This is a genomic window from Chryseobacterium formosum (assembly GCF_026460885.1).
GTDB lineage: Bacteria > Bacteroidota > Bacteroidia > Flavobacteriales > Weeksellaceae > Chryseobacterium > Chryseobacterium formosus.
This window is the reverse complement of the sequence record NZ_JAOVZW010000024.1, coordinates 1-57671: the sequence shown is the minus strand read 5'-3', so window position 1 is coordinate 57671 and position 57671 is coordinate 1. Positions and strand designations below refer to the sequence as shown.

Sequence of the window (57671 nt, the reverse complement as noted above, 5' to 3'; positions counted from 1 at the left end):
TCAGACATAAAACACAGATGAAGCCCCATACCACCGTAAGCAGTACAGGTCAACCATGTCCGACCAGCGGTCTATGGCAAAGTATGGGGCATTTTAAGACAACAATTCCAATGAAGAGCGGAAATGAGATGCCCAGCTATTGCGGAAGCCCTATAGAATGGATTCTTATTCTTCCTGACCGAGCAATACGTTCTAAAAAAAGTATATTATGAAAAATACAACCCTTTATCTCAAGACGTCAGCCGTTTATTTTTTTATTCTGCTGTTTTGCTATGCCGCAGTAAGCAAAGCCTCTGACTTTGAAAACTTCCAGATTCAAATCGGACAGTCTCCACTTCTGAGCGCTTATGCTGATTCCATTTCGTATGTTGTTATTTTTACTGAGCTGCTTATTGTTTTGCTTCTTATTTTCCCAAGGACCCAAATTGCAGGATTATATTCCTCTACCGCTCTTATGAGCGCTTTTACTCTATACATCTATCTTATCTTAAACTACAGTGATTTTGTACCCTGCTCGTGCGGCGGCCTATTGGAAAAACTGGGATGGACGGAACATTTAATTTTCAATATCTTTTGTGTTCTGTTCGGAATTGCTGCGGTTTTTATTTCCGAAAAATACAGCATGAGATCTTATGCGACCATCACTTTTGCACTTCTGTGTTCTAATCTTTTAAGCTGTGCACTCATTGTTTTCCTGTTTCTGGATTCTGAGTACATCATCAAAAAAGAAAACAATTTTACCAGACGCTTTCTGATGCATCCTTTATTAAAAACCCATACTGCAGATCTTGCGCACACTGGTTTTTATTTTGCCGGATTTTCAGACGGCAGAATCTATTTAGGCGACCGAAACTTCCCTCAGAATCTAATCAGCTATGATACAGCGCTTGCAAAATCCGATCAAATGAAAATAGATCTTGACGTGACGAAACATGTCTACAGAAAACTTGAAATAAAGATCCACAAAGGGAATTACTATGTTTATGACGGAACCGTACCTATCCTAATGAGGGGTACAATAGGGAATCCCACTGTGACCACCATTAGCTATAATGATGCTTTCTTTACCCAAATGGAAGTATTGAATGACTACACTTTCGGCATCAGAACACAATCTTCGAAAACAAAAGAATTGCTATTAGGAAAAATCAAAATACAAGCTGACGGAAAAAATAAAGTTGAGCTGTTTAGCAACCTTCTTCAAAAGCAGAAAGACGGAGTTTTTGACTCGGACGGATATTTATCTTTTGACCAAAGCAGAAAAACACTTTCCTATATCTATACTTACCGAAACCAATTTCTGATCATGGATACGCTGCTGCAGTTACAGCGAAAAGCTTCGACCATTGACACCATAAAAACAGCGCAACTCATTACCGAATCTTTATCAGACGGCCGCCATAAAATAAAAAACATACCGATGAAAGTAAACGGCCGAGGTATTTCTTACGGAGGGCTTCTCTTCAACCCTTCCGAGCTAAGAGGAAGAAACGAATCTGTGAAGAGGTGGAAAAACAACACTGTAGTAGACCTGTACAACACCACTTCGAATGAATATGCGGGCAGTTTATACATCGAAAAAGACCATAACAAAGGGATGAGTGATTTTATAGTTACTGAAAAACATCTCTATGCTGTTATAGGAAATCGTCTGGTGAGATATCAATTAACTCACAGTCTGACCAAGCATTTTAATACGGGGAAGCCGAAAACCGTTCCTGAGAGTAGGCACAATTATTAATTTTTTTATTATGAAAAAAATTCTTTTTCCTGTAGTTCTGGTATTACTAGGCACAGGGTCTGCGTTTGCCACAAAGATGGCAACAGAGAGTAACAAAGCCATCGTAAAAGGCTACAGAATTGTAGCCGTGGGCGGCGGCCAGTTTGAATGTCAAAACACGCAGCAAGACTGCAGTACCGTGAATAACGGGAACGTCTGTCTCTGGGCGGATGATTCTTCTGTAGAACTGCACAGTGCGGCATCTGAGACGATGTGCGGTGAGAACCTTTATGAATTACCTTAACCGTTAAAAGAGAGGGACGCAGCAGCGTCCCTTTATTATTTCTCATTTCAACGGCAGATTCAACTCATTCCCGATCATCTCTCTATCGATCCACGGAATATCTTTTTTTTCCTTTAGGAAATAATCCCACCACTCCATCACTTTATTATTAAGATCAATAATCTCCGGTGAGTTTTTTGTAAAATTATGCTTCTGATTTTGATACAGCAGCGCAACCGCTTTCTTTTTGTTTCTGACCAGCGCCATGTACCAATTCATCGTCATTGCCGTCTTGGTATTGGCATCTTTTTTACCCGACCATATGAGCAAGGGAGTGGTTACATTCTCAACGTAATTTATCGGATTATTTTTAAAATACAATTCTTTGTTGTCTGCATAGGGAACATTAAAGGCAAACTGCCCTGTTTCAAATCTTGCATAATCTGCAATTTTAAAAAGATCACTGAATGAAAAATAGAAATTTACCAGTTCCCCTACTGCTGCTCCTGAAACAAACGCTTTGAATCTCTTAGAATGAGCCGCAATATAATTAGCTTTATAACCGCCAAAAGAATGACCAATCAACCCCATCCTGGTGCTATCAATATTGATATTCTCCATCAGGGCATCCAACCCTGAATGGACGTCATCCAATGCCGACACACCCGGCCCCCTTTCATCGACGACGGTGTCTGGCTGGAATACAAAGTACCCATTCTCTAAAAGCAGTCTTTTACTGAACCCATTATCTCCCCATTCCAGCTGAAGGAATTTATCTGCATGCGTATGCAAAACGCCGTAAATATGAACCACCACAGGATATTTTTTGGATGCATCAAATCTTGCCGGATAGTATAAAATACCTTTCAGCTCTCGTCCAAAACTATTTTTAAAACGAATAATTTCCTGCTTCATTTCCAGGACGGTCTTATCCCCGGGATTGCTTCTGTATATATTTTTCTTCTCAGATTCAGCAATCCTTCTTTCAAATAAATCTCCCGCCATCTTAAAATTTTCTTCCATTGAAAAGAAGTTTCTGCTATGGTTGGAATATGTGAAATATTTTACTTTATTAGCCGTAAAAGGTATTATTTCTTTTATCCGATTGTTTTCGTATACAAAATACCCACTGTCGTTATTCTGATCCCTGCTGATTTTTAAAAATAGCGGTTCTGAGCTTTCCCATTGTCTTATATCGGCCGTAACCCCTGTCAATTCATGAACGGTTTTGGGAATAAAATTATGAAAGACCACTGTATTCCCTTTGCCCCAATTTAACAATTCCCATTGTCCCGTTTTCAGACTGTATTTTGCAATATCCGTTTCCGATTCAAAGAGGACGGTATTTTCCGCAGTAAATATGGGATTAGAATACTTACTCCCAAATGGCATCACCATTTTTTTCTTATACTTAAGGTCATACAATATCCATTTTTTTCCGATTTTGGTGTAGGCCAGCGTAAACCTGCCATCAACCGATGCGATGAGACCCCTTGTGCGTTCAAAAACTTTTTCTGCCGTCTGGTTTTGTGTATCGTAGAGAAAAAAATCAAACTCTCTGTCTCCCGTGTAGGAGAATGCTTCATCCGTATGGTACGCCCAAAGAAACCGATCATCCAGCATTGCGATATATTCTGAAAACCGTTTATCAGAAATCTTATCCGCAACCCCTTTATTCAAATTCCACAGCCAAAAATCGTGTATTTTGGTATCCTTGCCTCTATCCCTCAAGGTTTTGTCTCCTGCATACCAAACCTCCACCATATCTTCCTGTACAGGTTTATTATTTTGCTGAAAATCAATCAGGAATGTTTCTGTATTTCCTATTTCGGTGATCAAAAAACGGTCTTTTTTATCAGAAATGACCGAAGCGTTTTTAAAAATTTCTGAATCTTCTGTTCTCAATAATGTAATGGTGAGCCCTTCAGGTTTCTGATGTTTTTTTTCAGTCATCATTACAAATCTTTCTGACGGAAGAAGATTTATTTTCTTTATTTTATCATCAGATTGGTAGAGCGTCTTCAATTTTTGCCCGTCCCACCTAATGACCTCCTCTTTTTCTCTTTCCGTTCTTAGTATATAGCATCTGCCATCGGTACCGGTTACCCATTGTGAAGTGCCCATCACTGTAGACAGCAGCTTACCCTCCTCACTGTATACCCTTACCATTTTATTCCCATCTTCAATAAGATACTGTCTTTTTTTTGACAGTACAGCGGTACTTCTAACGTTTTCAAATGATTTTCTCTGTTTTGATTTCAGATTAATCAGCTGTGCAGCATCACTGCCTGAAGCTATTATTATATGACTGCCAAGAAAGGAAACAAAAGGTTTCTTTACGATTGTATCTACCGGATTCTCCGGGTAGGTGCGATCAAACACCAGTACTGTATCTTTATTTTTTTCGTATGTTTTATGCACTGCTAAAAACCGCTGATCGCCTGATACGGCAATAACCCTTATGTTTGCAAAACCGGACATGCATTTTTCAATTTCAGCATTGCTTTTCTGTGCATGGATAAGATGCCATGCACAGAAAAACAAAAGTCCCCAAAAGCATTTCATCAGTACCCTGGATTTTGAGGATTCAAATTGGAATTCAGGAGGATGTCTTTTTGAGGCACAGGCCATAACCTGTGATGGTCTTTCCAATTTGGCTTTGTCTGCATTAAATTGCTGAGCAAGCCAAATCGCTTTAATGTTAAAAAACGATGCCCCATCTCGGTAAAAAATTCTTTCCTGCTTTCTGAAACAATTTCATTCAACAAAACTTGCTGAGATATAGAGGCACTGAGTAAAGGCTGTGCTGCTCTCTGCCTGATTGGATTGATGTATGGCAGTGCATCTGCGATCCTGTTTTGCCTTGCTAAAGATTCTGCCAACAGAAGATAAGCTTCTTCCAGTCTGAATATGATGGAATATTCAGTTGAATTATTAGATCTGGCTTTGTATTTTTCTGCCCGATACCAGGTGTTTGCCCCGACCGTTACGGGAGCAGTCCAATTCTGTTTTCTGAGATCTACTGCTGCCAAGGAGCTTACCAAAGACGGAGAAAGGGCGACATACAACGGAGCAGCATTCGCAAAATAATACAATGAAGCTTCTTTTACAGCATCTGCATTGTTTTTAGGTTTCAGCTGCCACAGGATGTGAGTTCCTGTTTTAGTAAATACTTTAGTGATATCATTCTGAAACTGATACAGCGGACTTTGAACAATTGCTTTCAATACGATCTCCGCCTGTGACGATTTGCCTTGCTGCGCATATAGACTTTGCCTAAGAGAAGCTGCGCTGCTTTTTTGTTGATAAAAATTCTTTCCGCATGGCGATACGTATCGGGCAGTAAACCGGATGCTTCCTGCAGATCGGTTTCTAATCTGAAAAAAACCTCCTGTGACGGTGTCTTCGAGATTGACTGATTGATCATATAATTGGTGGTTACGGGATACGGAATATCGCCATAGAGCTGCTGAAGATAAAATAACAGGAGAGAGCGGATGGTTAAAGCTTCGCCTTTGATTCTATTTTTATCGGCTTCCGGTATTCCTTTAGAATCTTCAATTCCTTCCAGAATTGTATTGCAGAGATATATTTTCTGATATGATGATGCCCAGAATGTTGCCGTAGTATTGTTTGAATCGATGAGTGTATTGCCGGCAATTTCCAAAAGACCACTTGTATTGCTCAAAGCATAAAAGTCTGTATCATCCGTATACATACTGAGACAATATCCGCTCTGATCACCGGAAACCGGTGATGCATCAAATAATCCTGCGTACAGACCCGAAAGAACGGAATTGGCGGTCTGTACATTTTCAAATACCGTTTGTGACTGCATCTGATTTTCGGGCACGTCTGTTTCCAGCATTTTCTCACATGAGAAACAGGTGATGAGGGTAGAGAGCATGGATGTGATTATTATTTTATTAAGGTGTGTTTTCATTTTTTTATTTTTAGTTGATGGTTGTCAGTTGTCAGTTGTTGGTTGATGGTTGATGGTTGATGGTTTTTGGGTTAGAGGGTAAGCTGTAGTCCCAGGGAATATGTTCTGAGGGGAGGGAGGAAAGTTGTGGTGGGATTTTCGGGATCGATTCCGAAATAGTTTGTCCACGTCACAAGATTCTGCCCCTGAAAATATAGTTTTGCCTCACGGAAGACGTTACCTTTTACCGGTATTCTGTAATTGACCTGTACATTTTTAAGGCGGATAAATGACGCATCAGAAACGGAAGCATCACTTGTCTGAAACAGCGTATTTGCAGAAGAAGCAGAAGACCGATACGGCATGTACAATCCGTCGGGATTTTCCGGTGACCAGACATCCAATGCCTGAACCGGAAGATTGTTCATAATTCCGGGAGACGGTATAGAAGCATTATAATTTCTTCCTTGCTGCTTCACAAACTGAATGAGGAAAGACAGGTTCCAGTTTTTGTATGTGACTTCATTACTCCAACCCCCAAAGAATTTCTGACTTACATTTCTAATGACCTGTCTGTCATCGGGTGCCGCAATTTTCCCGTCAGCGTTAAAATCTGTGAACTGATACAGCCCAGTCGATGGATTTACCCCATTGAGTTCATACAGCTTGATGATACCAACGGGCTGCCCGACCACATACGTATTGGCGTAGGTAGATCCTTCCAAACCGGGAAAGGAAATCAGCTTATTTTTCGGGAAACTGATGTTGAACGATGTATTCCATAATATTGCTTTTGACTGTATTATTTTTCCGTTGGCCTCAACTTCCAACCCTGTGTTTTGAATGACTGCATCAAGATTGGAGAGTACCGATGTAAATCCTGTTACCGAAGGGAGCTGATACCCCACCAGCTGATTGCCTGAACGGTTTCTATAATAAGCACCACTCACATTTAATCGGTTATCGAAGAAACCCAGTTCTAAGGCAGCTTCCAATTTCACCGTCTTTTCCCAACTGAAATCAGGGTTGTACAATCTTGAGGGCAACAATGCGGTGACTCCATTGTAGATCAATGCAGAGGTGGTAAAGGTATCGAGATACTGATAATCTCCAATGTTGTCGCTTCCCGAAGTCCCGTAACTTCCCCGCAGTTTCCCGAAGCTCAGCCACGCGCTGTTTTTCAGCCAGTTTTCCCCGGAGAATAACCAGGCTGCCCCTATCGCTCCAAAGTCTGCGTATTTATTGTTGGGCCCGAAACGGCTGCTCCCGTCTCTTCTGCCTGTGATGTTGAGAATGTATTTTTTATCGAACTGATAATTGATCCTGCCGAAGAATGCCGCATATCGGTATTCGGTATTGATGTGATCTAAAATCGTTTTGGTCTGTGCCGCGCCTATGTTTTTTATCAATGCATTGCTTTCAAAACCGATCCCCTGAATGGCGCCCTGCCCCACCTTATCGTTTTGATAGGTTGCTCCTGCCAATACATCAAACTGATGCGTCTCTTTTTTGTAGAGCCAGCTGATCTGCGGCTCTATAATGAGTGAGAAACGATCCTGATTGCTTTTTGAGGACTGAGACATTGCGGGAGTACTTCCTAATGCAGGATTAAATGCCGTATTGGGACGCAGTGACCATTCTTCAAAAGTCTGGTAGGTAAACCCTCCGTTCAGCCTGACCCTGAAATTTGTAAAGGCTTCATATTCTGCACTCATGTTGTTGAGAAACTGAAGCTGATCATTGGTATATGAATTCTCATAGGCAGCCACAGGATTGGTGAAAGTGTTGTTTTCCCAGTTCAGGCTACCGTCTGCAGAATACAAGGCCGGCGCATTGGGTGACAGAATATGAGCAGCCCGAGTAATATCTGAGCTGATGAGGTTATTATCCATTGCAGAAAACTGATTCGACATGTTGAAGCTGAACTTTCTGTCGGCGGAGCGGTGACTGACATTTCCCGACACCGTGGTTGCCCTGTACCTGAAATCCTGACCAAACACCGTGGTCTGCTGATTGTGCCCCAAACTTAATAGAAAAGAAGTGGTTTCACTTCCCCCGCTAAGGGAAAGCTGATTGGCTGATAAGGTTGCCTGATTGCCCAAGAGCTCTTTTCGCCAATCGGTGTAACGGTTGGCATCCCATGTTCCGTTGATGTCATAGGCCGTAGCCGGATATACCGATATATTGCTGTTGGCGAATGCCTGCTTTCTCATAGCAATGTACTCCTCGGTATTCATCATTTCGAGGTTTGATACTGCATGGCTCAGTCCGTAGGAAGAATTGAGCGAAACTTTTACCTTTCCCTTTTTTCCTTTTTTTGTAGTGACCAAGACGACTCCATTTGCGCCTCTGGAACCGTAAATTGCCGTCGCATCGGCATCCTTTAAAATCTCGAAACTTTCAATATCATTAGGGTTAATGGCATTTAACGGGTTGACATCACCGTTGGGTAATACTGCCCCGCCATATCTTGAATTGATGCTACCGCCCACCGGAACGCCATCAATAATATACAACGGTACATTCCCGTCAAACTCGGAGTTGGTCCGGTTACGGAGTGAGTTTCTTCCTCTTATCTGAACATCAAAACCACCTCCGGGTGTACCTGAATTCTGGGTAATGCTGACCCCGGCCATTCTACCCTGTGCTGCTGACAAGACATTGGTGACGGGTTGGTTTTCTATGTCTTTTGCTGAAACTTTGGCGATGCTACCGGTTCGTTCTTTGTATTTGACCTTGTAGTAGCCGGCGTTGAGAATAACTTCTTCGATTCCCTTTACTTTTTGTTCTAAGCTGATATTGACGACGGTCTGATCAGTGGCTGAGATTCGTTCTTCAGCATAATCAGGATGTCTGAACAATAGGATGGGATTTTCTGCTTTAACCTGTAATGTATAGGTTCCGTTTTCGCTGGTGGTCGTTACCTGATCACTTCCCTCTTGGGAGATGGTTACTCCCGAAAGTGGTTTGTTGGATGCGGTAACGGTACCTGAAATGGTGCGTGTTTGGGCTTTTGTATTGGTGCTGACAGCGGTCAGCATAAGGCCAAAGAAAATACCTCCTATCTTGTAATAGGAATTTTTCATAGATTTGTAAAAGGTTTTTAATCGTTAAATTAATTACTGATCTGCTCTTTCCCTGTGTCGTCAAACTGTTTGGGAAGGGGCTTTTTTGTTTTTTATATTTTTTGTAATTAATGTGATGTATTCATCGATGGATAAAAACTTTCCTGATGCCCTTTGGTATGAAAAAGGACTGGTGAGGTTCTGTAAGCAGTGACCGCAAGGCACCGGAAAGAATTTAATATGAATGAAATCTGTGTCCCGTGTAAGCTTTAAAAGCCGCAATAGGTTGTACCTTCCTATTGTATAGTGTCATGATACTATGTTTAAAGCGAGGCTTAGAATATAATGTAGTGGCGGGCTAACAGCATTGGAAAAAAGACGGCGTGGAACTCTACATTATCAGCTCTGAGGTACTGGCATACCTTAAACCACAGATAAGAGAGCCCACGCCTAGGTCGTGAGCTTTATACTTATCATCTCGTGGTTAATTGAAAAGTGCCAGTTTTCGGAGCGAGATTCTAAGCAATAGCTTCTATTATTCTTTGAAGTATCGCAAAATTACATATTCTGTAACTTATTTTACAAATATAGAAATTTTTTACTACATGGTAATATATTACCATGAATTTTTAAATCAAAAATCCAAAATTGCTCATAAATACATTATTTATGGATAGCAAAGAAGTCTTAAAATTATTTATGCTTGAGTTTTCAGAAAATTTGAAGAGGATTCGAGCTACAAAATATAATTCGATGGATGAGGTTGCGAAGAATTCAAATTTCGATTCAAGCAATTACAATAAATTTGAAAATGGTAAGGGCAATCCTACTATAGAAACTATGTTGAAAATGTCATCAGCTTTTGGTATAACTCCTAAAGAACTCTTTGACTTTGATTTTGATATTAAGAAATATAAAATTGACGAATAAAAAAACCTAACTTATGGGTTAGGTTTATATTAATAATTTCTATTCTAGAAACAACACATTATCAATTGTTTAGAAGAATTTACGCATTATTTTTCAAAAACAATTAGACTTTCTCTTAGTTTTGTGTGGTCGCCTGAATATTTTGTTTTTCTTCTATATATATATCGTAATACTTCTATTTTCTTTAATTTCCAACCATGTAATGATCCGATTTCAGCTAAAATTAGATCGACAGGTATTTCAGTATTCAAATAAACTGAATTAGCAATAACAATCCATAATTCACCTCCTTTTTTTGCAGTAGCAAACAATTTTGATAATATGATGCTCATGTCCTCAAAATATCCCTTTATCATGTGTGGAATTGTTTTATTCCAACCTTTTTTTATTACTGGTAGACTATTAATAACAGCCTCAAATAATTGTCCCAGCAAAATATTATCAGGTATTTGATTACTGTAAATAAGTTTATGAGATCGAATTGTATTATATCTTAAATTCTTTAATTCTTCACTAGATTTTATAAATTTTCCTAAAAATAATTCAGGTCGGTAAATATCTGTGTAATCAAATGAATTTAAGTATGGAGGAGAGGTGATACATAATTTATAATGGGGTATAGAATCTAAAATTATTCTCGAATCTCCATTTATTATTGAGGGTTTTGTACTAATAATAGACTCTTGTAGATCCTCTCTAATTAAATTAATTTTTCCCTCAAAGGAATTGAGAAAGCTTTCAGCAGAAAAATTTTTATTTATCCTTTCCTGTTTATATTTTAAACACTTACCATCCTTAACTGCATTACAATTATCGATTGCCGAAGAAATTAGTGATAATTGTAAAAGTTTTTTTTTATTTATATCATAAATTCTATCAGTATATTGCCAACCACCTTCAAAAGCATTTAAAACCTCACTATTAAATAACCATTTTTTCTTACCGCTATACTCTGAAAATGTAGAATATTCTAATAACTTTGATTTTTTGCCATTTTTAATACTTTTTAAAAGTTTATTAAAATCTTTGTCCAATTCCTTAGTTGAAAGATTTACACTTTTCGTTTTAGCTAGAAATGCAGAAAAAGGATTAGATTCAATACCAAGTGAGGAAATATTATTCAGAGATGAGGTTAGAGTAACTGTACCATTTCCATTAAAGGGGTCTAGAATATAATCATTCTCGTCTAATTTAATACTATTAATTGCTTCTTGCACAAGAGACTTAGAAAATCCTTCCTTGTAAGGATACCATCTAAAACGATGTTCATTGTTATAACCAGAAGCATTTGAAATAATATTAGAATCTACTCTTTCCTTTAAATTATAATCTAACATTAACTTGTTAATTCTTTTGCTATATCAAATCCTAAATTTTTGATTCTAGTATCTTTAGTCCATTTCGCAATTTCTAAATATTGAATCGTAATTTTTTTAAGAATTTCTTTATTCTCTGAAATAAAACTTTTTGTTAATATTGACTTTAGATAATAACCAAAAGAGATATATTCATCAATGATTTGCTTATCGTCCAACTTGTTTATCATGTCGATAATTTCTCTTAATTTGATAACATTATCGTTTTGCATCTTACTCAAGTCGTCTTTAATAAGTTGTGTGATAGTTTTTAAAAATGAAATATTAGAGGATATATTATTTGCTTTAATGTCCTCAATAAAGTTATTGTATTTTATATTTGTTTCCATTTTGCAAATTTTAAATTCTTAAATTATCTTGTATATTTTGTATTTCAGTGATTGGATCTATATCTTCATTATTAACTTTTAATTTAAATTCAGCATTTTTCTCTACTAATGATTTAATTACACCTGTGTCACAGTACATAGCAATTATTCTTCCTAATGATAAACACTTCCCAAAGTTAGTCATATTATTAAAATTGTCAATAGTATTTATGTGGTTTTTTATAACTTTAGAATCTTCTTCTTTAAAATTATCTACAAAATCTATACAAAGTTGTGGTAATTCATCTTTTATTTTTTGAAAATCCAAACCTTTCATTATAGCTTCTAGATCATCAACTCTCTTTACAGCAGTTATATTCTTAATTTGACGTTCTATCGTATCTAAAAAAGTTTTTACAATTGCCTCCAAGCCAATTGCTATTTTTTTTCCATTGTTATTAATACTAAATATTGAACTTCTTAAAATCATCATTCCTCCGAATCCAGCTGCGAAAATATTATTTATCTCAATCGATTTAAAAGAACTCAGAAATTCCTGACCACGAAAATATTTGATAAAATATAAAGCAAGAACAGAAACTAATCCATTAAATATAATATAAAATAAAACCCAAAGCCATACACCTTGTCTAAATATATACTTAGTTTCCTTATATCTACTTAAGACTTCTGTAGAACCGCAGATACAACCAATAAAAAAAACAATTGCTAAATTGTAAAATAAGAGTAAATCTATTTGATTTTCCATTGAATTATTCACAGTCGCTTTTAATAATAAAAATTGATGCATACATTATTTTTTATATTTTTTAATTAAATCAACTTCAAGATCCATATTCTGCTTACTTAAATTGTGTTCGAGTAAACCAATATACTTAACAGAATGTTTCTTTGAATATGATTTTTCAGGGATATTATTTTTTTCAAATCTTAATTGACCTATTCTCATTCCTGGATAAAGTTTAACGGTACTTGGTCCGGCATTGTAAATTTCAAATGTGATTACACCTTCAAAACCTGGATCTATATAACTTGCAGTCATATGAATTTCTATCCCTAGCCTTGCAAAACTACTTCTACCTTCCAAATTCCCAGATAAATAATCTGGAATCTTTACATATTCCATCGAATGAGCGAGCAAAAATTGTCCAGGAGCAATTGTAATGCCTTTCATAAAATCTAAATTTATTCTTTGGGAGTTTTTCTCAAAATTAAAATTTTCTTTATCCGTAAAATCTACAAGTCCATACTGATCTGGAAAAAAAACCTGAAAACTTGTTCCTAATCTTATATCTAATGATGTTGTTCCTATCTGATTTACTTCTTTTCCATTGACATTTTGTCCTGAATACATTAACGGAATAATCTTTATTTCATTTTCCAATATCAATTCTTTGATTTCTTTGTCCACAAGAACTCCCTCAAACATATTTCTGTCAGCCCTTTGTGTATCAGCTTTTTTATAAATCTCAATATTCTCTTTTCTGTCATACTGATCAATTAAATAATCAAACCACTCAGAAACTTGAATAGATTTTAGAATTGCTTGATCATGACGCAAAACAATTTTTTCAATATCTTCATATTGTTGTTTAATATCACCTACTTTCTCTACAATATTTAAAATATTTTGTTTAATACATTTTAATCTTGTCACCCAACTGCTTAAAAATATTTCTTGTACATATGTTGGGATTTCTTCATATTCATTTTTATCATTAAATATTTTTATACTTGGTATTGGTAATCCCTGAGATAAATTTTCTGATAATTGCTCAATTATTTCAGGCTGCAAATTAACATACTTATGCATTAATTTGCTTAATGATGCACTAAGATTCTCATTGTCTTTTTGTGTGTCTTTTGTGAAAAAATGAGATGTAAAATAAAGATTAAAACTATTAAATATTTCTTTATTAATATCAGAATCATCGATAAAATGCTCTATAACATTACTACAATCATTACAAAAATCATCAATTATTGTAGATATTGTTGGAAATCTGTGCGATATAATGGAGTTAATTAAATAAAGTCTTAACAAAGGATTAGGATGAGTCGACCTGTCTGTTGTTGTACCTAAATTACTAGAATAGATACTTTCGCCATTCAAAAACACAAGATATTGTGAAAAATAAAGTGAAGGTCCTATCAGTATGCATGCAAACAAATCACACCAGCATTCTTTTAGCCAACAAAAAAGTTTAGATTCTTGATCAAATACCCCTTCGGCAAGATTAGATGCAAAATATTTATTAAAAGCCAATTCTTTATTAATCCCAGTCTTTTTAATGAAATCTAATTCAATATTTTCGTCTTCAAATTTAGCTTTCAAGAAAGAATGATGAGCCATTTCGTGTATGAGAGATGGCCATCTAAAAGTATTTGAAGCATCAATTCTAGGAATAGTTACATGAAACTTTTTACTATTCTGCTCTACAGATTTAATATCTAGATTAATACTTTCTTTAATCTTTTTTTTAAATTCGGACAAATAATCAAAATCTAAAGTTTCACCTATTGTTTCATTCATTAATATTGAGACTTCTCTTTCTTCATTCACAAGAGGATTATCTTCATCATTATTTAATTTCATAATTTGCTTAGAAATGACTCTTTCAAAACGAGTTAGCTCTACTGGTTCTATAGGTCTAGGCAATTTAGACAAATATGTAATATGTAAATCATTAATTAGTTGAAGAATACCTTTAAACACATTTATATCAGTTGATTTCTCGTTATAAGTTTTTATTGAAAACTCATATAACTCCTGAAGAACATTTCTGTAATTTTCGATCAATTCTTTTTTGTCCTCGTTTCCATTATAGAATTGATTTTCTATATCATTGAAGTGTGTACGGAATCTAACTAGTCGTTCAATAATTTCATATAAAATATCTGATATAATCTTTCTATCCATAATTAAATTCTTTATTTTCAGTTTTAATTATTAGTTTAATATTATTTTCTTGTAATCTTTGATTAATCCTTTCTATCCACAAATTCAATTCTTCTTCAGAACTTATTTTTTCTCTTATATCAAAAAAATCACTTTCAAAAACAAGATAATACAATACATAATGCTCGAGATTATCTAAAGAAGTTGAATTGATTATAAGTTTCTTTTCAGATATATCAAGACTTTTTAAATGTTTTAAAAAATAATCTATTAAATGGGGAGTCGCAGGATAATCTATAAAACAATTTCTTATATCTATATCTATTTCAAAATCTTCATTATTAAGTTGTATTTCCTTCAGCATAGGGGAATAATAAGATTCTCTATGAAGTTTTTGGTTACTAAAATCTACTTTTTTCATATATCAAAAATTTAATATTCCATAATAATAAAATCCAACGTTATTTCCTGTGTCATATACATTTTTTCTTAATTCTGTATGTGTGATTTTTTCAGGAATAAGTAACATACTTCTAGCGTCCCAAATTGATAATTCCATTTTCAAATAGTGACAAGCATCTTTTATCATAGACATTCCGATTCCTTTATTTTTCTTGTTTTTTGATGTTGTATTTCCAATTCCGAATGCAAATTGATAGGAATCAGAAAATGAAAAATGCTTGGCAGCATCTTTTCTTAACCCGTTATCTTTACCATCTAAAGAATCTCTAACATTTCGTGAAATTCCTACTCCTAAATCACAGAACGAAAACGAAAGCCTGCCTTGGGTATCATTATCTAATAATAAATCTAATCCAAAGAAAGCAATATTATCAGTATGGTCTTGAGAATTTTTTGCAATTTCAAATAATACTGTACCTAATTTATCCCGTTTATCTTTTATTATATCAAATTCTTTTTTTAATAAAACATCTGCAAACCAATCAGTAAAATTTTCATATCCAATTCTCTCTTTTTCTACATCAAAATTAAGTTTGAAAATAGGAAACATAATATAATTGCTTCCATTTTTTTCAAATACTTGTTCTTCGGTTTCTTTTTTAATGACAAAACTCTCGAAAAGATTTTCAGTTTCAATTTTTAAATTTTCTTGAATAAAATAATAGAAGTCTATCTTACTAAGAAAATTATCTATCTCTTTATTTTCAGGCCTAATTATTCTACAAGTATAATCCTCTAAAGTCTTTATAAGCTTAGTTAATAAAATTGCTGCACCTGATGTTGTAATTGTTTTTAATGACGATAAATCAATACTAACGACATTCGACTTATTTAAATGTTCACTAGAATATGTTATAATATTGTTAGATATATTATCTAAGTATGGCCATACTTTTATTGAATTTTTTGTTACTCTTGACATTTGCTTACTGTAAATAAAATATAAAAGCCCTATTAGGTATCAATTTAATTTCATAAAAAAGTTATTCTTCAAAAAAATATAATTTGAAACTAAAGTATTGGAAAAAATTAAGATATTTTTACGGTTAACCGTAAAAACCTATAATAATGTTCCACGCTGAATATTATCAGTTTTTAATATTCTCATTGAAACATTCTCTTCTTCACAGCCGTATTTGTCAAATCTTTCCAAATTGTGTATCTGCTGAACTTTAATTTCTTTAGGAGAGTAACCAGCATCTTCGTTTAACCGTTCTTTTAAAATACAGTGAATAAATTCTGTAATCATTTTACCACTCATGCTTTTAAAACTATATTCATATGTATAGAAGCTATTCAATACATACATAATATCATTAATATGTGTCATTTTGATATGATTTTCGCAAATCTAAAAAAAAAAAGATAAAATTTAATACGTATTTTTACGGTAAATAAAATCCTTATACAGCTAGAATATTTTAGTTAAATAATTATAAATAAAATACCGTTGAGTTATCCTCAGATTTATACTTTTTCAGTTTCATATATTTGTATTCAACCTAGTAACCAATGCAAAATTTTACTCCACATAAACTTAGAAAAGAAGCAATCTGCATCGACAACAAAGACAAAACCGATGAAATAGAATCTTACTTTTTTGAGGGTAATAAGTGTGTAATAGTGTATAAAAGCAGCGATAAAGCCTATTCTTACCCTAAAAGTAGAATTAAGATGGTGCGATCTGCTATTCAAAGTGAGAGATTAGGCAAAGAATCAGCAATTGGAAAGTTTTCTACATTGCTATTATACTTCAATACTAAATTAGGTGAAGATGGTATGCAAGAAGCGATTAAGGATGCTTCAATAAGAAATGAAATTAAATTTTCTACTTCGGCAAACTTTAAACTAAAGTCTGAGTAAACTATACTGCTCAATTAATTTTACGATTTATAAAAGAGTTCTTTTCAAACCCAATATCATTTTGGAGCTTTTGGAGGAATTGTCTACAATAGTATATTGATGATATGTAATGAACAATACGAACATCATAATCCTCACCAAATAGTTCGCTGTCATAAACTTTATGTAAAGATTTTAATAATTCATCAATATCTAATTTTGTTTTTGAACTTATAAAAAGAGATTGTTCCGAAATTGTATCAACTAAGTTGTTGTAAACCTGGTAAAAACTTTCTCCATCTTTTTTGGAATAATAAGAGCCTCTGATCTTTTCCATCCTTCTTATGGTTTCGGTAACAATCCTAGCAATTTCCATATAGGACTTTACTTTATAAGTGAAAAGGTGTTCTTGAAGTTTATCTTTTCTCTGTAATCGAGAATTTAAAAATGCTCCAACTACAACACCTATGAGAGCGGCGATTGGTAATGATGCTTTAAAATATTCAATATTATCAGACATGGAAATAGATTTCTTCAAATATAAAAAATAAATAAAAATTTAATCTGACATCTCACTGTCTCTTATTCTTGGAAAATCTTCCGACAATAAAACCAAATGCCAAACCAATTACAACACCGCCAATAAGTTGATACAATTCAATATTATACATTTTAAATAATTTTTCACATAGATATGAAAATTATTTAATTTGATAAATTTTTATCCTCGGCTAAGGTTGGGGATTTTTATTGTTTAAGCCTGTAAGTACTGTAAATAAACGTTTTTAATGCTCTTGTTTAATTGAAACATAGATTCTTATTTTGTAACCTTTGATTAAATTGCTGTTATCCAATGGTAGAGGGCGTTTCATGCAAATGTGGAAAACTTTTAAGGTTAAAATCCAGCCATTTACTCTTTACCTCCATTTTAAATCAATAAATTTTTCGAACTTTGTAATAGCAGAAAGGCTTAAGATTATTGCAGTCTGGTACGACTATATAAAACCTTAAGCCCCTGATCATTAACAATTAATTTAAATCCCATGAGAAAGTTTTTAAACCAAATTGTTAAGATTTTAAAACCAGTTCTTCAAATAACAAAGCTTGTGAAGGAGCTTGTTGAAATCATCTGGTAATTTCTTTTCAATTTCCACCTCTAAAAAGAGGTGGTTTTGTTTTTTCAAAATTACACTTTTCCGTAATATAAATTACTTTTTTATTGATTTTTTATTGCTATTTTATCCACAAATTTAAGCCTGATGCTATTAATAGGCACATACACGCTATTTCGTAAACTTTTTATTTTCCTCTAAGAAATAAGGTTTAGTTTTTTTCAAAATAATTAGGAATTTAAAGATTGTTATGTTTCGGCTATGTAAAATAACAAGACTGAGGAAACAGAAAGGTTAAGACAGAACTAATATTACTTTTCGACAAGTTGCATAGTTCATCTTCAGAAGAGAGCAAAAAAGAAGAAATTATTAATCTTATTCTATTAAAAATGGAAGAGCAAACATTATCGCATCTCGGTGTTGCAAACCCCGCTCTCCGAAGTCTCCTGACTTTGGAGTTATATAAGAAAATAACATCTGCTCAAGATTGGAGACTTTTCTTTTAGAGACAACATTCGATGATTGCTGTGGAATTGAAGCCACACGACAGATTTTTGTGGGAGCTAAGGGAGTTGAGCTGAACCACCCCGTCTTATTTCTGCGAAATAATCCACCCCTCCGAGGGAGGGGAATATTTTTCTTGGTGAAGGCTATGTGTAGAAGTCCTTTATCAAACAAGGAGGATTTGGAAAATCTTTTTAAGATAGACCACGCAAGACAATCGCACGGAAGCGGGGAGAGCAAAAAAAATTGATTGAGACTTTACAAAGATGTAATTTTAACATTTCTTAAATACGGAAAACCATAATTAGTTTCTAAGAAGTTGATTTAGATTTGTAGATATAAAAATTATTAACAATGAAAAAATCATTACTTTATCTTGTATTACTTTTATCGGTAATTTCATGTACAAACTATTACACAGTTAGACTTCAGGAAGATACACCGCTTTATTCCAGCAGTGAAGGTGAATCGTCAGTGACTATCATTCCTAAAGACACGGAAGTTTTCCTATCCTTAAAAGCTGATAAGAAAAACTTCAGGAAGCTTAAATGGGGAAATTATTATGGATGGGCTAATAAACCTAATTACACATCTTACACTGGTTATTCTAAAGCATCGTCTTATTCATCATCTCCGCAATCAAGATCATCTTCCAGTTATAATTCGAAGTCGAGTTCAGGAGGCTCCGTACAGGTAAAAGGTTATACCCGAAAAAATGGAACGTATGTAAGTCCTCACACCAGAAGTGCTCCCAGACGAAGATAAAGTATTGCTTGACTTTGGTGGAAATTACTCTATAAATATTAAATCTCAAGTGTTACGGTTTTCCGTAATGAAACTTACCTGCGATAATTTACTTTTGGAATCGATATCAATCTGTTTTGATATTAAAAAGTAATTACTAACAACATTTTTTTTACGCTATGAATTCAATCGAAGCGATCAAGCCGGGACCAAAACCCAAAAAACCAGATGGGGAACCCGACAGAAGAAGGAGGGTAAATTCTCCAAACCAGCCTAAACATCCAAAACTGAAACCTCATGAACATGAAAAAGGGGATTAGAGTTGGATAAATCTTAAAATTTAGAAGCAGCTTTATAGCTGCTTCTTTCTGTATAATAGGTTCTATAAGTTAATTCTAATATCACTTAAGATAAGGGATCCCTCAAAAGAAAAACTATAAGTATTTTATGAGAGAAGCACATTGGCTACCAGATAAACTGGTAGAACTCTATGTATCCCAAGTAGCTTAACGTGAGAAAAACAGTATCGATCAGTCCGTGGACAATGATATTGATCCAGATATTTTTGAATTTAAGATATAAAAATCCAAAAGCGATCCCGAATACGAATGTCATGATGAGTCCTGCCGTACCTTGATACAAATGAGGCAGACAGAACATCAATGCGGAAAGGATGACTATAAGAATTTTTTTATCACCGAAGATATTTTTCAGTTGAGCGAAAGCAAATGCCCTGAACAGCAATTCCTCTCCAATCGCAGCGCTGATCCACATTCTGTACAACCACTTGAGATACTGTGCTGTGTCACCTTTGATATGCTCAAAAGTAGAATAATCAGCTGGTTCGTTACAAAGCCAATTGACCAGCGGCTGGATCATAAAATCCACACTCAATTCTAAGATCAGATATGAAACTAAAATAATCTTTATGTCAACTGATTTCAGGTTCTTGAAATTGAGTGATTTCAGATCGCCATTTTGCAAGTAGGTACTGATCAGGATAAAAATAATGATGACACAAAAAGTATATGGAAATTTGGTCAGTGGATTATAGATCAGTAAAAAAGATATTGCAAGTAACGCTAGTGATATCCATTTAGTTTGTAGCAGCAATTTCATTGTCATCCTTCTAAGAGTATAGTTTGCAGCCTTATGAAGCCGGAAGGATATTTTCAAAGAACTTTGCAATGTTCTTCTTCAGTTTTTCAAAAATGTCCGATTCGCCAAATTCTTTATTGTCATAGCCTATTGGAAATCCTTTCTCCACATATTGATTATTTTTTAGAGTTGTAAGATTTTGAAAGTCCCCGTTCACAATTCCGGTCTCATTAGTATGGATATCCAAGTATTTTATAGCCCCATTTCTGGAGAAATCCAACTTCCTGATATCTATGGTCTTTACCTCTTTCTTCAGATCAGATCTGAAATACAGATTCATTTTCCTGGTATCAATGACCGTCTGCCATTCACCGGGATGTATGGAGTTTAAAATATTCCACGCATAGTCGACAGGCTTTTCATCGTACGTATAATTTTTTAGCATGTAGTACGCACGGCTGTAGCGGTCTTCCCATTTTATGTTCTGTTCAAAATCAAATTTTTCATTTCCGCCAAGAAAATCAAATTTTTTAGCAGCGGTCAGATCCTTATGGTACTGATTGTTGCATAGCAATGGCATTGGCATTTCCTTATTGGTAAGTACGGTGTATTTCCCGTTTAATAAGGCAATCGTTGCAGAATTTCCTTTGGCATCGGTCAGGAAAAAATGACTTCCGGCTGCATTGGGCCACCAGTTAATGTTTGGACCATCATTCAGATGATCTACTACTTCTTTTACCGTTTTGTAGTTGTCCAACTGATACTGGATCCATTGTGCCCAGAACATATCAGGCTGTTTTGGATTATATACTTTACTGGTCTCTTCGAGATATAATTCAACCAAAAAAAGACCTTTTTCATTGACGCCGTAGCAGGGAAGGTCATATCCCAAAAGATTAAACGTAACGGAACCGAATTTTGAAGTCCATTGTTTATTGGCTTGTGTTTGATCAGTTGTCAGATTTTGCCAGCTGATATTCCTTTTCAGGACATCCCGCTTATTAATGACGATCATTCCGGGCATTGTTTTCCAGTTTTCATTGAAGCCAACGACGTTATAATTGTTCCCTGTCAGCAAAAATGCCGAGCACGCTTTACTTTGGACTGAGTAGACAAGAGCGGATATCAAGATATAGCGCAGAAAGAAAATCTTCATAAAGAATAATAATTTATTTTAATGACCAGCAGAAATAGATTGATCGGCAGGCCTGTATTTTTTTTCAGAAACCCTGTTCTGTGATTTGAATATTTAATACTAAACAAATTTAAAGTTATTCTGTACTACGGTCAATGGTTATTTGTAACCAAAATATGATCAGATCAAAAGAACTTTCAATCCGGCCCGATAGCTTTGGGAAGCTCTGGCCTTGGCCTCGGGTTCCAAAATTCAATGTAGCAAAAGTAAGTAATTATTCCAGCTCATGTGCCACCACCATTTATTACCGGGAGCTAAAAGAATATTAATCACAGCCGTGTAAAACTCTGGCAATTGCCCCCGCTCTCCGAAGTCTCCTGACTTTGGAGTAATATAAGAAAATAACATCTGCTCAAGCCAGGAGATTTTGCTCAGCAGAGGCAACATTAGATGATTGTTTTAGAATTGAAGTCACACGACAGATTTTTGTGGGAGTGAGGGGAGTTGAACCACCCCGTCTTATTTCTGCGAAATAATCCACCCCTCCGAGGGAGGGGAATTTTTTTCGTGGTGAAGACTATGTATAGAAGTGCTTTATCAAAGAAGGAGGATTTGGAAAATCTTTTTAAGATAGACCACGCGATACAATCGCGCGGGAGCGTGGGCACCAATATATCTAGATTATATAATGCTAGATGACACCTTACTATTTTTAATTCATCGAATACTTATTCGGAAAATGTTTGCTTAAATGGGTGAGCGAAGTTTAATCTTTTTACAAATAAGAAGAATATTTAATGCAGACTCCTGAAGAATATGAAGAAAGGTATATCAAAGCATTGACGACGGGTTTAGTGGAAAAGAAGCATTTGATTTACTGAAAGAAATTTTTGGGCTTTAATACTTTCTATTCCAGCTAAATATCTTCTTATTGTTTAATTTGTCGATTCCCAATTCCTTCTGAATCTTGGAAACAAAAATATCACATGCTTTTAAAATGTTATCACACTCAAATATCATTTCGTCTGTAGAATAACTCTCAGGGTCAATGAGTTCATCTATCTCTTTATTGAAAGCGTCAAATATAACACCTTCTAAGATAAATAAGTCGTGTTTAGTTTGATTACTTAAAAACAACGATTGTTCGTTTGATGTCTTTATAAAAGCTTCCCAAATATCATTTATATATTTGCTCTTTGGTTTATTTAATCTTAAATCAGTTCTGATATTTAAAACATCTCTCTTTATTTCTGAGGTGGATTCTGCTAAAATAGTATACGACTTCACTTTATAACTAAATAGATGATCCCTGATCTTATCCCTTCTGCCTAGTCTTGAATTTAATAATGCACCTATAATGACACCAGTAATCGTTGCAAACGGAACAGATGCTTTAAATAATTCCAATTTATCCTCCATAATTATAGTTTTCACAAATATAACAAAAAGCCATCTACAATAGATGGCTTACATTTTTCCTAAGTTTTTATTTAAAACTCTGGAAATAATATTAAAATACTTGAATAATGACCCTCTATCAAGAATTGTTTAAATCTCTTCCAAGAATCTAAACGATGCCGTCTGTTGTTACATCTACAATGTGGAAAATCAAATCCTTTCTCATTGTAACTCTCTAGATTTGTTTTGAAGAATAATTTTAATTGACCATTTACTCTTCTTACTCTCATGTGGTATTTTCTACCAGAAATATTTATAAACATAAACAATTATTTAATGTTTGCAATATATGCATGAGATATAATTTTACATGGTTTGCTCCCAATCAATGATTAAGCGTGTTTAAAGTTACATTTTACATAATAAGCTTTAGTTTTTCTTTATTTTCCTCCAAGAAATAAGGCTTATTTTTTCTTCTCACAATCATTTCTCGATTGCGTGTAACACCAATTGAAATTGTGAAAAAGGTCAACAAACATGATTTTTAGAGGCGTCGAGTGACAGGGATCTGAGCTGAACCACCCCGTCTTATTTCTGCGAAATAATCCACCCCTCCGAGGGAGGGGAATTTTTTTGGTGTTAAAAATAATTAGTGATTATTATAGAAATTTTGAGGCTCCGGTTTCTAACGTTGATACTTTTTCCCATTCTTCCTGCGCAAAAGTGAATACAGGACATGCTAATAAAATTAATAATAGTTTTTTCATGGCATTGCTACATATTAATTTGTTGTGTTATTTCTATGGTTTTCAATTTTATTTTTCAGGTCTTCCGTAATGTAAGCTGTTTCCTTGTCGACAGTAGTGTGTATTGAATCTAAGCTGTTTTTTGATATTTGATCGACAATATTTTTTCGTTTTTCATTTAAAACCCGAAAACTGATAATCATTCGACGAGCCATATGATTATTGGTGGCTTGAGAAACTCTTTTACTGATCATGTAATTTTTGTACCCCGTTGCATAGGCTTCTTTTAAATTTTTAGCAGTAATTTCTTCTTCTTTTGTATCATAATCATCGCCATTGATATCGGTCCAATTATTTACTCGGATTTCAACGGTATATTTTTGAGGTAGAACTGGTTTTTTCTCGCAAGAATAAAGAAAGCCGCAAATTATTGCGCATAGAGATAGAAGTTTTTTCATGGTTTATATTTTTCCAAATATAATGAAAAAGGCGTAAGACTTGCGTAAGTCTTCAACCTTGAAAATATCTATATTTGAGGAAACTAAAAGATTATAGATTTACTTTCATTAAAAATTTCAATTGCAGCATTATCTTGTAGAATAAGACCATTGAAAAGATCACTATCAGATGAACAATTAGTTATTTATGAAAAAGCAATGATTGAATTAAAAGAAAAATTTGTTAATAATCATCCTAAAATGACTGAAGCTCATTTAAAAACAGGTAGAGAATCTTATGTACTTTTTAATCAAAGAAGTTTTATCAATAGAAGAATTTTCAAAATATGATGTTGTTCTGTATTTTCCGCTGAGAAATTTCACATCAGATTTCAGCAAACTCTATCATGAAGAAGAAAAATATGCCCGACATCACGCCACTCATCCAGATTTTATTATCTACAACAAGCTTGGGAAAAATCCTGTGTTAGCGATAGAGGTTGATGGCTACGAGTATCACAGAGCAGAAAGCCGACAAGGTGAAAGGGATGTGATGAAAAATAAGATTTTAGAAAAGTATGGTATTCCCTTATTGAGGTTTTCGACTACGGGAAGTGGGGAGAGGGAAAGATTGATTGAAAAACTCACTATGCAGCTAAATAAATAAGATAGTTTTATACAAAAAGATTTAATTTACTTTAAACTTTTAAAAAAAACAGAAAGATAATCAGCAGTAATGTTTGCTTTCATCTCCTTGAGTTAATTATTCTTGATAATTTCTAAAAACTAAATATCAGTAACTTTAAAATTCCTGTATTTTTTAAGAAGTATAAGATTTTAAATTTTATGTAGCATTAGATGATACTAAAGTGACGGTATTAAGATAGTAATGATTTATTAATGAAAGATTTGTATCTTCCAATCCATTATGTGTATAATCCAATCTCATTAAACAATAATATGAAAAAAATCTTCTTTCTAGTTTTAACAACTGCAATGTTACTTAATTGCAAAGACCGTGATCAAGACACCGACGTACTTCCTGAAACAACGCAATCGGGAAAAAATACCGGTGGAGCTATCGTAAACAGTAAATTATGGGTTGCAAAAGTACAGGCACCAAGTTCCATTGCAGGTGGAAATATTACTTCTTATAGTCATGTTGGCAATGCATATAAAATGGAAATCACGCTCCAGGAAGTTAATGACCAGAGCTCTCAAATCAAAATATATATCAGAGATGTACAGGATATAGCAGCAAAAACGTACAATGTTAATTCTTCCTCAAATGTAGAAGGATATTACACTGATAAAAATTTTGTTAAATACGATATAACTTCATCAACGGGCGGCTCTGTTACAATCACACATTTTGATATCTTCAAACAAGTTGTGTCCGGAACATTTAGCTTTAAAGCTGAAAATTCAAATGGAGAGATTGTAACCGTCGCAGATGGTAGGTTTGACAAAAAATTCAGTCAATAGTAGTTTTTGAGATCCTTAACAACTTATATAAGCAGTAAAGTAGATTTAAGACTGCTTCAAGTAAATTTAGGTCTTAAATGTGAAATGATAACGTTCGACCAAGTTAATATACCTGCTCTCCAAAGTCTCCCTACTTTGGAGTTTTTATTTATGCACAGTTCACTATATTTGAAATGAACTAAAAACCTATTTAAAAAATTGCGACCTCACATCTAAAATCTCAGGCTATGTATATCGACGGCAAAGACAGAACTTATGAAATAGAATCTTATAATTTCGTTGGTGAGAAGTGCAGTGTAACTTATAAAAATAACGGTAAATCTTATTCTTATAATGAAAGCAGAATTCAAATTGTAAAATCTGCCATTCAAACGAAAAATGCAGAAAATATATTCAGTTATTTAAAAGATATAGCTGAAACCGTAGGACTAACAACTGAAGAAGGCAGTAACATTATAAAACTATTAATAACTAAAATCAAAACATGAAAAAAATTCTTATCGTCGCAACACTGATTCTTTGTAATTATCTATTCGCTCAAAAAAAATATAAAATTGAACAGTACGTCTGGTCTTTTGATTCACCAAAAGACTATATCCCCAAAATTGACCAGTTTGAAAAGGAAATAAAAGCAGGTACAAAATATCTTGAAGAAAAAGATATAAAACCCAGTGATGATGATGTTGTTTTGCTAACTCTTGAAAAAAAAGATAAAACAAGTAACATCATTATGGTAAGCTACAGAGACAACAGCTCAATTGATGAACTGACATTAGGCGGTTATGCTGAATTAATGAAGAACTCGATGCTGGATGTAGAAAAGATGCAATACCCCGATGATGATGTTACGATGGTAGTTGAAGACATTGTTATTGATAAAATAAATTTTAAAGTGATTAGAGAGACTGTTGTTTTTAAAAAAGATAATCATATTGGATCAAAGTATTTCTATATAGCTGATATTGACGGCAAAGAATTTATGATTGTTGCAGCAAGTGTCAACGAAAAAGACAGAAAATTAATTGATCAATCAATTTTAACCTCGACTTTCAGAAAAATAAAATAGAACCTTAAATTATTTCTGCCCGTCTGTTCTTGATTGGCTTTGGTATAACTTGCTACAACGCCCAGAAAGATGGAAATCCCAGAACGATGGCAATGTTAATTTTTGATTCGAAAACTAAGGGTAAGAAGAATCATTATTTTTAAAACTAACTTTTCGGATAATGAGGGAAATAAGGTGTTTTTTATGAGGTCTGGAATGTGGTGGAGAAGTTCCAGAGTGGATTGGTGAGGCAATAGATTTCGCCTAAAAGGGATTACTCTCGTTTTAACCACCCCGACTTATTTCTGCGAAATAAGTAGTCCCTCCAAGGGAGAGGAATTTTTTTGGTGTTAAAAATAATTAGTGATTATTATAGAAATTTAGAAGCGTCGGTTTATTGTACTACTATCCGAAGTCTCATAACTTTGGAGTTATTACAGATTTACTTCAAAATGAGTAGACTTTTTGTAGCAACTATTATCATTATTTCAAAGAATAAAATTTAAAAATTAATATAAATATTATATTAATTTTTAAATTTTAGTAAACTATTCAATCTTCTAATTCTATAGGATTATGTCCTTTTTTTTCGGTTTCTCTAACCATCTGTTTTGGTTTTTGATCCTCTAAAAAGAGAGTTCCCATCCCTTCTAATTCTCGTCTAGCATTTTGTCTAAAGTTTGTTCTAGCTTCTGATAATTCTTCTTTCGTAACTATTTTAATATTTTGATATCGAGCATTACTTACCCGAACTAATTTTCCCTTTAGATTAGAATTTGAAACTGATTTTATTAATTCAAAATCGTAATCTCCTGTTCTGTCCGTAATTTTCACAATTAATCCTGGAAGATTACTAAATTTATATGGTCCATAGGGAAAAGGATTTCAGTGGAATACCAAGCAATCCAATCTCTTCCCTTATATCTAACTTCTGCTTTTTTACAGACAAGAGAATTAATTACTTTTGTTTCATTCACAAGCTTCCAATTGTTTATTATAGGACTATTATACGATAGAAGTGTCATTCCAACCGCTTCGTAAAATTGTGAATGTTGATTATTCTGAATAATCAGAAAGTTAGACTTTGAAGCAGGAATATTGCTCACATTAATTACGCTTTGCTTCTTATTAAATTCTGCACTGAAAGCAGAATCAAATTTTAATTTATTTTCACTTATAAAAAAGGCACGAGTGTCGCTCACCTGTAATGAAAAAAATTCTTTTGTAATATTATCTTGATTTAAAGTATTCGGTTTGTATTGAAGTAAATAACTAAATTCTCCTCTTAGTGAATCTTTATCGACTTTTTGAGAAAATGATATAATCGATAAAAATAAAAATATGACTACTAAAACATGTTTTTTTATAAAATGCATTACTCTATTTTATTTAGTGAAAAACCGCACAAATATCTCAGAGATTTTTGTGCGGTTCTGTAAATTTGTTTAAGATGAAATTATTTAAGGAGTAAAAGGACTGTCATACATACAATAATTAGTCTGTATTTGTGAACCCCAATTTTGCCATTGAGCTTCAGACCAATTCTGACAAGTATATGCAGAAGTGCAAGTTACTACTACAGTTCTACAATTATCCTCTTGTAATCGACGCTCCGTTTCTAAGGTTATTGTTTCTTCCTTTTCAACTTTTAATTCCTCATTCTTTGAAACGATTTCTTTTTTATCAGTTTCATTTTTTGGTAGAGTCGTATTAGCGCTTACTAACCCAGCTACACCTATTGCAGCTAATAACATAATTTTTTTAATATAATAAATATTAAATTTGAATTGTAAATATATAAAAATAATTCACACACCCAAAGTTTTATTTTATTTTTTTAATCTATAAATTAGTTAATCGTTGTACGCTAAACATCAATGACCTCATGTTTTATTAAGAGTTTTTTCCTTTGAAGATTAAGAAGATTTTACCTTTTTTATGATAGTCGTATTCATAAGAAAGTTCAACATAATTAAAACAATTTATCCTGTATAATATTAAATAACCTTGAGTTTCGAATTTTCGAAACCCAACATTACTAAAAAAACATAGGTTAACTTCATTTTTTATTACTTTATCAAACACTTTCACTTGGATTGTTAAAAATAAATAGTGAAAATTATAGAAATTTAGAAGCTCCAGCTTAAAGGTGGAAGACTTTGAATAAGAATAATATTAAAAAATTCTTGGATTGAAGCCACAAGGCAGATTTTTGCGGGAGCGAAGGGAGTTGAGCTGAACCACCCCGTCTTATTTCTGCGAAATAATCCACCCCTCCAAGGGAGGGGAATTTTTTTCGTGGTGAAGACTATGTATTAAAGTGCTTTATTAAAGAAGGTGGATTTGTAAAATTTCTTTAGGATAGACCACGCGAAACCATCGGGCAGGAGCGGGGGGATTGTAGCAACAAGAAAGGATTGACTTCGTTGAATTGCATTTCGTGCGGCAGCGGCGAACATTAATTTTGCCACCTCAGAAATATTAATAGACTTGCAGAAATAATATGTCTATTTGGATTGAAATTCAGTTCTTGTAGAAGAAACTGAATTAAGCCTAATACTGTCTCAAAAAAAATAAGCAGTGTCATAAGCACTACATCATCTAGATATATTAGTGCCAAAAGACCCCTTAATGTTTTTTATTCTTCGATAACTTTCCTACAATAAAGCCAAAAACAACACCCCAACTACACCTAAAACCAACTGATAAATTTCAATATTAAACATTTAAAATAATTTTCACAAATATAAAAATTATCACTAAAAAATGAAAACACTCCTGTTTTAACTTACATTAATTCTTTTGACTTCCTGCAAAGATGACGCAAACTGAATTTCCAATAAAAATGAATAATGAAATACTAATAATTGTAAAGGTTTAGATTAAAATTAAAAAAATATATCTTCTCCTGTTAGAAATAAGGTTATTTTTTTTTTCACAAAACAATTACTTATGTTTAATTTTTCTTTTAAAAAAACAATTTAAAAAAAAATAAATAGCTCATTTACAGCATTTTAAAACTTAAATCTTTTTTTTGTGAAAAAAAAGATCATCGATTGAAATATTAAATTATATTTAGCCAATGAAAGAAGTTATCGGGTAAGTCTGACTACTAATCTTGGCAGAAACGCAGATGAAATGTAGTATATGCGAGGGAGTGATTTATTGACAGGAAATATTGTTGAACTATCAAAATATTTTGTATCCATTTTTTCTTTTATGAGTCGGAATTCCCGAAACAGCGACTAAAAAACTCTGAAAGTAGGAAATAAAAAAAAATTTATGAAAAAACTAGTAATTATTTTATTTATGCTATTATTTTCTAATAGCGTCTTTGCTGGATGGAGTACATCAGAAAGAAACAGTTGTAAATGGTGGGCTCGTAAATACCATGCAACAGCACGAGTATTCACAGGTCTTCCTGCCGTTCAAACTACAGGTAATTGCGGATATGCTTATGCTGAAAAAATTAAAAATTGTGCTTGGCAAAAAGCTTCTCGTGGTGACAATGGTGTTTGGGCACAAGGTGGCGTTAGTAATAAGTTTTGTTCAAGAGGAGAAGTCGTGACAGATTTCGATCAGTTCTTTTTACCTATGGTTGATGACATTGAAGAAAATATTGAGGAATCAGAAATCACTGCTGATGCAACTATTTTTGACCCAGGTTCACATACAGTAGTTATACCTAATATTTCAGGTAAAATTAAACTTGTGAAAAATAATGGTTTTTATTCTGACATACGATTTTCAGTTTGGAAACCAAACGATGATAATGTGAATATGGTTCAGGACGAAAAAATGGATGAATCAGAAATTTTGAGTAGACTTTCAATAAAGTTAACAGATGACGGGTTAATTTTTAAGGGAGATTTAGTAAGTGAAGAGCTTAAATCAAAATTTACTGTGGTAGACAATGGAAGAGAAATATATGTTGTTTTTAATGATGTTTCTTTGAAAATTCCTGTTGATTCTAATATCGCACTTGAAGATATCGCAGTAGAAATTGAAGGAGACGGAGCTCCTGATACTAAATCAAATATGGCTAAAATGTCAAACAGTACTGATTTGGCAATATCCAATAATGATTTTAAATTTAAGGTTTATCCTAATCCAACATCTGACTTTATCAATATCGAATACTCAAATAATCAATCTTCAGGTCAGACAAATATCTCAATTTACAGTCTATCAGGAGTAAAGATGAAGGATGTATTTGCTGAAATTAGCAATAGAGGCAAATCGCAATCAATAAAAGTTGATATCTCATCATATCCTAAGGGAGTATATCTCATTTTAGTTGATAATAATGGTAAAAAACTTTCAAAGCAAATAATTAAAAACTAATTTTAGAAGACTTCCTGCATTTTTATGCAGGAAGCTCTTTTATCTATACTCTATGAAATCATTTTCAAATATTGTTTCAATAATTTTTTTTCTTTTTTGGAACTTTTGCTTTTCCCAATCCGATTATTCACTTGGAATAACTTTGGGTGGCGGCTTAAACCTTTATCACAATAATCTATATGCTGACAAAAGCCATTTTAAGACACGCCAACCTTTGTCACTTAATTTTGGTGTAAGATTGTCTAAAAATTTAGATGAAGAAAATAAACTTTATACTGAACTTTTTATTACGAGAAAAAAAATAGAATTTGATTATCGGCTTAATGAAGCAGAAATTCCTTTTAACAACAAAGAAAAGTTCGGACAAAAATATGATTGCATATCTTTATTTGTAGGATATAGAAGATTATTTTTCCTAAATGAGAACGCTATTTATGTTGAAGGCAGTGTGGGAGCTGATTATAACAATAACGTTATGAGCTATAATGAAGGAAATGGTGAATCACAAGAAGCTTTAAATAGTGTTTTAAATTTTGAAAATTTTTACGATACCAACTTGGGAGAAAAGAGTTACACAATAAGTTCCAATATAGGAATTGGATTAAATTTCGGATCTAGAAATCAGTTTGATATGGGGTTGTCTATGAATTTACCGTTTCAGAAAATTCAGACAAAAGAATCAAATTACCAATATTTGTGGAATTATAAGAATAAAAACTATCTCCATCAATTAAAATACGTAGGTACTATTTACTATCCAAGTATCAGGCTGACATACTATATTTTATAGGATTCAATTATAAATAGTATCGTTTTTTATTTATAAATTCCTATACATTTAAGTATGATTTTTATTCATTAAAAATTCCGGAAATCATTTCATTGATATATTCGTTGTACTCCTAAGACTCTCGACTTAGGAGTTTTTATATTGAAAGAAAATGTTTACTAAATAATTCTGGCTGAGTATACTTACCCTTATTATTGACACCTTTTTTATAAACTATCAGATTAGACTTTGATAAAATAAATTTCCTCGCTCTTCGACATCTCTTTACTTTGAAGGAATACAAGAAGATAACATTTTATGAGACTTACCTCAGCATAGGCAACATTAGATGATTGTTGTGGAATTGAAGCCACACGACAGATTTTTGTGGGAGTGAGGGGAGTTGCACCACCCCGTCTTATTTCTGCGAAATAATTCACCCCTCCGAGGGAGGGGAATTTTTTTCGTGGTGAAGACTATGTGTAGAAGTGCTTTATTATAGAAGGAGGATTTGTAAATCTTTTTAGATAGTGCACGCGATACAATCGCGCGGGAGCGGGGGGATTTTTTTAATTGATCCATTTTAAATTTTTAGCCAATATATTACGAACCTTCAACTTGGCTTTTTTTATTAAAAAATATCCTGCCTTTTTTCTTTATATTAAGTCATCTTAATGTAGAATTATATTAAAAATAATATTATATTAGCCATCTAAACCAAAACAAAATAACTATGAAAAAACATGTTTTTTTATTATGTCTCTCTATGTTCTTGTCTGTTATTATAATCTCTTGCGGACGAGATGAATTGTTAGATGAAGCACAAGAAGTATCAGATTCTCAGATGATGATGAAGCCTCCCTTAGACTCTCTAATTATCGATACAACATTTACCAAACCCACCATCAACGCAACAATTTTCACCACAGGACAAACCTGCTATTCTCTAGCTTCAGGCTATGGCTATAATTATAGATATTACGTATCTGCAAGTGATGTAGTTTCTTATGACAGAGTGGTGCATTCAACAATAATTAAAGGCACTGCTCTTTATTTTGTTCAACCGTTAACGATACCTGCTTATCAAAATGTGTCTGAAAATGTAATTATATTTAATAATGAATCTTCAAAAGTAGGTGATGTGAAGATTAGAATTTTATCCGTATTAAATAGCAATGTTGAGACATTACAAAATTATAATAGAGTTGATTACGATGGATATATCAATAATTGTTTTTCAAGGCCTTTCAATCAGCCAGATTCTTGCTATGATGAAAATTTAGTACCTATTGATAATAATCACGACGGTATTTGGGATTGTATGCAATAAATAATTGAATCAGAATGTATATCAGGTTTCCACTTTGTGGAAGCCTTTTTTTATAACACGTCAAGTTTTGTCGCATCAACTGTATATTTAGGATGAACAATTAAATTTACAATATGAATCGCTACCAGACTTTTAGAAACAGAATTAAACCACTCACTGATTTGTTTTGGCATATAGTACAGCAGCAGAGAGAAAAGAAACTGAAAATAAAGTAAAATTGAAGACAGCTTTTTTGGGGATTCAAATGTAAGCCTGTCTTAGCTAAGCAGATTGATACATAATAGAAATGTGTGGTGGCGATGAGTGGTGTACAATAAAACATGCCTCTCATAACGATAAAGCGAATTGGAACCATCCCATCTTATTTCTGCGAAATAATCCACCCCTCCGAGGGAGGGGAATTTTTTTCGTGGTGAAGGCTATGTATTAAAGTGCTTTATTAAAGAAAACAGTAAAAAAACATTCAGGAACTATCAAAATTTATGACATTGCCACCCATTCCGGAACTTTCCTAACTTTTTTAGAGTAGCATATAGACAATAGGCTGGTTTATTCAAAATTCATTTTTAAAGGAATTCTGAAGGCAGAACGCACAACTTCATCATTCATCTTTGCAGGTGCCCATTTATTTTTGATTGACTTCATTACTCTAACTGCTTCGGTGTTAAACTGTGAGTTGCTTCCATCTGCTTTTACATTAGAGATAGAACCATCCTTTTCTACAATAAAGCTTACAACAGTTGATATGTTTCCTGCTGCTTTTATTTTCGAACTTTTAAATGCGCTTGCAAACTTACTTCTTAAACTATTGATTCCTCCTGGGAATTCTGCAGCCTGATCAACGTCTGAATACACTCTATTTTGATCTGCTAAAACATCTGTTTTATTTTTATCATCTGATTGCGTACTGTATACCGGAGGAATACCCTGACTATACGACATAATAGACCACAGTACTCCTAAAATTGTGATTTTTATTTTCATTTGTTTATATTTATTTGTTTATAATCCGTCACGCATTTTGAAAAATTTCAATATTGCATTCGTCAGATCGAGTATTTTTTCGTAAAAGTGGAGAAAAAATGTATCGAGAATAGATTTATCTTCAAAATTACAAACTTCTCGATACGATTTTTTTCAAAAATCTACTCGAAGTGACGAAAGTATTTTAAAACGTACAACGGGTTTATATATAATATTTTGCCTTTCCTAAAGATAAAAAACGCAAAGCTATACAAAGAATTGTAAAAATACTGATATAAAGCTAAACAAAGCCGTTTCACTTATTTTAGAAAGACAATGATTTAAAATGTACAACGGATTATGTATTATTTTTTTTTAGAGATTATAAAATAACTTATGTCATTAGAATAACTTGAAAGTGTACGAACCGAATGCGTTGCATTTTCATACAATCGTTCTGTATTTTCTCCATTTGGTTCTGAATAGATCAACTGGAACTTATTATCAGAAAGAAATTTTTTATACTCGTTATAGACCGCTTTAGTGGTTGCAGCAATCGTTACTTCAACTCCCCTTGCGGGATCATCTTTATATGTAAAATAGTTCTCTGCATTTCCTGAAGCATCGGGATGAAATCCGAAAGTAGATTCGAAATTGCTTTTATTGTAATCTAAAAATTCCCACCCATTTTGTAACAATACCTTTTTAGCATTGTCTACGTTCTGCTTTTGAATTTCAATAACTTGATTTAGTGATAGATTTTGAGCATACGCTGCCATGCCGGTACAAAGAATCAATAATAAAAATATTTTTTGTTTCATGTTGACTTTATTAGTTTTGATTTTCCAAATTTATATTTAAATACGCTCAAAGATATATTTTCGGAAATAAAAATGAAATACCCCTAAAGTGGTATTTTTAAAGATGGATTTTTTATTTACTGCCTTGCTACTGTTTAAAATTAAAATTATTTTTTAACAGAATTTTTGTGATCATGTGGTGAACAACAAAAATGCTTTTATTGAAAATGCTCATCAATTCTTTTATAAATTTATTGTTCTTTCAAAAAAAACAGGATCCTCTTCGAGGATCCTGTTTTTAAAAAATATATGATGTAATTTGGTGTAGTATGATTTGATTTCTTTGCAAACGCATTTCTAAATCTGCAGAGAACAGGGCTCGGTTTCCTAGACTATATGAACCCTGCTATTCTACAAGAAAACTGAATGATGAAATTTTTATTATTGATAACCTGATATCTTATTTCTGAAACAAATATAAAATGAAAGACTATTAAAAAAAACATTCACCGGGTGTCATTTATAAATAGTGACGTAAAAATTTGTGAAATATCACGATATAAAAACACTGCAAAACACTGATTTTCAAAGAAAATATCATGATTTCAGAACTGATTTTTATACATTAAAATCTTTGTATTTCCTTGCTCATTGAAATGCCATTGTTTATCTTAAGAAATCATATTATTATAACTACTTGTCCTTTTCAAGCGATTAAAAACGCAAGGCTATACAAAGAATTGTAAAAAAATACTGATATAAAGCTAAACAAATCCGTTTCACTTATTTTAGAAAGACAATAGTTCAAATGCATAACGGGCTAAAATTGTATTTAACCTATTGGCTTTATTGACATTTATAAAAAAACTCCTGATTTAGTTATTATCAGGAGTTTCAGATTTTTCTATCCAGTACTAGTCAACCGACTTTTCAATATTTTCAAATTTGCGGTAGGACTCCTGCAGCTGCATATGCTGGTCGGCAACAACTACCGTGCTTTGGGGACAAAGATTTCCGCTTTGCAGCGCTTCCTGATAAGAATCTATAGCAGCTTTCTCACCAAAGATTACATTTTCGATTGTAGATTCAGCGTTGTTTCCTGAAAATGCGTTTTTAACATCAATCCATCCTCTATGCAATGCGCCTGCCACTGTTGAACTATCATTAACTTCACCCCCACGCTCATTTATAAGATCAATTAAATCAGCTCTCATCACTTTTGACTGTCTGACCATTTGATCGTAATCAACTTTTAGAGCCGAATAAGAATCCCAAACTTTGTCTTCAACCTTAGTAAAACCTTTAATTCTATCATTTGTAATGTTTAGCAAATCGTTCAGCGTTGCTACTGTTTTAGTGTTTTCCATATCTATTATTTTGTAATGTGTTCTGCATTACCTACAACTGCTATACCATACCCCACGATCAATTGTAATTTCTAATCGGCATCTTTTTTGCCAATGCTGAGATACTTACGGAATGCCGTCATTCTCTGAATCAATATTAAATACAAAAAACACCCATCGCAGGCATGAGCAAATACTATCTTTTACTACTTGCATTAGTATCTAACTTCACTTTTTCTCAGACTAATAATAATGGGGAAGTAAAGACAAAAGATATTGAAGCTGTCATTTTACAGGACAAAAGTGATCCGCGCGCGCTTGAAATTTTACGTAAGGTGAATAATAATTATCTATTCAACTCGCCAGAAAGCCTTCCTTCTTATTCTTATAAATCTTATGAAAAAATATCTCTTGATTTTGACCAAGACAGCATCAAGGCCTACAATGATTTTATCACCCAAAGAATAGACTCTTTGAAAAGGTTACCGGAAAGACCTTTAAAAGCCACAGAAAGAAAAGACTCTATAGAATCTGTACAGTTTGCTAAACTTGCTGGTCAAAGCAAATTGTTTCTATGGGAAAGAGCTTCAGAAATTTTATTTTCCAGCAAATATGGAGAAAAAATAAATATCCTCGATAATAAAATTTCCGGCCTCAAAGAACCCTTGTATGAACTGATGGCATTCCGCTCCAACAGAACTCAAATTCCCAAGGAAATAAAAGAAGAAAACCGCAATCTTTACCGCTATTTCCTAACAGACTCTCTAGATATTGACGGACGAGAAAACTACGTTATCAGATTCAGACAAACCAACTACAGAGAAACTGCCGACAAGAAAAAATTTACCGGATATATCTATGTAGACAAGGAGACTTTTGGATTAAAAAAAATAGAAAGTAACAGTACCATAGAAAATGAAGGAAGCATCACCAGTACCTGGATCTACAATGGAGGAAAATGGTTTTTATTAAAAGAAGATTATAAACTGAAATTAAATAATAATCTTCTGAATACCGGTTTGAACCCTGACCGTAAGAAAAACAAAGAGGAGAAAAAAAGAGATCATGAAAATACAAAGAAATTTGGTCAATACGCCTATGCTACCGCTGATTATTTTGACTTTAAAACAAATATCAACAGCAGCTCAAAAGACTTCCAAGGGTATACTATTGATGTAAAAAATTCTGACGGCACTCTGATCGACCAGTACCGAACCTCTGAACTATCAAAACGTGAGGAAGAAACCTACGTTACCATCGACAGTTTAAGCAGCAAATATAAACTGGACCGCAAAGCAAAAGCATTAACCGGTTTATTAAAAGGGAAAATACGTGTAGGAATTATCGATTTTGATCTTGCAAGAGTAATCGGTTATAACAAATATGAACATTTCAGACTAGGAGCCGGCATTAAACTCAATGAGAGATTCAGTAAATACATTTCTCCTGATGCCTATTTTGCGTACGGCATATATGATGAAAAATTTAAGTTTGGTGCAGGTGTAGATCTACGTACTTCATTACAAAAGAATTCTTTTTTCCGCATTGAATATTTCAATGATGTCATGGCTGCGGGAAGATTTACCGAAAACTTATGGAACTTCAGAATGAAAATTATGAGTTCGGGAGTAGCAATTAACAATAATGTATTCTACCGTTATCAAGGTTTTAAAGTAAGTTATGAAAATGACCTGACCAACGGCCTCACCGTAAATGTAGCGGCTAAAAAAAGTGAGGAACAATCTTTATTTGCTTACAACTATAAGGATCTTGGGAATCAATTTGATATTTCATCAGCGGTTATTACTTTGAAATATTCACCCAAGTCAAAAAATATTATGACGCCAGAAGGAAAATTCACTTATGAGCAGAATTTTCCGGAAGTATATTTCAACTATGAACAGGGATTTAAGGGATTGGATGGAAATTTTAACTTCAGTAGATTTGATGTTCTGTTTACGCAAAATTTCAAGACAAAACTTGGTGTAACAGGCATCAGGGCATATGGCGGATTGCTTGTAGGCGATGCTCCGATATGGAAAAACTTTACAATGAACGGTCTCGCAAATGGCAGAAACGGCCTCAACTTTAATCTAACTTCTTATCTAGGCTTTGCCACCATGGAAGGAGGAAAATACTTTAATGATCGATTTGCAGGAACTTATCTTACCCATAGACTTCCTTGGTACTTTAAGAGCTTTGGTAAAAATGTTTCCAGTTTCGATTTTATTTATCGCGGGGTAATTGGCGATATGAAAAACCCGGAATATCATCAATTTGAGTTTGAGAAACTGGATCATCTTTATAATGAAGTGGGATTGGAATGGAATAATTTTTTGTCTTCCCAGTTTAATTTAGGATTCTTTTACAGAGTAGGGCATTATAACACATCAAGTTTTAAGGATAATTTTGCGATACAATTTAAACTGAAACTTTTAGGATTTTAGAATGCTTCAAAATTACATGAGCCTAAAATCTATAAATAATTTTTGTTTGAGAGATGGAAAAGCAAGAAGTTTTCGTATTGGTATTTATGAAAGAGTTATTGCGGGATTGAGGGTAATGATTATCCTATTAATCGGTATGAATGTAACCATTTCCCGCTTTCCCGTACCTACTGACTGTGGGATGATACAAAAGAGATAATATTCTGGTCAAAACCAAGAGTCTTTGCTCAGATAGGCAACATTAGATGATTGTTGTGGGATTGAAAGCTTAAGACAGATTTTGAGGGGAGTGAGGGGAATTGAGCTCAACCACCCCGTCTTATTTCTGCGAAATAATTCACCCTTCCTAGGGAAGGGAATTTTTTTCTTGGTGCAGAAGGCTATATATAAAAGTGCTTAATGATTTTTATACAAACTGAGGATTTGAAAAATTTGTTTCTATAAAACAAACCATAAGATAGAAATGTGCGGGAGTGGGAATTATAAGTTTACAATTTTTTGCTTTTGTTTTTCAAATAATATCTTACAATAAACCCAAAAACTAAACCAATAATTACAGCACCAATAACTTGGTATAAATCAATTTTAAACAATTTATAATGATTTTACTCACATAGATAAGAATAATTTTTAAGAATTTAAAAAATTAACACTTGAATTTCTGTAATCATGTACAAAGTTATCTATCAAATGCAGTAACAGTATTTTATTGAAGGTTGTTTTACACTTGGAGATAACATTGAAAAAAATATTTAACGTACATACAATTTGCTCTGTAAAAACTCAAATGCATAATTTATCTTCATCTGTGTTGGTATACTTTTTAGCTATCCCTATCATATCCACCCCCTCTGAGGATGGAGAATTTTATTTCTTATTGTAAACTAACTACTGCGTAGATTTCAGGTGAAGGATTACATATCAACGTTTAATTATTTTAAAGAATGAGGATTTGAAAAATTTTGTTTCGTAGAATAAGCCATAACTTCAAGTTGATTATTTTCGACTAAATATTTATTTTACAATAATGCATTCATTAACAGTAAACTATTTTACGTATAACATTTTATGCTTATTTAAAAATAAATAAAAACAATTACATTCGCAACATATTTTATATTGGTCAAGATATGACAATTTTAAACTTATTTATTGACAACGATCACTACAAAATAAAACTTAATGGTAGTAAATAAAAATTCCCTTACTAATATGCAAGGGGAATATTTATTAGATTATAAGAGGTATGTTTGTTCTATAATTGATAAGATATAGTACAAATCTATGGCACACCTTTTTTTTCTCTCTTTTCAGTGTTTTTATCTTTCTCTTTATTACTTTCCTTTTGTTTTTTTGTCTCAGTATTTTTTGTTACTGTTCTGCTACTTTGCTTTGGAGTCACCATTTCTAGTTTTTTTGAATCTTTTTTGTTATCATAATTGGCAATACTTGCTTTGTCATGCACAATTTTATTATCAGAAATTTGGCTATTAAATGATTTATCGGCCGAAAAAAGTGTTGCACCGTCTTTTAAAGCAATTGTTGGTTTGGGCATCTTCAGTTGAGCTACCGAATCTTTTGATTGTGCAAACAAAGTATTTGTAAAGGATAAAAGGATGAAAAGCAGTACCGAAAAAAGAATTTTTGTTTTTTCCAAAATAAAGAAGATGTATTTATTAGATTTGAAGGAATTTCGTTTGCAAATTTACACAACTTTATGATTTAAGTCATAACATTTATGATAATTGTACATTTATAATGAATAAATTTCATCAGGTGTGCAAAAAAAAGTAAAAATATTTTATTTTAAATCACATCAATTAGAACTTGAAATCACTTTCAATAAAAGCTTTATTGAGACTAAGCTTGATATTATTTTTGACTAGTAAGAGCCAATATTTCCTTTCGTAACTAAACTAATTTTTAAAATTATAAAGATTTTTAAACAATTATGGATTCAAAATTACTTTTACAAAACAAAAAAGAAGCGATAAACTAAGTTTATCGCTTCTCTATATTTAAAAATTGAAAATTATTTCAATTCTACTTCAGCACCAGCTTCTTCTAATTGCTTCTTAAGAGCTTCAGCTTCGTCTTTAGAGATACCTTCTTTAATAGCAGAAGGAGCTCCGTCTACGATATCTTTAGCTTCTTTAAGACCTGCACCAGTTAAATCTTTTACCAATTTAACGATAGCTAATTTAGAAGCACCTGCAGACTTAAGAATTACGTCGAATTCAGTCTTTTCTTCAGCAGCTTCAGCACCACCTGCAGCAACTACTACAGCAGCAGCAGCTGGCTCAATTCCGTACTCATCCTTAAGGATAGTAGCTAATTCATTTACGTCTTTTACTGTTAAGTTTACTAGCGTTTCAGCTAAATTTTTTAAATCTGACATTGTTGTAATGTTTTTGTTGATTATTGATTGATTTTTTTGAGAGTCTAATTATTCTGCAGCTGGAGCTTCTCCTTCTGCAGCAGCTTCTGGAGTTTCAGTAGCTGGAGTTTCTTCCACAGCAGGTGCAGCAACTTCTTCAGCGCTAGCTTCTACAGTTTCAGATTTGTTTTGAAGAGCAGAAACAACTCTTTGGATTGGAGACTGAAGTAATCCGATGATTTCACCGATCATTTCTTCTCTAGACTTAATGCTTACTAGAGCATCAAGGTTATTGTCACCAACATAGAAAGTTTCTTGTACGAAAGCTGATTTTAAAGCCGGCTTTTCTTCTTTCTTTCTGAAGTCTTTGATTAATTTTGCTGGAGCGTTAGCAGTTTCAGCAATCATTAAAGCAGAGTTACCTTTGAAAGTACCAAACATTTCAGAGAAATCTACTCCGTCAATTTGTTCCATTGCTTTTTGCAAAAGTGTGTTTTTCACAACTTTTACTTTGATGTTTTGCTTGAAAGCTTGTCTTCTGAAGTCTGAAGCTTTACCAGCATTCAATCCTTCAAGATCTGCAACATATACTACTTTAGCATCCTGAAGCAAGTCTTTGATCTCTTGTATCGCTACAACTTTTTGGTCTTTTGTCATTGTCTTAGGATTTAGTATTAGTTAACAGATTTAGTATCGATTGCAATACCAGGACTCATTGTAGAAGACAAATAGATAGACTTCACATAAGTACCTTTAGCTGCAGTTGGCTTCATTTTGATCAAAGTAGAGATCAATTCCTGAGCATTTTCCTTGATTTTAGCAGCATCGAAAGATACTTTACCAATACCAGCGTGGATAATACCGTATTTGTCTACTTTAAAGTCAATTTTACCAGCTTTTACTTCAGTTACTGCTTTACCAATTTCCATAGTAACAGTACCTGATTTCGGGTTAGGCATTAAACCTCTTGGTCCTAATACTCTACCCAATGGTCCTAATTTACCCATTACAGCCGGCATTGTAACGATAACGTCAACATCTGTCCAACCTTCTTTGATTTTTTGTAAATATTCGTCAAGACCTACATAATCAGCACCAGCCGCTTTAGCTTCTGCTTCTTTATCTGGAGTTACTAAAGCCAAAACTTTAACATCTTTACCAGTTCCGTGAGGAAGAGATACTACACCTCTTACCATTTGGTTTGCTTTTCTTGGATCTACACCCAATCTTACAGCGATATCTACAGAAGCATCAAACTTTGCAGTGTTCACCTCTTTTACAAGAGCAGAACCTTCTTCAAGGTTATAGATTCTTCCTTTTTCTACTTTGCTAGCAGCTTCTTTTTGCTTTTTAGTCAATTTTGCCATTTCTCTAAGTATTAAGCGTTAAAAGTTGGTTTAGTTCCTGTTACTCTTAATCCCATAGATCTTGCAGTACCTGCAACCATAGAAACTGCAGAATCCATTGTGAAACAGTTAAGATCAGTCATCTTGTCTTCAGCGATCTTTTGAACCTGAGTCCAAGATACAGCACCTACTTTGTTTCTGTTTGGTTCTCCAGAACCACCCTTGATTTTAGCCGCATCCATTAACTGGATTGCTGCAGGAGGAGTTTTAATTACGAATTCAAAAGATTTGTCTTCGTATACTGTAATTACTACAGGTAAAACTTGTCCTGGCTTATCTTGAGTTCTTCCGTTAAATTGCTTACAAAACTCCATGATGTTCACACCTGCAGAACCCAAAGCTGGACCTACTGGTGGAGATGGGTTTGCTGCTCCTCCTTTTACTTGGAGCTTAACCATTTTAAAGACTTTTTTAGCCATTGTTTGTTTTTTAAATTTGAATAATTAATGAGTTTGGAAGCATTTATTATTCAGCAGGTTACCGCACTCACATAAAGTAAACCTACTTTTCGGACTGCAAAATTATGAAATAAATTTTAATTAGCAAATACTTAACTCATTAAATTTCAGAAATTAAATATTATTTAATAATAAAATATCGAAATTCATTTTAATAAATTTACTTGCTAAATAATTTTATCAGTCAGCCTTCTATATTACATTTAAATAGCATTTCAAATTATTACTTTTATTTTTTTACTTTAGATAAATCAATCCTGCAAAAATATGTTAATAAGAATCATCTTTTTTCTGTCAGTTTTTTTTAACAGCATTCTTGTTTTTAGTCAAAAATCAGATTTAACTAAGAATAAAAATTCAGAAAATATTTTACCTGAAATTGCAAAATCTGGAAAATATGATCTTGTAGGTGACTTTTTTGTCGCACAGAAAAAACCTTTAAAGAAACTGGCAAAAGTATTTAAGAAATACAAAGGGTGGGGATATATCGATGAAAACGGAAATGAAGTGATAGAAACAAAGTATATCTTCCTGACAGATTTTCACGATGGCATTTGCAAAGCAACATATACTGCTCAAAGAAAACATCCCAGAACCGGAAATTTAGGTAATGTAAACCTTACAGGTCTTTTAGACATCAATGGAAATATGTTGACTTACAAAGATTATGATGACATTACATTTTATTTTGCTTATAATAATTCTGAGCCATTCTTTAATCCTTATGCTTCAATAGTAACAACCTCTGGTAATAAAAAAGGGTTAATTGATAAATCCGGAACGGAAATAATTCCTACAGAATTTGACGATATTTTGTCATTTAAAAAAGTCACTGCAATAAAAAACAATGGTAAATGGGCTCTGATAAACAAAGATGGCAAGCAGCTCACTGATTTTATCTTCTACTACATTAATGAGCACAAGAACTTTCTTTTTGGGCAACAAGATGGCGCTCGTTATCTTCTTAATCAACAAACAGGTGAAAGACTGAGTGATGTGAAAATTAATATCAATTACAATTTTTCAGACCAAGATAACTACTCTAATTACGGAAATGACATGGATGTTTTCATAGTACGATCCGGAGAAAAATATACACTTTTACGAAAAGACGGGAAAACGATCATCACAGCAAATTATCTCGGAAAATCCTCAGATGAATATTACACGATTAAAAATGATAAAAACTTTGGTCTTATTAATAGTACGGGAAAATTGGTAATTGACAGCATTTATAAAGATGTAGGCCTTTCTTCCGGAAAAGAAGATAAGCTGATGAATTTTTATGCAAGAAAACATAATGATTCTATAGTTTACTTCACAAAAGATTTCATGAAAATTGCTATAACAGCAGAAAATTCTCATGTCCGAAATGGCAGAATTGTTTTTTCACAAAATGGAAAATGGGGAATTATGGATGAGTCAGGAAAAATACTTGCCAAACCGACTTATGACATGATTGATAGTTTTGAGAATTATAATTATGCTACAGCCAAAACGGACAATTTTAAGAAAAGCGGGATAATAAGCCGGGATGGAAAAATACTCACACCATTTATATATGATGAAATTCGAAACTATGGAGAAAACATCATAGTAATAAGTAACAATAAATATGGGCTTATCAATTATAAAGGGAAATCTATTCTACCTACGATTTATAAAAACATTGAAAGTTTTTTTGACAATGAGGGAAATTACGGAAACTATTTTATTGCTAAAGCTGAAAATCTCACACAACTGATTGCTCCAGATAAAAAAGTGATCATTTCTGATCTAAAAGGCGATTTTAGCGAAATAAAGCAGTTTTTCAGAAATCAGAGAAGGGTCTTTCCTTTTCAGATTAAAGCAAATAAAGAAGGAGAAACTGAGCAGTTTCTGTACGGATTGAAAGATGAAAGCTCTAACATTATTACAAAACCAGAGTACGAAAGCATAACAGTGGTTCAAAACGGAATTGCTTGCGGACAAATACAAGATTCTAATCATTATAGACCATCGTACATTTTGCTGGATACATTTGGAAATAAATTAATTTTAGATCATACTACAGATAATGAATCTAAAAGTATTACCGAATACCATTGCACCAGACCAGATGCCTATCATGAAAGATGGCAAAACAATTAATCTTATTATACCTAATTAAATTTAACTAACAGTTTTATTTAAATAATAACTCGTTCTAAACATACTTATGATTACGGCATAAAAAAACCACCTTTAAAAAAGGTGGTTTATATAATTAAGTATTGTTTTATACTTTTTCTACTTGCATGTAGCTCAACTCCATTGGAGTTTTTCTTCCGAAGATTAAAACTGAAACTTCAATTTTCTTCTTATCCTCAAGAATTTTTTCAACTGTTCCGTTGAATCCGTTGAAAGGACCATCGATCACTTTAACGTTTTCACCAACGATAAACGGAATTTCAGCATCAGTAGCAAATTCTGAAAGTTCATCCATTCTACCTAACATTCTGTTTACCTCAGATTTTCTCATCGGTACAGGATCTCCACCTTTAGTTAAGCTTAAGAAAGAAATTACACCCGGAATATTTTTAATTACGTGAGGAATCTCTCCCATTAAGTCTGCTTCAACCATCAGATAACCTGGGTAATAAGGTCTTTCTTTAGGAACTTTCTTGCCATTTCTAAGCTGAATTACCTTTTCCATAGGAATAACCACCTGAGTAACGTACTGCTCAAATCCTAAACGTTTGATTTCCGTCTCAATATAGTTTTTCACTTTATTTTCCTGTCCGCTGATTGCTTTCAGCACATACCATTTTAATTCGCTCATTATGGGAAATTACTTTTTGTTAGTTGAAGCTGTTAATTAATATTCCTAAGATGTTGCTGATTGATTTTGAAAACAACTCATCAACGCCGAAAGTAAATAACGCTAAAATAACAGTTGCAACAGTAACTACAATAGTAGAAGACTGTAAGTCTGACCATTTTGGCCACTCCACTTTATGTCTAAATTCGTTATAAGAACCTTTTAAAAAATCGACAAATGCACTCATAATTTATATTTGCACGGGCACAAGGATTCGAACCCTGATCAACGGTGTTGGAGACCGGTATCCTACCATTGGACGATGCCCGTAGATTTATAAAGTTCCGTAAGTTTCCTTACGGAACTTTAATTTATTTTAAGATGATTAGTCTAAGATTTCAGTTACCTGACCTGAACCAACTGTTCTACCTCCTTCTCTGATCGCAAATCTAAGACCTACGTTAAGAGCGATTGGTTGTAACAATTCTACAGTGATTTCTAAGTTATCACCAGGCATTACCATTTCTACACCTTCTGGTAAGAAGATCTCACCTGTAACGTCAGTAGTTCTTACGTAGAACTGAGGACGATATTTGTTGTGGAATGGAGTATGACGTCCACCTTCTTCCTTAGAAAGGATATAAACTGAAGCTTTGAATTTCTTGTGAGGCTTCACAGAATCTTTCTTAGCGATAACCATACCTCTCTTGATGTCAGTTTTTTCAATACCTCTCAACAATAGACCTACGTTATCTCCAGCTTCTCCTCTATCTAGGATTTTTCTGAACATTTCAACTCCTGTAATAGTAGAAGTTAATTTTTCTTCACCCATACCGATGATATCTACAGGATCTCCTGTGTTGATAATACCAGCTTCGATTCTACCAGTTGCAACAGTACCTCTACCTGTAATAGAGAATACGTCTTCGATTGGCATCAAGAAAGGCTTATCAGTATCTCTTGGTGGTTGCTCGATCCATTCGTCAACAGCATCCATTAATTGCTCAACAGATTTGAACCATTGGTCATCAGTTTTAGCACCTCCTTCAGCAGTAGCAGCTGTAAGAGCACCTAAAGCAGAACCTTGAATTACTGGAGAGTTATCTCCGTCGAATTCGTAAGTAGACAATAAGTCTCTAAGTTCCATTTCAACAAGCTCTAATAACTCAGCATCGTCAACCATGTCAACTTTGTTCATGAAAACAACGATTCTTGGTACGTTTACCTGACGACAAAGAAGGATATGCTCTCTAGTTTGAGGCATTGGTCCGTCTGTAGCAGCACATACAACGATAGCACCGTCCATCTGAGCAGCACCAGTTACCATGTTCTTTACGTAATCCGCGTGACCTGGACAGTCAACGTGAGCGTAGTGTCTTTTTTCAGTTTCGTACTCGATGTGAGCAGTATTGATAGTAATCCCTCTTTCTTTTTCTTCTGGAGCAGAGTCAATAGCAGAGAAATCTTTCTTCTCAGCAAGACCTTTGCTCGCCAATACAGCAGAAATAGCTGCAGTAAGTGTAGTTTTACCATGGTCAACGTGACCAATAGTACCAATGTTCAAGTGTGGTTTGTTACGATTAAACGTTTCCTTTGCCATGATTTAAATTATTTATTTTATTGTTTTATTCAAATTTTCGGTGTGCAAATATAATGAATTTTTATATACCAAAATCTTTTTATGAAAAAAAGTTTTATATTAAACCCAGAAAGTTACAAACCGTGGTGTTTTCTGTAAACAGAATTGCAAATTTAAACAAAAAAATGTTTTAAAAAAAACTGTTTATTAAAATCCAGCATTATTTTTGCCTCGTATATAGAATTACAAAACCTTAAAATAAATTATTATGAAAAAACTATCCTACATCTGCTTAGCTGCATTTACTTTTGTCTCGGTAATCTCTTGTGACGATGATGTGGCTGAAATGCTTCCAGAATTGATTACTCCAGCTCCCGACATGATGGTCTATGGATTGATCGACAACAATCAGTTGGTTGCTTTCAACTCAAACAATTCTGCTTCCTTTGCCTCAACTAAAGCAATTGCTGGTTTACCATCTGGTGAAAAATTATTAAGTATTGATTTCAGACCTGCAACAGGAGAGCTTTATGCTGTTTCTAATGCAAGTAAGTTTTATATTATCAATACCTCAACGGGAAGCGCAAGACCTGTGAGTACAACAGCTTTCACCCCTGCAATTTCAGGAACGGTTACTTCAATTGATTTTAATCCAACAGTAGACCGTATCAGATTGGTAACAAATACCGGTCAAAATCTTCGTCTAAACCCTGAAACTGGAGCTCTTGCCGCAATGGACACAAGTATTGCAACTTCTTCATCTATTATGGGTATTGCTTATACAAATAGTGTTTCAGGAGCTGCATCAACCGTTTTATATGATTTAGATGCAACTTCAGGAAAACTATTTAAACAAGATCCTCCAAACAACGGAACTTTAGTGGAAGTAGGAAGTTTAGGTATTACTTTTACAGGACAAGCTGCTTTCGACATTAATCCAGAAAGTACTGTTGCATTAATGGCGGCAACATCTGGAAGCCAAAACAGTCTTTACAGAGTTGATTTATCTAACGGAAAAGCAACAAACATCGGAAACCTTTCACAGAAAATTCTTGATTTAGCCATTCCTACAAATGCTGTAGCTTACGCTGTAAATGAAGCAAATGCTCTTCAAATTTTTAATCCTAATAATCCTCAACCTGTAGCTAAAGCTATCACAGGACTTCAGACAGGAGAAAATATTTTAGGTATTGATTTCAGACCGTTAAACGGACAATTATACGCTTTAGGAAATTCAAGCAGAATTTATACAATTAACTTAGGAACCGGAGCAGCAACTCAAGTTGGAACAGGAGCACTTACTACGGCACTTGTCGGAACAGAATTCGGTTTTGATTTTAATCCGACAGTTGATAAAATCAGAGTTGTAAGTAATTTGGGACAAAATTTAAGATTAGATCCAGTTACAGGAGCTGTTACCGCAGTTGACGGAGCAATTAACCCTGGAACTCCAACCTTAGGTTCTGCAGCCTATACCAATAACTTTGCAGGAGCAACAAGTACTTCCCTATTTGTAATTGATCATTCTACGGATAAATTATATCTTCAAAATCCACCAAACAATGGAACATTGGTTGAAGTGGGTGCTTTAGGATTAAATATCACAGGAGCCAATGGTTTTGATATCGGAAGTACAAGCCAAAAAGCATATTTAGTTGCAACAGTTGGTGCAGAAACAAAATTATACACTGTAAATACAACAACCGGAGCTGCAGCTTCTTTAGCAAACTATCCTAATGCTGTAAGAGGATTTACAGTAGGTCTTGGTTTCTAAATACACATTCAAACATAGTTTTTATTATTAAAGAAGGGCTGAAAAATTAATTTTTCAGCCCTTCTAACTATATAATGTAAATGAAAGATAATTTTTAAATAATTTCCTCGGTCTTTTTGGATCTGTTAAAAATCCAAAAGATGATTGGGAATATTAACAAGGTAAGAACCGTTGCTGTTATTAAACCTCCAATGATAACAATTGCCAAAGGTTTTTGAGATTCAGAACCAATTCCTGTGGATAGTGCAGCCGGCAATAATCCGATGGATGCCATTAAAGCAGTCATAATTACAGGTCTTGTTCGGGATTTTACTCCACTCAAAACAGCTTCATCCAATTTTAACCCGTCTTTAATATTTTGATGAAATTCTGTGATTAGAATTACCCCGTTTTGAATACAGATTCCTAATAAAGCAATCATTCCGACTCCGGCAGAAATTCCAAAATTCATTCCTGTTAAATGCAGCGCAATAATTCCACCAATTAAAGCAAAAGGTACATTTGCCAAAACTAAGAATGAATCTTTCATGTTTCCGAAAAGGATAAATAACAAGAAAAATATTCCTAAAATACTGATGGGTACTATTTCCGTTAATCTTTTCGTTGCTCTCTGCTGGTTTTCAAACTGACCGGTCCACCCTATTTTATACCCTTCAGGAAGATCAATTTTCGCCACTTCTTTTTGGGCATCAGAAATTGTTCCACCTAAATCACGGTCACGAATTGAAAATTTAATCCCAATATAACGTTTGATATCATCACGATAAATAAACGCAGCACCATTGTTTTTTTCGATAGTTGCAACTTCTTTCAGAGGAATCATCGTTCCGTCCTGCGTAGGAATCATCAGTGAAGCCATGTCGTTCTCATCTTTTCTGTACTCGTGAGAATATCTCAGACGAATCGGGAATTTTCTTTCACCATCATACATTTCAGAAGCCGTTTTTCCACCAAAAGCCATTTCCAGAACGGTTTGCGCATCTTCAGGCATTACGCCGTATGCTGCCATTTTATTTCTGTCCCAAACCACATTTACTTCGGGCTGACCAATATTTTTAATAATTCCGGCATCACGAACTCCATCAACATCTTTGATTGATTTTAAAACTTTATCTGCCAATTCATCTAAAGTTTGGAGATTGTCACCATAGATTTTAATTCCGTTTTCAGCTTTAAATCCGGCAACTGCTTCAGCAACGTTATCAGAAATAGGTTGAGAATAATTGAAAGTAATTCCCTGATATTTACTCAGTTTTTTATCAATTTCTTCCGTTAATTGTTCGTAACTAATCTTTCGAGTCCATTCATCTTTATCTTTTAGATTAACCGCAAACTGCACAAATCCAAATCCGTTCGGGTCTGTTCCATCGTTGCTTCGTCCGGTTTGAGCCAAAACATCAGTCACTTCGGGAACACTCATAATATCTTTCTTCAAAATATCTGCAGTTTTCAAAGATTCTTTTAAAGATGAACTCATCGGCATTTCGGCAGTAATCCAAAGCGAGCCTTCATTTAATTGAGGTAAAAATTCTGTTCCTAAAAATTTCCCTGAAAATAAAGCCACTGCAACAATTGAAATGGAAACAATTAGACTAATTTTCTTATTTTTAAATGTGAACCTAAAACCTTTCAAAACAATTCTGTCCCAGAAATTCACAAATGGGTTGTTCTTTTCTCTTACATTTTTATTTAAAAGCAAATGCGTTAATACCGGAACCAAAGTCAACGTAAAAATCAAAGCCCCCATCAAAGCGAAACCTAGCGTAAATGCTAGAGGAGAAAACATTTTCCCTTCCACTTTCTGAAATGCAAAAATCGGAATCAATGAGGTGATTATGATTAATTTAGAAAAGAAAATAGCCTTTCCTAATCCTGTTCCGGTTTGTTTAATCCAACCTGCTTTCGCCATTTTGTTGAATCTTTCCGGACCGTATTTTTTGGCTTTGTGGTCGAGCATTACAAAAATCCCTTCCACCATAACGACGGCTCCGTCAATGATAATTCCGAAATCTACTGCTCCAAGAGACAGTAAATTGGCGCTCATCCCGCAAAGTTTTAAACATAAAAATGCAAAAAGCAAAGACAGCGGAATAATAATGGAAACGGTAAGCGTCGTTCGCCAGTCTGCCATGAATATTAAAACGATAACCGTTACAAGGATAATTCCTTCCAGTAAATTGTGCATTACAGTTTCCGTGGTGAAATCCATCAAATGATCACGGTCGTAAAACGTCACCATTTTTACATCTTTCGGAAGGATTTTTTCATTCAGTTCTGCAATTTTAGCTTTTACACCCACCAAAACTTCACGCGGATTTTCACCTTTTCTCATCACGACAATTCCTTCAACGGTATCATCCTGATTGTTTAATCCAGCCTGTCCAACTCTTGGTCGTGAACTTTCATGTACTTCAGCAACATTTTTTACTAAAACAGGATTTCCATTGTCATTTTGAATCGTAATATTGGCGATATCATCCGTTGATTGCACCAAACCAATTCCTCGAACGACATAGGCTTGTCCGTTTTTTTCGATAACGTCTCCACCGACATTTAAGTTGCTTTTCGTCACAGCTTCATACACCTGAAGCGGTGTTAAGTTGTATTTATCCAAAGCTCTAGGATCAATACTCAGCTCAAAAACTTTATCCTGACCTCCGAAAACATTGATGTCTGCAACTCCGGGAACACCACGAAGCGCTCTGTCAATAACCCAATTCTGTAAAGTCAATAATTCCCGGGAATCTTTTTTCTTACTTTCCAAAGTATACCTGAAAATTTCACCTGTCGGGCCATAAGGTGGCTGAACTTCCGGATCAATTCCTTCAGGAAGACTGATGTTTCGAAGCTGATTGTTGACCATATTTCGGGCAAACATATCATCTACGCCATCATCAAAAAGAATTTTCACAATGGAAAGCCCAAACATCGTCGTACTTCTCACACTTGTTTTTTTCTGAACCGGGCTCATTGCCAATTCAATCGGTGTGGTTACAAAACGTTCGACTTCTTCGGCACTTCTTCCGTCCCATTGGGTGATTATCACGATTTGAGTATTCGTAACATCAGGAAATGCCTCAATCGGCATATTTTTAAAACTGATAAATCCCGCCACCGCCAAAATTGCGACCCAAATGAAGGTAAATGCTTTATTTTTGAGTGAAAAGGAAATTATATTTTTTATGAATTTATTCATGATAGAAATTAGATGTTAGACTTTAGATATCAGATTAATACCTAAGTTTTTAATTTTATCTAAATGATTTAAAACCATTAAGAAAATGAAATTTAAAGCTGAATTAAGTAACATCAAATGATGCTGTGGTTAAATAATAGGCTAATTCTCAATTGCTTATTGATCTCAAATCTTAATGGTTGAAATAAATTAATTGTTTAGCGAACGGTAAATCAACAATTGATTATTGGTAATCACTTCTTCACCTTCTTTCAGCCCTTCTGAAATGTAAGTCACTTCTCCAAGCTGTTTTAAAACCTGAATTTCTTTTATCTTCACATCCGTTCTTGATTTGAAAACCACCACATAACTTCTGTTGTCATCAAAAATAACCGCTTTTGAAGGAATTGAAAGTGCAGTTTTGTCCTCAGATTTAGAAACTTTAATCGTTGCTTTACTGTCGGGAATCAACAATCCGTTTGCGTTATCCAAAACTACTCTTGCCTGCATCGCATTGGTTTGCGGATCGATAATTTTAAATATTTTATCAATTTTTCCGTCAAAAACTTTATCGGGATAAGACAATGTGGAAACCTGAGCCGGCATTCCAAGGCTTATCTTATTGATATCAGATTCGTTGATGTTCATAATTGCCCAAACGTTTGTTGTATTGGCAACATCGAAAATATTTTCGCTTCGGTCGCTTCTCAGCTGCATATCTTTATTGATGTCTTTGTGCACAATATAACCGCTGATTGGTGCTAAAACGCTGTAAATATTTCCATTTTTCACATTGTAAACCGTACTCACCGCTGAAGATCGATGCATTTGATCCTGAGCTTTTTGCACTTGACTTTTTGCTTCTAAAACATCTCTTTCGGTATTTAGTTTTCCTTCATACATTTCTTTGGCAACACGCAAATTGTTTTGTGCAACCAACAAATCGGTTTTAGCATCACTTACATCTTTCTGAATTTCTGCTAATTCTGTACTTCGAATTGTTGCCAAAACCTGTCCTTTTTTCACATAATCTCCAAGCTCAACATTTACACTCATCACGTTTCCGCCAACCAAAGGGAAAACATCAATGTATGAATTGGCATCTGCCGCAATTTTACCGTAAAAACTGTAAGAATCTTCGATCAATCTGTTTTCGACCTTTGCCGTGGAAATAGATTCAAGCATGGTATTGCTTAGTTCAAAACCTTTCGGTTCGGGTGCTTTTGCAATTTCAGGCTTCGAGCATGACCATAAAAGGAAAGCTGAAAATAGGGGTATAATTATTTTTTTCATTTAGATTATTATTTTAAACGCAAAGGGCGCAAAGATTTTTTTAAATAACACGCTGTTTTTAAGTTCGCAAAGGCGTTTCACTTAGCAAAGACCGCAATTTTAATACTTAATAGAAGATTTTAGTTTGTACCAATTGATTAAGCTTTTCCGCAGACTGAATCAGTTCGTTTTTCATGTCATAAATCTGCAGTGCCGTTTGACGGTAACTTTCCATGAAATCTGTAAACTCGATTAAACTGATGTTTCCGTTTCTGAAATTTTTCAGCATTCCATTATAAACCAAATCGAGATTACTCAAGTCGGTTGCTTTAATTTCGGCTAACTGTTCGTATTGGGTTTTCCAGATTTGAAAGGCAGATTCTACTTTTGTTTCCAAATCAAGTTTTTGGAACTCTGCATTTTTCTGATTTTGTTTAATGGCGAAATTGGCTTTTGCTACATTTCCTTTATTGCTTTTCCACAAAGGAATCGGGATTCCCACTTTTAAATTGATCTCATTGTTAAACGTTCCCGAAGCCTGATCGTATTCCATTCCGACATTCAAATCCGGAACGTTCAATGATTTTTGCCACTGTGCAAATAGTTTAGAATTATCAATCAGTTTTAAAATGAATAAATAATCTGCATTGTTTTCGAGAGCTTTTCTTTTCAATTCAGCTTCATCGCCAAAAGGTTGAGCCGCCAAAATATCTTTTGCTTCTTCTTCTGAAATCTGAGGTTCTATTTTTTCTGTAATTCCTGTAAGAACTTTTAAGTTTTGCTCAAATTCAAGAATGTTTTTATTGATTCCGACTTTATCATTATTTAACTGAATAACAATGCTTTGAAGTCTTACTTCATCTTTTAAAGAAACGTTACCTTTTGCAGACTGCACTTTATACGCCTTCAGAAGGTCATTCATGTAACCTAATTGCTTATTGGTATTTTCAAGCTTGAGCTTTTCGTAATAAAGATCATAGTAATTGGTATGAAGCTGAGTTCGCAGCTCAACCAAAAGTTGTGAAAACTGTAATTGTGAAAGTTCTTTATTTGATTTTGCGAAAGCAATCTCATTTTTCTTCTTTCCACCCATGTAAATCAACTGGGTAACTTCGAAACCTTTTGCTCTTCCGGCGTCTAAAAATCTTTTGTCTTCAGGATTATATCCGTTGATGTAACCGTTCATCTGTGGAAGTTCCCATATTTTCGCCTGCAGAATATCTGCATCTGCCATATTGATGCTGTATTGCTCGGCAAGAAGCTGGAGATTATTTTGCTGAAAGGCATTTTCGCACTCCAAAAGCGACATTTGCTGCTGCGCAGTGATTACCGAAGAAATAACCACGAACAGTCCTGCAATTTTGTTCATTCTCTCTATTTTAATGACAAAAGTGCGGCTGCTCGATTAAAACGAACTTAAAGGAGGCTTAAAAAAAAATTAAATTGTAATTTTTACAATAAATTGAAAAGTTTTTTTGAACCATTAAGGAGATTGAACAAGTTAAGTTTCATTAAGGAAAAATCAATTAGATTTTATGAAGCAATTCGCTTAAAGCAAAGCTCAACTTAACTATTCTCAACTCCTTAATTTAATCTTAATGGTTCAAAAATTCATCCGCATGAGTTTATAAAGTCACCCGCATGAGTTTATAAAGTTATGCGCATCATTTAACGAACTTATGCGCATGAATTTTATAATGCCTATAAACCTCAATAATTGACGGCAAATTTATTTATTAAAAATAACACTGAATTTATTTAAATTTTCAGATGGAGATGAGTATAAAATATCAGCTCCGTGATATTCTAAAATTCTTTTTACAATTCTTAAACCTAAACCTGAGCCTGAAATATTTTGAGAATTATTTCCACGCATAAACGCTTCGAAAAGTTTGGGTTGTTCTTCTATTGAAATAGTATTTCCATAAGAAAAGACATCTACTGTTAATTGACTTTCAGTTTCTGTGATTAAAATTTTTGCGTCGGCGTTATCAGAATAAATTGCTGCATTTTTAAGCAAATTAATAAATACAATATCTAAAAGCGACTGTACTCCATTAATGGTAAGAAATGCATTTTCCTGAGTTTCTTCGGAAATACCGAAATCCATTTTAAGATTGGGATAACTTTTTTGTACCCGATCAAAAGATTCAAAAATAACCTCATCAATTCGCACTTCTTCATAAATGCTTTGAATATTTTCTTTGTCAAATTTCGTAAGAAGTAATAGAGAATTTGTTAAATCTGATAGTTGATATACATCTTTGGACATTTGTTTTAAAGCAGAAAGTGTTTCCGGAGAATGCTGTTCGAGCTTAATTAAATTTTCCAATTGAAAAGCCATTCTTGTAATCGGCGTTCTGATTTCGTGTGACGCACTTGCCGTAAAATCTTTTTGTGACTGAAAAACATCATTCAGCCTTGAAATCATTGTATTAAATGAATTTGCAAGAATGCTAATTTCATCATTTGACTGCTCAACAGGAATTTGTGTCGTAAGTTTATGAGCGGTGACTTCAGAAATTTCTTTATTCAAATCTTCTAAAGGCCGAAGAAATCTTCCCATAAAATAATAGGAGAAAAATCCAATCAACAAAGTACAGGTGATAAATGCTGTAATTAAAAGGTATTTAAGATAGGCCAGTTTCGATCTTCCGTTGGTATCATAAGCACTTGTAAGGATATAATAATTTTCGCCGTTGATATTTTTAAGAGAAGCATAAATTTCCGGAATTGTATTTTCTTTATAGACGTCTTTATCTTTATCTAATTCAGTAAGAATATTTTTATCCCAAGTTACTTTTTGATCTTTAATGGTGCTATAAATAAGTTCTTTTTGACCGTTGAAAATTAAGATGGTTTCGTTTAAAAGAAAGTTGTCTGAGTTTTCATTAAAAAAAATAGGCGCTTCTTCCTCAAAATTTTTAGATTTTGAAATAAAATTGGTCGTAAATCCTAATCGTCTTATAAATCGGTCTTTGAATTCTTCACGCCGGAAATCATTAAACGAAATATAAATAATGATTAAAACAATCCCAAAAAGCAAGGAAAATGAAACACTTAAAGTAAGCGCAATCTTTCTTTTTAAAGACATCTATAAAGGATTTAGATAATATCCGAAACCTGATCTTGTGTGAATGAGCTTCACTTTATACTCTTTGTCTATCTTTTTTCTAAGGAAATTAATGTAAACTTCTACGGTATTGGTATTGGTATTAAAATTATGTTCCCAGACATTCTCTGTAATCTGTTGCTTGGAAACTGTTCTTCCCTGTGCTTCCGCCAAATAAACCAGTAGCTGGAATTCTTTTAAGGTTAAAGCAATTTCATTTCCCGCACGGAAAACTTTCTGTTCGGTTTTATTGATAATTAAATCATCGATTCTTATAATATCTAAATCGATGTTCTCGGAAGATATTTTTCTTCTTAAAAGAGAATTCATTCGGAGTAACAATTCTTCAAACTGAAAAGGTTTCACCAAATAATCATCTGCCAATCTTGTAAAAGCATCTTTCTTATCTGAAATATCGCCGTAAGCAGAAATGATAATAATTGGGGTATTTTTATCGAAAGAACGAACGGTCTGACAAACATCAAGCCCATTAATCTTCGGAACATTGATGTCTAAAAGATACAAATCATAGGAATTATTTTTAATCTGACGAAGAAAAGTTTCTCCGTCATAGATTTTATCACACGTAAATTGATTTGATTCTAGAAACTTACTTAGTTCAGCAGAGAGAATAAGGTCGTCTTCCAATAAAAGAATATTCATTTGGGAAATATTTAATTACGAATTTAATGAAAATTTCAAGATTTTTTGCTGGAATTAATTTGATTAAGCTTTTAAGTTCAATAGTAAGAATTCCTAAAGACTTATTGCTAAAGTATTTTGAAGCTTATATTAAGATTGATTAAAATAATATTAAACTTTTAAATTTAAATATAGAGTTGAATGTCTAAGATAAGTCAATATTTGAAATTCAGACAAAAAAAATCCCGAAGAAATCGGGATGTAAGATGAGCCAACTACGGGACTTGAACCCGTGACCTCTTCCTTACCAAGGAAGCACTCTACCGCTGAGCTAAGTCGGCTTAAACAAGAAAATCACACTAAAAAGCATGATTTCTGTTGAGCGGAAGACGAGGGTCGAACTCGCGACATTCAGCTTGGAAGGCTGACGCTCTACCAACTGAGCTACTTCCGCAATTTTGTTTCCAAAACTATTGGTAAACGCTGTACAAACTTAGGAATAAACCTAAAAATCTACAAGATTTTTTAATATAAAATGTGGGGAGAGCAGGATTCGAACCTGCGAA

General features: G+C 33.7%; 52 protein-coding genes and 3 tRNA genes. 17 read left to right on the top strand and 38 right to left on the bottom strand.

Features of this window, described 5'->3' with window-relative positions; translation table 11 throughout:
- The first annotated feature begins 17 nt into the window (after positions 1-17).
- The 3 genes from OF897_RS18460 to OF897_RS18450 are packed head-to-tail and all read left to right on the top strand — an operon-like array spanning position 18 to position 2024.
- Positions 18-212 (top strand): hypothetical protein, encoded by a 195-nt coding sequence (locus OF897_RS18460; protein ID WP_267267144.1) that lies wholly within the window; start codon positions 18-20, stop codon positions 210-212.
- Positions 209-1741: a MauE/DoxX family redox-associated membrane protein gene (locus OF897_RS18455; RefSeq protein WP_267267143.1), complete on the top strand. Its 1533-nt coding sequence runs from the start codon at positions 209-211 to the stop codon at positions 1739-1741. Before OF897_RS18460 ends, OF897_RS18455 begins: the two co-directional genes overlap by 4 nt.
- 10 nt (positions 1742-1751) lie before the next feature.
- Positions 1752-2024, top strand: a complete 273-nt coding sequence (locus OF897_RS18450; protein ID WP_267267142.1) for a DUF6520 family protein — start codon at positions 1752-1754, stop codon at positions 2022-2024.
- A 42-nt stretch (positions 2025-2066) separates the two neighbouring features.
- On the opposite strand, the gene OF897_RS18445 is transcribed toward OF897_RS18450, so the two are convergent.
- From OF897_RS18445 to OF897_RS18430, 4 genes are all read right to left on the bottom strand, one after another.
- Positions 2067-4385, bottom strand: a complete 2319-nt coding sequence (locus OF897_RS18445) for an alpha/beta hydrolase family protein (protein ID WP_267267141.1) — start codon at positions 4383-4385, stop codon at positions 2067-2069.
- Between the two features lie 182 nt (positions 4386-4567).
- Positions 4568-5230 (bottom strand): RagB/SusD family nutrient uptake outer membrane protein, encoded by a 663-nt coding sequence (locus tag OF897_RS18440; RefSeq protein ID WP_267267140.1) that lies wholly within the window; start codon positions 5228-5230, stop codon positions 4568-4570.
- Positions 5227-5946: a RagB/SusD family nutrient uptake outer membrane protein gene (locus OF897_RS18435; protein WP_267267139.1), complete on the bottom strand. Its 720-nt coding sequence runs from the start codon at positions 5944-5946 to the stop codon at positions 5227-5229. Before OF897_RS18435 ends, OF897_RS18440 begins: the two co-directional genes overlap by 4 nt.
- Before the next feature lie 71 nt (positions 5947-6017).
- Positions 6018-9011 carry a SusC/RagA family TonB-linked outer membrane protein gene (locus OF897_RS18430; RefSeq protein WP_267267138.1) on the bottom strand — a complete coding sequence of 998 codons (2994 nt, stop codon included), beginning with the start codon at positions 9009-9011 and terminating at the stop codon, positions 6018-6020.
- A gap of 648 nt (positions 9012-9659) precedes the next feature.
- Between OF897_RS18430 and OF897_RS18425 the strand changes: the two genes are divergently transcribed.
- The gene (locus OF897_RS18425; RefSeq protein WP_267267137.1) at positions 9660-9920 is read left to right on the top strand and encodes a helix-turn-helix domain-containing protein; all 261 of its coding nucleotides are present in this window, start codon (positions 9660-9662) and stop codon (positions 9918-9920) included.
- Positions 9921-10006: 86 nt separating this feature from the next.
- On the opposite strand, the gene OF897_RS18420 is transcribed toward OF897_RS18425, so the two are convergent.
- From OF897_RS18420 to OF897_RS18390, 7 genes are all read right to left on the bottom strand, one after another.
- A complete protein-coding gene (locus OF897_RS18420) occupies positions 10007-11257 on the bottom strand; it encodes a hypothetical protein (protein ID WP_267267136.1) in 1251 nt (416 codons plus the stop codon).
- Positions 11257-11625, bottom strand: a complete 369-nt coding sequence (locus OF897_RS18415; RefSeq protein WP_267267135.1) for a hypothetical protein — start codon at positions 11623-11625, stop codon at positions 11257-11259. The genes OF897_RS18420 and OF897_RS18415 overlap by 1 nt, the downstream gene beginning before the upstream one ends.
- 10 nt (positions 11626-11635) lie before the next feature.
- Positions 11636-12415 (bottom strand): hypothetical protein, encoded by a 780-nt coding sequence (locus tag OF897_RS18410; RefSeq protein WP_267267134.1) that lies wholly within the window; start codon positions 12413-12415, stop codon positions 11636-11638.
- 3 nt (positions 12416-12418) lie between these two features.
- Entirely contained in the window at positions 12419-14545 is a 2127-nt protein-coding gene (dcd, locus tag OF897_RS18405) for a dCTP deaminase (RefSeq protein WP_267267133.1), read from the bottom strand.
- Positions 14538-14945 carry a hypothetical protein gene (locus OF897_RS18400; protein ID WP_267267132.1) on the bottom strand — a complete coding sequence of 136 codons (408 nt, stop codon included), beginning with the start codon at positions 14943-14945 and terminating at the stop codon, positions 14538-14540. Before OF897_RS18400 ends, dcd begins: the two co-directional genes overlap by 8 nt.
- 3 nt (positions 14946-14948) lie before the next feature.
- Entirely contained in the window at positions 14949-15908 is a 960-nt protein-coding gene (locus tag OF897_RS18395) for a hypothetical protein (RefSeq protein WP_267267131.1), read from the bottom strand.
- Positions 15909-16046: 138 nt separating this feature from the next.
- Positions 16047-16247, bottom strand: coding sequence for a hypothetical protein (locus tag OF897_RS18390; RefSeq protein WP_267267130.1), 201 nt, complete (start codon positions 16245-16247; stop codon positions 16047-16049).
- Positions 16248-16498: 251 nt separating this feature from the next.
- Between OF897_RS18390 and OF897_RS18385 the strand changes: the two genes are divergently transcribed.
- The gene (locus OF897_RS18385) at positions 16499-16849 is read left to right on the top strand and encodes a hypothetical protein (protein WP_267267129.1); all 351 of its coding nucleotides are present in this window, start codon (positions 16499-16501) and stop codon (positions 16847-16849) included.
- A gap of 10 nt (positions 16850-16859) precedes the next feature.
- On the opposite strand, the gene OF897_RS18380 is transcribed toward OF897_RS18385, so the two are convergent.
- The gene (locus OF897_RS18380; protein WP_267267128.1) at positions 16860-17348 is read right to left on the bottom strand and encodes a hypothetical protein; all 489 of its coding nucleotides are present in this window, start codon (positions 17346-17348) and stop codon (positions 16860-16862) included.
- 1450 nt (positions 17349-18798) lie between these two features.
- On the opposite strand from OF897_RS18380, the gene OF897_RS18375 reads away from it, so the two are divergent.
- Both OF897_RS18375 and OF897_RS18370 read left to right on the top strand, forming a co-directional pair.
- Positions 18799-19209 (top strand): hypothetical protein, encoded by a 411-nt coding sequence (locus OF897_RS18375; RefSeq protein ID WP_267267127.1) that lies wholly within the window; start codon positions 18799-18801, stop codon positions 19207-19209.
- 158 nt (positions 19210-19367) lie between these two features.
- Positions 19368-19508, top strand: a complete 141-nt coding sequence (locus OF897_RS18370) for a hypothetical protein (protein WP_267267126.1) — start codon at positions 19368-19370, stop codon at positions 19506-19508.
- Positions 19509-19653: 145 nt separating this feature from the next.
- On the opposite strand, the gene OF897_RS18365 is transcribed toward OF897_RS18370, so the two are convergent.
- The 4 genes from OF897_RS18365 to OF897_RS18350 all read right to left on the bottom strand — a co-directional run bounded on the left by OF897_RS18365 (position 19654) and on the right by OF897_RS18350 (position 24023).
- Positions 19654-20307 carry a CPBP family intramembrane glutamic endopeptidase gene (locus OF897_RS18365; protein ID WP_267267125.1) on the bottom strand — a complete coding sequence of 218 codons (654 nt, stop codon included), beginning with the start codon at positions 20305-20307 and terminating at the stop codon, positions 19654-19656.
- Between the two features lie 31 nt (positions 20308-20338).
- Positions 20339-21442 (bottom strand): linear amide C-N hydrolase, encoded by a 1104-nt coding sequence (locus OF897_RS18360; protein WP_267267124.1) that lies wholly within the window; start codon positions 21440-21442, stop codon positions 20339-20341.
- A gap of 876 nt (positions 21443-22318) precedes the next feature.
- On the bottom strand, positions 22319-22840 hold the full coding sequence (locus OF897_RS18355; protein WP_267267123.1) for a hypothetical protein: 522 nt from the start codon (positions 22838-22840) through the stop codon (positions 22319-22321).
- A 760-nt stretch (positions 22841-23600) separates the two neighbouring features.
- On the bottom strand, positions 23601-24023 hold the full coding sequence (locus OF897_RS18350) for a hypothetical protein (RefSeq protein ID WP_267267122.1): 423 nt from the start codon (positions 24021-24023) through the stop codon (positions 23601-23603).
- Between the two features lie 277 nt (positions 24024-24300).
- On the opposite strand from OF897_RS18350, the gene OF897_RS18345 reads away from it, so the two are divergent.
- From OF897_RS18345 to OF897_RS18330, 4 genes are all read left to right on the top strand, one after another.
- Positions 24301-24669, top strand: a complete 369-nt coding sequence (locus OF897_RS18345; RefSeq protein WP_267267121.1) for a DUF2726 domain-containing protein — start codon at positions 24301-24303, stop codon at positions 24667-24669.
- A 293-nt stretch (positions 24670-24962) separates the two neighbouring features.
- Positions 24963-25487: a DUF6252 family protein gene (locus OF897_RS18340; protein WP_267267120.1), complete on the top strand. Its 525-nt coding sequence runs from the start codon at positions 24963-24965 to the stop codon at positions 25485-25487.
- 227 nt (positions 25488-25714) lie between these two features.
- Complete coding sequence (locus tag OF897_RS18335) at positions 25715-25975, top strand: hypothetical protein (RefSeq protein ID WP_267267119.1); 261 nt, start codon at positions 25715-25717, stop codon at positions 25973-25975.
- Positions 25972-26553 (top strand): hypothetical protein, encoded by a 582-nt coding sequence (locus tag OF897_RS18330; RefSeq protein ID WP_267267118.1) that lies wholly within the window; start codon positions 25972-25974, stop codon positions 26551-26553. Before OF897_RS18335 ends, OF897_RS18330 begins: the two co-directional genes overlap by 4 nt.
- Positions 26554-27084: 531 nt before the next feature.
- On the opposite strand, the gene OF897_RS18325 is transcribed toward OF897_RS18330, so the two are convergent.
- The 3 genes from OF897_RS18325 to OF897_RS18315 form a co-directional block, all read right to left on the bottom strand.
- On the bottom strand, positions 27085-27366 hold the full coding sequence (locus OF897_RS18325; protein ID WP_267267117.1) for a hypothetical protein: 282 nt from the start codon (positions 27364-27366) through the stop codon (positions 27085-27087).
- Positions 27367-27368: 2 nt separating this feature from the next.
- Positions 27369-27908 carry a GLPGLI family protein gene (locus tag OF897_RS18320; RefSeq protein ID WP_267267116.1) on the bottom strand — a complete coding sequence of 180 codons (540 nt, stop codon included), beginning with the start codon at positions 27906-27908 and terminating at the stop codon, positions 27369-27371.
- Positions 27909-27992: 84 nt separating this feature from the next.
- Positions 27993-28286: a hypothetical protein gene (locus OF897_RS18315; protein WP_267267115.1), complete on the bottom strand. Its 294-nt coding sequence runs from the start codon at positions 28284-28286 to the stop codon at positions 27993-27995.
- Positions 28287-29814: 1528 nt separating this feature from the next.
- Here OF897_RS18315 and OF897_RS18310 point away from each other — a divergent pair.
- The 3 genes from OF897_RS18310 to OF897_RS18300 all read left to right on the top strand — a co-directional run bounded on the left by OF897_RS18310 (position 29815) and on the right by OF897_RS18300 (position 32975).
- Complete coding sequence (locus OF897_RS18310; protein ID WP_267267114.1) at positions 29815-30876, top strand: T9SS type A sorting domain-containing protein; 1062 nt, start codon at positions 29815-29817, stop codon at positions 30874-30876.
- Positions 30877-31090: 214 nt separating this feature from the next.
- Entirely contained in the window at positions 31091-31666 is a 576-nt protein-coding gene (locus OF897_RS18305; RefSeq protein ID WP_267267113.1) for a hypothetical protein, read from the top strand.
- 712 nt (positions 31667-32378) lie between these two features.
- Positions 32379-32975, top strand: coding sequence for a hypothetical protein (locus OF897_RS18300; RefSeq protein ID WP_267267112.1), 597 nt, complete (start codon positions 32379-32381; stop codon positions 32973-32975).
- Between the two features lie 549 nt (positions 32976-33524).
- Here the strand turns inward: OF897_RS18300 and OF897_RS18295 are convergent.
- From OF897_RS18295 to OF897_RS18285, 3 genes are all read right to left on the bottom strand, one after another.
- Positions 33525-33959, bottom strand: a complete 435-nt coding sequence (locus OF897_RS18295) for an energy transducer TonB (protein ID WP_267267111.1) — start codon at positions 33957-33959, stop codon at positions 33525-33527.
- A 344-nt stretch (positions 33960-34303) separates the two neighbouring features.
- Positions 34304-34759 carry a hypothetical protein gene (locus OF897_RS18290; protein WP_267267110.1) on the bottom strand — a complete coding sequence of 152 codons (456 nt, stop codon included), beginning with the start codon at positions 34757-34759 and terminating at the stop codon, positions 34304-34306.
- 893 nt (positions 34760-35652) lie between these two features.
- Positions 35653-36105, bottom strand: a complete 453-nt coding sequence (locus tag OF897_RS18285) for a ferritin-like domain-containing protein (protein ID WP_267267109.1) — start codon at positions 36103-36105, stop codon at positions 35653-35655.
- Between the two features lie 164 nt (positions 36106-36269).
- Between OF897_RS18285 and OF897_RS18280 the strand changes: the two genes are divergently transcribed.
- A complete protein-coding gene (locus OF897_RS18280) occupies positions 36270-38531 on the top strand; it encodes a DUF5686 family protein (protein ID WP_267267108.1) in 2262 nt (753 codons plus the stop codon).
- Between the two features lie 1282 nt (positions 38532-39813).
- On the opposite strand, the gene OF897_RS18275 is transcribed toward OF897_RS18280, so the two are convergent.
- From OF897_RS18275 to rplK, 5 genes are all read right to left on the bottom strand, one after another.
- Entirely contained in the window at positions 39814-40188 is a 375-nt protein-coding gene (locus OF897_RS18275; protein WP_267267107.1) for a hypothetical protein, read from the bottom strand.
- Between the two features lie 375 nt (positions 40189-40563).
- Positions 40564-40929: a 50S ribosomal protein L7/L12 gene (gene rplL, locus OF897_RS18270; RefSeq protein ID WP_074231997.1), complete on the bottom strand. Its 366-nt coding sequence runs from the start codon at positions 40927-40929 to the stop codon at positions 40564-40566.
- A gap of 48 nt (positions 40930-40977) precedes the next feature.
- Positions 40978-41565, bottom strand: coding sequence for a 50S ribosomal protein L10 (gene rplJ, locus OF897_RS18265; RefSeq protein ID WP_267267106.1), 588 nt, complete (start codon positions 41563-41565; stop codon positions 40978-40980).
- A gap of 17 nt (positions 41566-41582) precedes the next feature.
- Entirely contained in the window at positions 41583-42275 is a 693-nt protein-coding gene (gene rplA, locus OF897_RS18260) for a 50S ribosomal protein L1 (RefSeq protein ID WP_267267105.1), read from the bottom strand.
- Positions 42276-42286: 11 nt separating this feature from the next.
- Complete coding sequence (gene rplK, locus OF897_RS18255) at positions 42287-42733, bottom strand: 50S ribosomal protein L11 (RefSeq protein ID WP_267267104.1); 447 nt, start codon at positions 42731-42733, stop codon at positions 42287-42289.
- A 306-nt stretch (positions 42734-43039) separates the two neighbouring features.
- Here rplK and OF897_RS18250 point away from each other — a divergent pair, with 306 nt between their 5' ends.
- The gene (locus tag OF897_RS18250) at positions 43040-44902 is read left to right on the top strand and encodes a WG repeat-containing protein (protein WP_267267103.1); all 1863 of its coding nucleotides are present in this window, start codon (positions 43040-43042) and stop codon (positions 44900-44902) included.
- A 127-nt stretch (positions 44903-45029) separates the two neighbouring features.
- On the opposite strand, the gene nusG is transcribed toward OF897_RS18250, so the two are convergent.
- From nusG to tuf, 4 genes are all read right to left on the bottom strand, one after another.
- Positions 45030-45572, bottom strand: coding sequence for a transcription termination/antitermination protein NusG (gene nusG, locus OF897_RS18245; protein ID WP_034679142.1), 543 nt, complete (start codon positions 45570-45572; stop codon positions 45030-45032).
- A 19-nt stretch (positions 45573-45591) separates the two neighbouring features.
- Positions 45592-45798 (bottom strand): preprotein translocase subunit SecE, encoded by a 207-nt coding sequence (gene secE, locus OF897_RS18240; RefSeq protein WP_267267102.1) that lies wholly within the window; start codon positions 45796-45798, stop codon positions 45592-45594.
- Positions 45799-45810: 12 nt separating this feature from the next.
- A tRNA-Trp gene (locus OF897_RS18235) sits at positions 45811-45881 on the bottom strand.
- A gap of 55 nt (positions 45882-45936) precedes the next feature.
- Entirely contained in the window at positions 45937-47151 is a 1215-nt protein-coding gene (tuf, locus tag OF897_RS18230) for an elongation factor Tu (RefSeq protein WP_076452082.1), read from the bottom strand.
- Positions 47152-47398: 247 nt separating this feature from the next.
- Between tuf and OF897_RS18225 the strand changes: the two genes are divergently transcribed.
- The gene (locus OF897_RS18225; protein WP_267267101.1) at positions 47399-48904 is read left to right on the top strand and encodes a DUF4394 domain-containing protein; all 1506 of its coding nucleotides are present in this window, start codon (positions 47399-47401) and stop codon (positions 48902-48904) included.
- 94 nt (positions 48905-48998) lie between these two features.
- Here OF897_RS18225 and OF897_RS18220 read toward each other — a convergent pair whose 3' ends face one another.
- The 7 genes from OF897_RS18220 to OF897_RS18190 form a co-directional block, all read right to left on the bottom strand.
- Positions 48999-52100 carry an efflux RND transporter permease subunit gene (locus tag OF897_RS18220; RefSeq protein ID WP_267267100.1) on the bottom strand — a complete coding sequence of 1034 codons (3102 nt, stop codon included), beginning with the start codon at positions 52098-52100 and terminating at the stop codon, positions 48999-49001.
- Positions 52101-52289: 189 nt separating this feature from the next.
- Positions 52290-53372, bottom strand: a complete 1083-nt coding sequence (locus OF897_RS18215; RefSeq protein WP_267267099.1) for an efflux RND transporter periplasmic adaptor subunit — start codon at positions 53370-53372, stop codon at positions 52290-52292.
- A 106-nt stretch (positions 53373-53478) separates the two neighbouring features.
- Complete coding sequence (locus OF897_RS18210) at positions 53479-54720, bottom strand: TolC family protein (protein ID WP_267267098.1); 1242 nt, start codon at positions 54718-54720, stop codon at positions 53479-53481.
- A gap of 360 nt (positions 54721-55080) precedes the next feature.
- A complete protein-coding gene (locus tag OF897_RS18205) occupies positions 55081-56445 on the bottom strand; it encodes an ATP-binding protein (RefSeq protein ID WP_267267097.1) in 1365 nt (454 codons plus the stop codon).
- Positions 56446-57126 carry a response regulator transcription factor gene (locus tag OF897_RS18200; protein WP_267267096.1) on the bottom strand — a complete coding sequence of 227 codons (681 nt, stop codon included), beginning with the start codon at positions 57124-57126 and terminating at the stop codon, positions 56446-56448. It lies immediately after the preceding gene.
- A gap of 248 nt (positions 57127-57374) precedes the next feature.
- A tRNA-Thr gene (locus tag OF897_RS18195) sits at positions 57375-57446 on the bottom strand.
- A gap of 40 nt (positions 57447-57486) precedes the next feature.
- A tRNA-Gly gene (locus OF897_RS18190) sits at positions 57487-57559 on the bottom strand.
- Between the last annotated feature and the right edge of the window lie 112 nt (positions 57560-57671).

Bases quoted from the DNA above. Each gene is read 5' to 3' on its own strand.
- dcd (WP_267267133.1), bottom strand. From the start codon at position 14,545: ATGGATAGAAAGATTATATCAGATATTTTATATGAAATTATTGAACGA.
- rplL (WP_074231997.1), bottom strand. From the start codon at position 40,929: ATGTCAGATTTAAAAAATTTAGCTGAAACGCTAGTAAACTTAACAGTA.
- secE (WP_267267102.1), bottom strand. From the start codon at position 45,798: ATGAGTGCATTTGTCGATTTTTTAAAAGGTTCTTATAACGAATTTAGA.
- OF897_RS18310 (WP_267267114.1), top strand. From the start codon at position 29,815: ATGAAAAAACTAGTAATTATTTTATTTATGCTATTATTTTCTAATAGC.
- OF897_RS18395 (WP_267267131.1), bottom strand. From the start codon at position 15,908: ATGTCAAGAGTAACAAAAAATTCAATAAAAGTATGGCCATACTTAGAT.
- OF897_RS18350 (WP_267267122.1), bottom strand. From the start codon at position 24,023: ATGAAAAAACTTCTATCTCTATGCGCAATAATTTGCGGCTTTCTTTAT.
- OF897_RS18295 (WP_267267111.1), bottom strand. From the start codon at position 33,959: ATGAAAATAAAAATCACAATTTTAGGAGTACTGTGGTCTATTATGTCG.
- OF897_RS18345 (WP_267267121.1), top strand. From the start codon at position 24,301: ATGTACTTTTTAATCAAAGAAGTTTTATCAATAGAAGAATTTTCAAAA.
- rplA (WP_267267105.1), bottom strand. From the start codon at position 42,275: ATGGCAAAATTGACTAAAAAGCAAAAAGAAGCTGCTAGCAAAGTAGAA.
- OF897_RS18285 (WP_267267109.1), bottom strand. From the start codon at position 36,105: ATGGAAAACACTAAAACAGTAGCAACGCTGAACGATTTGCTAAACATT.
- OF897_RS18375 (WP_267267127.1), top strand. From the start codon at position 18,799: ATGAAAAAATCATTACTTTATCTTGTATTACTTTTATCGGTAATTTCA.
- OF897_RS18425 (WP_267267137.1), top strand. From the start codon at position 9,660: ATGGATAGCAAAGAAGTCTTAAAATTATTTATGCTTGAGTTTTCAGAA.
- OF897_RS18420 (WP_267267136.1), bottom strand. From the start codon at position 11,257: ATGTTAGATTATAATTTAAAGGAAAGAGTAGATTCTAATATTATTTCA.
- OF897_RS18315 (WP_267267115.1), bottom strand. From the start codon at position 28,286: ATGTTATTAGCTGCAATAGGTGTAGCTGGGTTAGTAAGCGCTAATACG.
- OF897_RS18335 (WP_267267119.1), top strand. From the start codon at position 25,715: ATGTATATCGACGGCAAAGACAGAACTTATGAAATAGAATCTTATAAT.
- OF897_RS18205 (WP_267267097.1), bottom strand. From the start codon at position 56,445: ATGTCTTTAAAAAGAAAGATTGCGCTTACTTTAAGTGTTTCATTTTCC.
- OF897_RS18280 (WP_267267108.1), top strand. From the start codon at position 36,270: ATGAGCAAATACTATCTTTTACTACTTGCATTAGTATCTAACTTCACT.
- OF897_RS18220 (WP_267267100.1), bottom strand. From the start codon at position 52,100: ATGAATAAATTCATAAAAAATATAATTTCCTTTTCACTCAAAAATAAA.
- OF897_RS18360 (WP_267267124.1), bottom strand. From the start codon at position 21,442: ATGAAGATTTTCTTTCTGCGCTATATCTTGATATCCGCTCTTGTCTAC.
- OF897_RS18415 (WP_267267135.1), bottom strand. From the start codon at position 11,625: ATGGAAACAAATATAAAATACAATAACTTTATTGAGGACATTAAAGCA.
- rplJ (WP_267267106.1), bottom strand. From the start codon at position 41,565: ATGACAAAAGACCAAAAAGTTGTAGCGATACAAGAGATCAAAGACTTG.
- OF897_RS18455 (WP_267267143.1), top strand. From the start codon at position 209: ATGAAAAATACAACCCTTTATCTCAAGACGTCAGCCGTTTATTTTTTT.
- OF897_RS18290 (WP_267267110.1), bottom strand. From the start codon at position 34,759: ATGAAACAAAAAATATTTTTATTATTGATTCTTTGTACCGGCATGGCA.
- rplK (WP_267267104.1), bottom strand. From the start codon at position 42,733: ATGGCTAAAAAAGTCTTTAAAATGGTTAAGCTCCAAGTAAAAGGAGGA.
- OF897_RS18300 (WP_267267112.1), top strand. From the start codon at position 32,379: ATGAAAAAACATGTTTTTTTATTATGTCTCTCTATGTTCTTGTCTGTT.
- OF897_RS18320 (WP_267267116.1), bottom strand. From the start codon at position 27,908: ATGCATTTTATAAAAAAACATGTTTTAGTAGTCATATTTTTATTTTTA.
- OF897_RS18430 (WP_267267138.1), bottom strand. From the start codon at position 9,011: ATGAAAAATTCCTATTACAAGATAGGAGGTATTTTCTTTGGCCTTATG.
- OF897_RS18330 (WP_267267118.1), top strand. From the start codon at position 25,972: ATGAAAAAAATTCTTATCGTCGCAACACTGATTCTTTGTAATTATCTA.
- OF897_RS18225 (WP_267267101.1), top strand. From the start codon at position 47,399: ATGAAAAAACTATCCTACATCTGCTTAGCTGCATTTACTTTTGTCTCG.
- OF897_RS18340 (WP_267267120.1), top strand. From the start codon at position 24,963: ATGAAAAAAATCTTCTTTCTAGTTTTAACAACTGCAATGTTACTTAAT.
- OF897_RS18410 (WP_267267134.1), bottom strand. From the start codon at position 12,415: ATGCATCAATTTTTATTATTAAAAGCGACTGTGAATAATTCAATGGAA.
- OF897_RS18370 (WP_267267126.1), top strand. From the start codon at position 19,368: ATGAATTCAATCGAAGCGATCAAGCCGGGACCAAAACCCAAAAAACCA.
- OF897_RS18210 (WP_267267098.1), bottom strand. From the start codon at position 54,720: ATGAACAAAATTGCAGGACTGTTCGTGGTTATTTCTTCGGTAATCACT.
- OF897_RS18365 (WP_267267125.1), bottom strand. From the start codon at position 20,307: ATGAAATTGCTGCTACAAACTAAATGGATATCACTAGCGTTACTTGCA.
- nusG (WP_034679142.1), bottom strand. From the start codon at position 45,572: ATGAGCGAATTAAAATGGTATGTGCTGAAAGCAATCAGCGGACAGGAA.
- OF897_RS18400 (WP_267267132.1), bottom strand. From the start codon at position 14,945: ATGAAAAAAGTAGATTTTAGTAACCAAAAACTTCATAGAGAATCTTAT.
- OF897_RS18355 (WP_267267123.1), bottom strand. From the start codon at position 22,840: ATGGAGGATAAATTGGAATTATTTAAAGCATCTGTTCCGTTTGCAACG.
- OF897_RS18380 (WP_267267128.1), bottom strand. From the start codon at position 17,348: ATGTCTGATAATATTGAATATTTTAAAGCATCATTACCAATCGCCGCT.
- OF897_RS18390 (WP_267267130.1), bottom strand. From the start codon at position 16,247: ATGAGTGGTAAAATGATTACAGAATTTATTCACTGTATTTTAAAAGAA.
- OF897_RS18450 (WP_267267142.1), top strand. From the start codon at position 1,752: ATGAAAAAAATTCTTTTTCCTGTAGTTCTGGTATTACTAGGCACAGGG.
- OF897_RS18435 (WP_267267139.1), bottom strand. From the start codon at position 5,946: ATGAAAACACACCTTAATAAAATAATAATCACATCCATGCTCTCTACC.
- OF897_RS18200 (WP_267267096.1), bottom strand. From the start codon at position 57,126: ATGAATATTCTTTTATTGGAAGACGACCTTATTCTCTCTGCTGAACTA.
- OF897_RS18250 (WP_267267103.1), top strand. From the start codon at position 43,040: ATGTTAATAAGAATCATCTTTTTTCTGTCAGTTTTTTTTAACAGCATT.
- tuf (WP_076452082.1), bottom strand. From the start codon at position 47,151: ATGGCAAAGGAAACGTTTAATCGTAACAAACCACACTTGAACATTGGT.
- OF897_RS18460 (WP_267267144.1), top strand. From the start codon at position 18: ATGAAGCCCCATACCACCGTAAGCAGTACAGGTCAACCATGTCCGACC.
- OF897_RS18215 (WP_267267099.1), bottom strand. From the start codon at position 53,372: ATGAAAAAAATAATTATACCCCTATTTTCAGCTTTCCTTTTATGGTCA.
- OF897_RS18385 (WP_267267129.1), top strand. From the start codon at position 16,499: ATGCAAAATTTTACTCCACATAAACTTAGAAAAGAAGCAATCTGCATC.